The sequence below is a fragment of the Pantoea sp. USHLN256 genome, assembly GCF_037149875.1.
Taxonomy (GTDB): Bacteria; Pseudomonadota; Gammaproteobacteria; order Enterobacterales; family Enterobacteriaceae; genus Pantoea; species Pantoea nemavictus.
The window spans coordinates 287,546-345,216 of record NZ_JBBCQO010000004.1; the positions used below are offsets into that span (position 1 = coordinate 287,546).

A 57,671-nucleotide genomic window follows, 5' to 3' on the forward strand; every position below is an offset into this window, starting at 1 on the left:
GCTGCCAGCGCAGCAGATTGATCATCGCTTCCAGATAAACCTCGGTAGCTTCATCCACCGAAATCGGCGGCATCTCGGCGGTAATGCATAACAGGCCGAGATCATCGCACCAGCTACCAAACGAGCCTGGCGTAGCATAACCCACGCTGCTGACGACCGGCAGCGCCGTTTGCTGCGCCAGCCACTGCGCTAAATCACTGTGATGTGGATCGTCGATACAAGCCAGCGGCTCATGCCAGGAAACCACCCAATGCGGCTTTATTTGGTGAATCAGCTGACACAGCGCGCGGGTTTCAGGTTCTGACGAAGGGCTGCTACCGGTTGATAGCACCACATCACGCTCATCGGCTTCGCTGTTCCAGCGATAAACCGTATCGCCGCTCTGCCAGTTAGCAGCGGGGAAATTACGATTGAGATCGACACCGTTAGCGTTAGCGCGCAGCCCCAGCTGACAGCCATCTGGATTCACAGCCAGAATGACGTGATGACGACGCAGAGCATCGGGCAAAGTGCGCATCGCGCCGGATAAGGTGGCAATAGCGGCATTCTCATCACCGTGTGTGCCGGCAATGATGAGGCCGCTTTCTGCATCCGCCGCGGGTGCAGGGAACCACAGCAGCGGGGCGCCCAGCACCGATTGCCCGTATTGCTGCCAGACAGCGTCCAGCTTGCCGCGTAGCGGACGTGGATGGTATGACGACATGACGTTCCTCATTGAGATGCTTCCAAACGCAGCCAAAAGCTTTCTGGCGCTCAAGGTAAAAAATGTGACCGATAATCCAGCCTCAACATAACGGTAAACAGCGCGTGGGGAAATAGCTATATATCAATCAGCAATTTGCGATAAAGTGCCGAAAGTTACTGGCGACATCCTTTGTTTAGCAGTCGCCATTTTTTCGCGTAAAGGAGTGGTGATGAATCTAACGTTTCGCATGACGCTGGCGGCCTTAATCGTAACCAGCGCAGTCTCACCCGCATTCGCCGCCAACGTTCCGTCGGGCGCCCAATTGGCCAGCACGCAGGAAATTGTTCGGCATATTAAAGATGAACCCGCTTCGCTCGATCCAATGAAGGCGGTCGGCCTGCCGGAAATTCAGGTGATGCGCGATCTGTTCGAAGGGCTAACCAATCAGGATGCGCATGGCAAAATCGTGCCCGGCGTCGCGCAGAGCTGGAGCAGCAGCGATAACAAAACGTGGGTCTTTACCCTGCGCAAAGACGCGCGCTGGTCAAATGGCGAACCGGTGACCGCGCAGGATTTTGTCTATAGCTGGCAGCGTTTAGTTGATCCAAAAAACAGTTCTCCGTTTGCCTGGTTTGCCGCGCTGAGCGGCATTGAGAATGCTGATGCGATCACCAAAGGGCAGATGGGCGCCGATAAGCTCGGCGTATCCGCAATAGACGCCACTCAGCTTAAGGTGACGCTGTCACGTCCTGTGCCATGGTTCCCAAGTATGGTCGCTAATGCAGCAATGTATCCAGTACCGAAAAAAGTGATTGAAAAAGAGGGAGATAGCTGGACTTCTCCCGGCAAGCTGGTTGGCAACGGCGCCTATCAACTGCAAGATCGGGTGGTGAATGAAAAAATTGTGCTGGTACGTAACAGCCATTATTGGGATGACAAAGCTTCAGTGCTGACCAAGGTCACTTTTATTCCCATTAACGAAGAGTCCAGCGCGACCAAACGTTATCGCGCCAACGATATCGATATCACCGAATCCTTCCCGAAAAACATGTACGCGCTGCTGAAAAAAGAGTTGCCGGGCCAGGTTTATACGCCGGATCAGCTCGGTACCTATTACTACGCGTTTAACACCGAGAAAGGGCCGACTGCTGATGTGCGCGTGCGTAAGGCGCTGTCGTGGAGCATCGATCGCCGCATCATCGCGGAGAAAGTATTGGGCACCGGTGAAAAACCGGCCTGGCATTTCACGCCGGATGTCACCGCTGGCTTTACGCCGCTGAAAAGCTATCTGCAGCAGCATAGCCAGCAGGAACTGAATGCGCAGGCCAAAGCCCTGCTGGCCGCCGCGGGTTATGGGCCGGGCAAGCCATTGCACCTGACGTTGTTGTACAACACGTCAGAGAGCCATCAGAAAATCGCTATCGCGGTGGCGTCAATGTGGAAGAAGAATCTCGGCGTTGATGTCACCTTGCAAAATCAGGAGTGGAAAACCTATATCGACAGTCGTAACAGCGGCAGTTTTGATGTGATCCGCGCTTCATGGGTTGGCGATTACAACGAACCGTCTACCTTCCTCAGCCTGCTAACCTCCAGCCATAGCGGTAATATCGCGCGTTTCCGCAGTGCCGATTATGATGCGGTGATCACCAAAGCCAGCACCGAAACCAGCGTCGCGGCGCGTAACACCGATTACAACAAAGCCGAACAGATTATTGCCGATCAGGCACCGATCGCGCCGATCTACCAATACACTAACGGACGCCTGATCAAGCCGTGGGTGAAAGGGTATCCGATCACTAATCCGGAAGACGTGGCTTACAGCCGCGAAATGTGGATTGAGAAGCACTAAATCGCCCGGTCGGCATTAACGTCAACCCTACCCATCGGGCGATCAGGATGATCGTCTGTCATCTTTGCTCACAGCCTGATGATTGCAACTGGTCTGCGCCACGCTAGACTGTATCGTATTGATTTTGATAGCGAGGCGAGTTCGTGAACGTCATTGAAGGTAAAGCACTACAAGTATCCGATGCCATTGTGTCCTGTCAGCTTGATGGCACCGGTGGCATGATCCCCATCGACGATAAAGACGTGATCAACTGCGAACGTCCCTGCTGGTTACACCTCAATTACACTCAACGGCAAAGTGCGGAATGGCTGCAAAACACGCCGCTGATTCCCGATTCCGTGCGCGATGCGCTGGCCGGCGACAGCATGCGGCCTCGCGTTACGCGCCTTGGCGATGGCTTTATGATTGTGCTGCGCAGCGTGAACCACAACGCCGATTCGCGCCCCGATCAACTGGTGGCGATGCGCGTGTTTATCAACGACAAGCTGATTGTGTCGACGCGACGCCGCAAAGTGTATGCAATTGACGCGGTACTGACCGATTTGCAAAACGGCAATGGACCGGTTGATGGTGGCAGTTGGCTGGTTGATGTGTGTGATGCGTTGACCGATCACGCCAGCGAATTTATCGAAGAGATGCACGATAAAATTATCGAGCTGGAAGATGCGTTGATGAACCAGGAAGTGCCGGCGCGCGGAGACCTTGCGCTGCTGCGCAAGCAACTGATTGTGATGCGCCGCTATATGGCACCGCAGCGTGATGTCTACGCGCGGCTGGCTATCGAAAAAATGGCATGGATGAACGATGACGATCGCCGTCGTATGCAAGAAGTCGCGGACCGATTGGGCCGCGGACTCGACGATCTCAACGCAGGCGTAGCGCGTACCTCAATTCTGGCGGATGAAGTCGCTTCGATTCTCGCGGAGTCAATGAACCGCCGCACGTACACCATGTCGCTGATGGCGATGATTTTCCTGCCCGCTACGTTTCTCACTGGGCTATTTGGCGTCAATTTGGGTGGCATTCCCGGCGGTAACTGGGCGCTTGGCTTTACCGCGTTCTGCGTGCTGCTTTTGGTGATGGTGGCGGGCGTGGCGATATGGCTGAAACGGCGTAAATGGTTGTAGGGCAGAAAAGCGGAATAAACCTGATCGATATCAATATCCCGCCAGGTCAATCGGGGCAAACTCTTTCCCGCAGGTGAATGCAACGTCAAGCGATGGGCGTTGCGCTCCATATTGTCTTACTTCCTTTTTTGAATTACTGCATAGCACATTTGATTCGTACGACGCCGGCCTATCCGCCGGCTTTTTTTTGCCCGCTTGGCTTGCTCGCGCATCCTTTCCTATGCTTACAGGACATTCAGCAACAAGGAGAAGGGCATGCAACCGATTACTGCCAGCGAACCGATTCCTACCGATCCACCGCCAATTCCTGAACCGATTCCACAACCGCAACCGATTCCACCCGCGCAGCCGCCTTACGACCCCGAATTTCCACCGATTCAAGATCCGCCACCGCACCGCTAATAAAAAAGGCGCGTAGCCAAAGCGACGCGCCTTTCGTTACATCAATGACGATTATTTAATTTCCAGCACATCAAGGCGCACGCTGAGATTAGGCGCATCTTCCTCTTCTGGCTGCCAGCCCGCAGGCTGCACCGGCAGGCTTTCACGGTCGAAGGCCAAATCGCCGCCGTCCACGACCGCATCACCGTGTTTAATACCTTTGAAATCAAAAAGATTTATGTCCGCCATGTGTGATGGCACCACATTTTGCATCGCGGTGAACATGGTTTCGATGCGGCCAGGATAGCGTTTATCCCAGTCACGCAGCATATCAGCCACCACCTGACGCTGCAGGTTCGGCTGCGAACCACACAGGTTGCAGGGGATGATTGGGAATTGACGCGCTTCGGCAAAACGAATGATGTCTTTCTCGCGGCAATAAGCCAGCGGACGGATCACGATATGTTTGCCATCATCGCTCATCAGTTTCGGCGGCATGCCTTTCATTTTTCCGCCGTAGAACATGTTCAGGAACATCGTCTGGAGGATGTCATCACGATGGTGTCCAAGGGCGATTTTGCTACATCCCAGTTCGCTCGCGGTGCGATACAGAATGCCGCGGCGCAGGCGTGAACAGAGCGAACAGGTGGTTTTGCCTTCGGGAATTTTATCTTTAACGATGGAATAGGTGTCTTCGTTAACGATGTGGTACTCAACGCCCAGCTCATCCAGATAGGCCGGCAGAATATGCTCGGGGAAGCCAGGTTGTTTCTGGTCGAGATTCACCGCCACCAGCGAGAAGTTCACCGGCGCGCTCTGCTGCAAATTGCGCAGGATTTCCAGCATGGTGTAGCTGTCTTTACCGCCAGACAGACAAACCATGATGCGATCGCCTTCTTCAATCATATTGAAGTCGGCAATGGCTTCACCCACGTTGCGACGCAAACGCTTCTGCAGCTTGTTGAGGTTGTACTGTTCTTTCTTTGTTACTTCTTGATTTTCTGACATTATTTTCACGCTTGAGAGTGAAGGCGAGGGCCGTTAGCGGCTGAAGCAATCTTCAACGGCAATAAACCCTATAAACATGACTGCGTATGGTACGGATTGCGGGCGCGAATGCTAGCCTCACGTGATCTCTTTTATGCGCAGAGAGCAATGCACTGGTAAATCTTATATCCTGTTGAACCTGCAAAAAGCCCGGCCTCGGTTGCCGGGCTTGTTCATTTAGTCACTTCTCTCGCTTTTCCCTGCCAATTCCGCCAGGCGTTGATAACGCTGATTAGCGGCCTCTGTCGCATCCTGCCACAGCTGCGAGGCCTCTTCGGGGCGCTGGGTTTGTAACTGGCGGAAGCGCTGTTCGTTCATTAATGCTTGTTCCAGTTCTGAAGTCGGTGGACGCGAATCCAGCGCCAGCGCAGCTTTACCTTGCTCCGCCCGGCGCGGGTCGAAGCGATACAGTGGCCAGAAACCGCTGGTGGTGAGCAGGCGCATCTGCTCGTGGCTATAGGCCAAGTCGTAGCCATGCTCTTCACACGGGCTGTATGCGATGACCAGCGACGGACCTGGCCAGGCTTCCGCTTCCTGGATGGCTTTTACCGTTTGGTTGAGCTGCGCGCCGAGAGAGATCTGCGCCACGTACACATGGCCGTACAGCAGCGTAGACATGCCGAGATCTTTCCGTGCCTTGCGTTTACCTTGCTCACCAAACTTGGTCACCGCACCAAGCGGTGTCGCTTTTGATGCCTGGCCGCCGGTGTTGGAGTAGCACTGCGTATCCAGCACCAGCACATTGACGTTTTCGCTCAGGCTCATCACGTGATCGAGGCCGCCGTAGCCGATATCGTAAGCCCAGCCATCGCCACCAATCAGCCAGACGGATTTTTCCACTAACGCATCAGCAGCCTCACTTAAGGCTTCCGCTTCAGACTGTGACGAAGCGGCAAGCAGGGCGCGCAGTTGGGCTATCTGCTCACGTCGCTGCGATATGGTGACATTGTCACTTTTAAGTTCGTCTACTAATCCGGCGGGCAGAAGTGGCGTGCACTGGTCGAGCAAGCGCAGCGCGCGCTGTTTATGCTGATCGACACTCAAGCGGAACCCCAAACCAAACTCGGCGTTATCTTCAAACAGCGAGTTCGCCCACGCCGGACCGCGCCCATCCGCGTTGGTGGTATAAGGCGTCGAAGGCAAATTGCCGCCATAAATCGAAGAGCAACCGGTGGCATTAGCAATTAACAAGCGATCGCCATACAGCTGCGTCAGTAACTTGATATACGGCGTTTCGCCGCAGCCAGAACAGGCGCCAGAGTATTCAAACAGCGGCGTAATGAGCTGCGAAGTACGGATATCAATACGTTCCAGCTGTTCAGCGGTGATCTCCGGCAGCGCGAGGAAGGCCGCATAGTTGGCCTTCTCAGTTTCAACATGTTCCAGCCGCGATTGCATATTGATGGCTTTGATTTCCGGATGCTGACGGTCGCTGGCCGGGCACACTTCCACGCACAGATTACAGCCGGTGCAATCTTCCGGTGCCACCTGCAAGACATACTTCTGCCCACGCATATCGCGTGATTTCACATCCAGTGAGGCCAGCGTAGCAGGCGCATCTACCAAGGCTTCTGGGGCGACAACTTTGGCGCGAATGGCCGAATGCGGACAAGCTGCGACACAATGGTTGCATTGCGTACAGAGATCGGGCTGCCAGATGGGCACCGCTTCGGCAATATTGCGCTTTTCCCACTGCGTGGTGCCAACGGGCCAGGTGCCGTCGGGCGGCAGCGCCGAGACCGGTAATTTGTCGCCGAGACCGGCTAACATCGCCGCGGTGACGGTTTTGACGAAATCCGGTGCGCTATCCGCTACCACCGGCGGGCGGTGGGGGCTGCGATTGTCAACCGGCTGCAGCGCTACCGCCTGCAGTGCCTGTTGCGCCATCGCCAGCGCCTGCCAGTTACGCTGCACCAGCGCTTCGCCTTTGCTGCTGTAGCTGCGCGCAATCGCGTTTTGTAGTTCAGTCAGCGCGCTATCGCCCGGCAGAATCTGCGTCAGCTGGAAAAAGGCCATCTGCATAACGGTGTTAATGCGCGCGCCTAGCTGACATTCACGCGCGATGCGCGCCGCGTTAATCACAAACAAGCGTGCCTGCTTGTCGTTCAGCTGACTCTGCACTTCCTGCGGCAAACGCGCCCACACTTCATCAGCAGCGTAAGGCGTATTGAGCAGGAAAATCCCGCCTGGCTTAAGCTGATCGAGCATCGAATATTTATCGATAAACTGCAGTTGGTGACAACCGATGAAGTCTGCCTGCTGAATCAAATAGGCGGACTGGATCGGATGTTCGCTGACGCGCAGATGGGAAACCGTCAGCCCGCCGGCTTTTTTCGAATCGTAGACGAAATAGCCCTGCACGTGCCACGGCGTAGCGCTGCCGATAATCTTCAGATTGTTTTTGCTGGCGCTAACGCTACCGTCGCTGCCCAAACCGTAAAACAGCGCTTCCAGCCGCGCGCGGTTGGGCACGATGTTGGCTTCCATCGGCAGTGAAAGGTGGGTGACATCGTCGTAAATCCCCACGGTAAAGCGTGCCGGTGGCAGATCGCGCTGCAGCGCGCGAAACACTGCCAATACCGCATCGGGCGCGAACTCTTTCGACGACAAACCATAGCGACCACCAATCACTTTCGGCAGCGATGTCCGCTCGCCGCGACTGTAGGCTTCAGCTAACGCAGTTATCACATCCAGGAACAGCGGTTCCCCTAGCGCGCCCGGCTCTTTGGTGCGATCAAGCACCGCAATGCGCTGTGCGCTTACAGGAATCATCTGCAACAAATGCGTTGCCGAGAATGGGCGATACAAGCGTACTTTTACCAATCCCACTTTTTCGCCACGTTGTTGCATCTCATCAATCGCTTCTTCAGCGGTGCCACAGCCGGATCCCATCATAATGATCACGCGTTCGGCCTGCGGATGGCCGTAAAACTCAAACGGCTGATAGCAGCGTCCGGTAGTTTCGCCAAAGGCTGTCATCGCTGCTTCAACGTGTCGGGTGCAATCGTCGTACCAGCGGTTGGTGGCTTCGCGAGACTGGAAATAGGTATCAGGATTGGCGGAGGTTCCGCGAATGGTCGGACGATCCGGCGTGAGCGCACGGGCACGATGGGCGGTAATTGCTTCACCAGGCATCAGCAGCTGCAAGGTTTCATCGCTGATCGGTACAATCTTGTTTATTTCGTGCGAGGTGCGGAAGCCATCGAAGAAGTGAATAAAGGGAATGCGGCTATTCAGTGAAGCGATTTGCGCGATCAAGGCAAAATCCTGCGCTTCCTGCACGCTGGATGCACAGAGTTGGGCACAGCCGGTTTGGCGCACCGCCATCACATCGGAGTGATCGCCAAAAATCGACAGCGCGTGGGTCGCCACGGTACGCGCCGCTACGTGCAGCACAAACGGCGTCAATTGCCCGGCCAGTTTGTAGAGCGTGGGGATCATCAATAACAATCCCTGCGACGACGTAAAGGTGGTGGAGAGCGCACCGGTTTGCAGCGCGCCATGCACGGTGGCAATCGCGCCACCTTCCGACTGCATCTCAATCACACGCGGCACGTCGCCCCAGATATTACGGCGGCCTTCACCTGACCAGCTATCTGCCAGTTCAGCCATCGTTGAACTGGGCGTGATGGGGTAAATGGCAATTACTTCACTGGTGCGGAAGGCGACCGACGCCACCGCACCGTTACCGTCGACGGTAATCATAAATCGTCCTTTGCTACGCTGAGAAACCCGCAAAATTTACGGGGGTTATCAGTTCAGTTTAGCAAAGCACCATGATGTGACTTTCTCATCAGTGTGCAAGCGGGATGCCAGCGCACAAGCTTCTAAAATTGATGATTTTTACATCATCTCCAGCGATTGAACGCCTTTGATTTCCATCACTTTGTCATAAATATTGTGCATCGGCGTGCGCCGTGACAATGTCACCTCAACCCTTAACTCGCACAAGCCATTCTCCTCGTCACGATTAACGACGGCGATATGCCCGTAACGCACGTTCTCGCGCTGTAGCACCAGTAAGACAATCGGCACGCTTTTCGGTTTGAGATGCACCAGCAATGTATGATGACGGCCAATCAGCCAGTGGCTAATGCGACGGAAGGTTTCCAGCACCACCAGCGCCAGCACGGTGCCATAAATGCCGATTTCGTACATGCCGCTACCGATCACCAATCCAATTGCCGCCGTCACCCATAAGCCAGCGGCTGTAGTAAGGCCTTTCACTACCTGTTTTTGAATAATGATGGTACCCGCGCCGAGGAAGCCCATGCCGCTGACGACCTGCGCTGCAATACGGCTGGGATCGAGCGCCACATGATCGCTAACTAACATATCGGCGAAGCCGTATTTCGACACCAGCATAAACATGGCGCTGCCGATGCCGACCAAAATGTGGGTGCGAAGACCGGCTTCTTTAGCGCGTAGCTGGCGTTCCAGGCCAATCAGACCGCCGAGAATTCCGGCTAAAGCAATACGGATTAGCATATCCGTCAACATTGTTCTCTCCTTAGTTATTGATAATTGGGCAAGTAGCAGCGAGAAAAGGGTGGAAATATCCCAATCAGGATAATTCTGCTTGCAAAGCATGGAAGAAAATTTTGTAAAAAGCTGTGTCTCCCCTCGATCCCTTGCCACGCCTGACATATGCTGGTGCGACTTTTTCGCTCAATCCCCGGAGCCCCATCGATGAAAGCCGCACTTTTTCTGCTGGCCGGAGCCACATTGTTACTTTCTGCCTGCAGCAGCAATAGTGATAACGAACCGCCGCAACAAGCCACTGCCGCACACGTATCACCGCGCGTTGTGATGTCATCTATGGCTGAAGTGAATTGCAGTAATGCCGGGGGCTCGCTGGCGTTTTCACGTCAGTTAGATGGTTCACGCATAGGCATGTGTCAGTTGGCCAATGGTCGTCGTTGTGACGAACAGGCGCTGATGGGTGGAAGCTGCGCCCGCTAAGGCAGGCGCAGGATAATTACGCGGTGACCAGATTCGGGCTGATTTCACCCCGTTCCAGCTGCTGCAAATTGCCGAGTGTGGTTTCTGAAATCGCCGTTAGCGCTTCGGCAGTCAGAAATGCCTGATGGCCGGTAAACAGTACGTTGTGACAGGCGGACAGGCGTCGGAACACATCGTCCTGAATCACGTCATTTGATTTGTCTTCAAAGAACAGGTCGCGTTCGTTTTCATACACATCCATACCCAATGAACCAATCTTTTGTTGCTTGAGCGCATCAATCGCCGCCTGCGAGTCGATTAATCCGCCGCGGCTGGTGTTGATGATCATCACGCCGTCTTTCATTTGGCTGAACGCCTGGGCATTCAGCAGATGATGGTTTTCCGGCGTCAGCGGGCAGTGCAGCGTAATCACATCGGCTTCAGCAAACAGCGTTTTCAAATCGACGTATTCCGCACCCAGTTCCAGCGCGGCCTGGCTTGGATAAGGATCAAACGCCAGTAAGCGCATGCCAAATCCCTTCAGGATACGCATCGTGGCCACGCCGATTTTGCCGGTGCCAACGATGCCTGCGGTTTTGTTGTGCATGTTGAAGCCGGTTAAGCCATCCAGTGAAAAGTTGGCGTCACGCGTACGTTGATAGGCGCGGTGAATGCGACGATTCAACGTCATCATCAGACCAACCGCATGCTCGGCCACCGCTTCCGGTGAATAAGCCGGTACCCGCACCACGTTTAAGCCCAGTTCTTTCGCCGCCGCCAGATCGACATTATTAAAACCGGCGCAGCGCAGCGCGATGTGCTTAACACCCAACGCCGCTAACTCTTCCAGCACCTCTTTGCTGGCATCATCGTTTACGAAAATGCACACCGCATCGCAGCCAGCGGCATTTTTCGCCGTGGCGGGCGTGAGCAGGAAGTCAAAAAACTGCAGCTCAAATCCAAAGCTGGCATTGACGTGTTCGAGGTATTTCTGGTCGTAATGCTTGGTGCTGTAAACCGCAACTTTCATTGTTTCGCTCCTGAAAAATGCAACGTCGGTATCCTCACAGGATAACGTTTTTCGCGGCATTTTGCTGTTCTTCAGCCAGACTAAGCAGCTAACGCCTTCATTTGTGAGATATAACATGCCATCATTAAATCCGTCATAATTCGAACGTCAGGAGCCTTGGTGGCGTGTACTCACCCCAATCTCTTACTGCAGTAAGCTTCTGGTGATTCACCCACTTGCCGCCTTCCTGTCATTCGAATTATTTAGGACTTATTTAAAGGGATAGTTAGCTACCATGCCGCGTGGCCTCCGCCGAACACTTGCTGCGCTACTGGCGCTGATACTGCTGCTATTGGGATTGCTGCTGACGCTCACGCAATGGTTGCCGCGTCTGGCCGGTATCTGGCTGCCGGAAAATACCCGCGTTGAGCTCAACGGCACGCCGCGCTGGCAGCAGGGTGCCCTGCATTTCCCGGCGGTGCGCTATCTGGCCGGTGATTGCGAACTGGCGAACGTCCACGATGCCGCGCTCGGCTGGCAGCAGAAACGTTGGCAGCTTAGCGCCGCTGACGTACAGCTCAACAGTGATTGCCTGCAATCACTGCCGCAAAGCGCCGCAAGCGGTGCACCACGTAGCCTGGCCGACTGGCAGAAGATGCTGCCCGGCGCCGATGTGCATTTGCAAAAAATCACTGTTCTGCCGTGGCAGCAATATGCTGGTCGATTCGATCTTACCTTAGATCAAGAGGTTCAGCGGCTGCGTTACCAAGGCGACAATCTCAATCTTGAGGCCCGTTTGCAGGGCCAACAGTTGCACATTAGTCAGCTGCAACTCAGTCATCCTTTATTGCCTAAACCGCTCAATCTGCACGGCGATGTGACTTTGCCAACTTTTGCCAACGGCTTGCCGGTAGCGGGTGAACTCAGCGCAGACCTTAACGTGGCGCAGTGGCCACAGCCGCTGGCGCTGACCCTCAACTGGCAACAGCAGCAGGGTGCGTTAACCGTGAAGCAGCAGGGAGATGAACTGCCGCTGCTGCAGCTGCCGTGGCAGGTTGATGAGCAGGAAATACGCATCACGCAGGGGCAATGGCGCTGGCCACAGGCCGACCAGCCGCTTTCAGGCGGTCTGGCGCTCACGCTGGAAAACTGGCAGCAAGGTCTGGAAAACACCCTGGTCAGCGGACGATTCAATTTGCTGACGCAAGGGCGCGGCGGCAAAGGCAATCTGGTACTGAGCGTTGGGCCGGGCAAACTCAGCATGATCGATAGCGCTTTGCCGTTCCAGCTAACCGGCGAGAGTAAATTTGCCGATCTGCAACTGTTCGGCAGCATGCCGGGCTTGTTGCACGGGGTATTAACCGATCCACAGCTCAGCCTGAAGCAGGGGGCGCTGCTGCGGTTGCGTGGCCGCTTACTTTCAACGCTGGAAGTGGATGAAGCACGCTGGCCGCTGGCGGGTGTGACACTGGCTTCGCGCGGCATAAACGGTCGCCTGCAGGCGATACTCAAAGCGCACGATCCGAACTTTGGCCGTTTCACCCTGCATCTCGATGGGCGCGCCACGGATTTCTGGCCGGATAGCGGTATCTGGAACTGGCGCTATTGGGGCGAGGGTGCCATCGCGCCACTGGCGGCCAAATGGGATGTGAAGGGCACCGGCAGCTGGCAGGACACCTTGATCAGCCTCGATACGCTGAATACCGGTTTCGATCAGCTGGCCTATGGCATGGTGCAAGTCGCTAAACCGCGTCTGACGCTCTCCGCGCCGGTACGCTGGCAACGTGATCCGCAACAGCCCGCGTTTAACGGCGGCTTCACGCTGAAATCTGGCCAAACCCAATTTAGCTACGGCGGCTGGCTGCCACCTTCAGAACTCAATTTTGAAGCCAAAGGCAGCGATCCCAGCCATTTCCTGTGGCGTGGTCAGCTGACGGCGGAAGATATCGGACCGGTGCGCGTGCATGGCCGCTGGGATGGCGAACGATTGCGCGGCGAAGCCTGGTGGCCGGCGCAGTCGCTGACGGTGTTCCAGCCGCTGCTCAGTAGCGATCTGAAAATGCGCATTCAGTCGGGTGAACTGCGCGCGCAGGTGGCGTTCTCGGCTGCCAGCGTTCAGGGTTTTGAGGCTGGTGGTCACTGGACGGTGAAAAACGGCAGCCTGTGGATGCCGGACAGTGAAATCAACGGTATCGATTTCTCGCTGCCGTTCCGCCTGAAAGTTCATCAATGGCAACTTGGACGTCGCGGCCCAGTATCACTGCGCATCGCTGAAGTGAAAAACCAGTTCTCACTGCAAAATATCACCGCTGATTTGCAAGGCCACTATCCGTGGCAGGAGCGCCAGCCGTTAACCCTAAGTAATGTCAATCTCGATTTGCTGGGCGGACACGTCAGCATGCCCGAGCTGCGTATGCCGCAGCATCAGGCCGCGCGTGTCTCGCTGAAAGAGATCAACCTCAGCAAGCTGGTCACCGCGATTAAGCCCAAACAGTTTGCCATGTCCGGTAAAGTTAACGGTGAGCTACCGCTGTGGGTGAATAATCCCCAATGGTTGATTGAAAAGGGTTGGGTCGCTAACAGTGGGCCGCTGACGTTCCGCCTGGATAAAGATATGGCGGATGCCATTGTCAGCAACAATGTTGCCGCCGGCGCGGCGATGGATTGGCTGCGCTATATGGAGATTTCGCGTTCGTGGGCCACGCTTGATCTGGATAACTTCGGCAACTTGATCATGCAATCGGAAGTGAAAGGCGTCAGCCAGTTCAGTAACCGTCGACAAACCGTCAATCTGAACTATCGACATCAAGAGAATCTGTTCCAGCTGTGGCGCAGCCTGCGCTTTGGCGATAATTTTCAATCATGGGTGGAGCAAAATGCCACCTTACCCTCGAAAAAGGATCCCCAACCATGAGCCTCAGGGCATTACTGGTGCTGGCAGCCTGGCTGCCATTGAGCGGCTGCGTGCCGCGTATTGAGGTGGCGGCACCGAAAGAGCCCATCACCATCAATATGAACGTGAAAATTGAGCATGAGATTCACATCAAGGTGGATAAAGATGTGGAAGCGCTGCTGAAGAACCAGAGCGGCCTGTTTTGAGGAGATGCATGATGAAACGCAAGGCAATCGCGCTCGTTGTAGCGCTGCTGTTGGTGCCATCAGCGTGGGCGTTGACGCTCGATGAGGCGCGTCAGCAGGGGCGCGTAGGCGAAACGCTGAGCGGCTATGTCGCGGCGCGCCAGCAGGATGACGTAACGCTCGAACTGGTTAAGCGTATTAACGCCGGCCGGATGGAACAGTATCAGCGCGTGGCGCAGCAAAATAATCTGACCGCCAGCGAAGTGGCGCGCATCGCCGGTGAGAAACTGGTGAATCGCGCCGGCAGCGGTGAGTATGTGCGCGGTATCAATGGGCAGTGGCTGCGTAAATAGCGCGCATAAAAAAAGCCGGGCGCTCAGGCCCGGCAAGAGATGGCATCATACCCTTTATGGCTGGGCATTCATCACGTGCAAAAATGATTACGCAGCAACAATCTGTTTGATGGCGTCTTTGGCGTCGTTAGCCGCTTTGGTGGCCACTTCAGGACCATAAGCGATGCCTTCCGCGAACACGAAGTTCACGTCAGTGATACCGATAAAGCCGAGGAACAGTTTCACGTATGGCGTCAGCAGATCGCTAGCCGTATCTTTATGGATGCCGCCACGGCTGGAGAGGATTACCGCACGCTTGCCGGTCACCAGACCTTCTGGGCCTGCTTCGGTGTAACGGAAGGTCACGCCAGCGCGGGCAATCAGGTCAAAGTAGTTTTTCAGCTGGGTTGGGATGTTGAAGTTGTACATTGGCGCCGCAATAACCACGGTGTCATGGGCTTGCAGTTCAGCAATCAGTTCGTCAGATAACGAGAGCGCTTCCTGCTGACGCGGAGACAGCGGGGCGTCTGAAGGACGCAGCGCGCCAACCAGCTCACCATCCAGGACTGGAATCGGCTGAGCCGCTAAATCACGCACGGTCACTGAGTCACCTTTGGCGCGTGCTTCTTCAGCGTAGAAGTCAGCCAGTTGATTTGACTGAGAGTATCCAGCGAGGATGCTTGATTTCAGAACTAAAACTTTGCTCATGGTATTTTCCTGTGCGTTACGCGGTTGGCTTACCGCTCAATGCTTTACACTGTACGGAGTTAGCCCGCGAGGTAAAAGCGCAATATTTCGAGATCTATGTTCGAAATTATTGAACAAGCTCGCACGTGCCGCTCAGGCAGGCGTTCCAAATTGTGCTATGATGGCGACCATTAATTGCTTGAATCCGCCGGGAAAGTCTCCGGTTTGCTGCAACAATAGGTAACGCATCGCTATGTCATCATCCGCACCTTCCCCTTTAGCCTCCCTTTGGACGCGGCTCGATAATCTGACGCTGCGCGATGCTCAACGCCTGCGCCGACGTTTGCTGGGCGCGGCAAAGGTGAAAAATCCGGTTAAGCAGCAGGAGATTGTGGCTGAACTGGAACCGGAATTTGTCGCGGCCGAACAGCGCCTTGCGCAGCGTACGGCGGCGACTCCGCGCATTACCTTCCCAGAAAACCTGCCGGTAAGTCAGAAGCAGCAGGACATTGCCGATGCCATCCGTGAGCATCAGGTGGTGATTGTGGCGGGTGAAACCGGATCGGGTAAAACCACCCAGTTGCCAAAAATCTGTCTGGCGCTGGGGCGCGGCGTCAAAGGCCTGATTGGCCACACTCAGCCGCGTCGTCTGGCGGCGCGCACCGTAGCGAACCGCATCGCCGATGAGCTGGAAACCTCGCTCGGTGGCACCATCGGCTACAAAGTGCGCTTTAACGATCAGGTTAGCGAAACCACTCAGGTTAAGCTGATGACTGACGGTATTTTGCTGGCTGAGATCCAGCAGGATCGCCTGCTATTGCAGTACGACACCATCATTATCGATGAAGCGCACGAACGCAGTCTGAACATCGATTTCCTGCTTGGCTATCTGCGCGAACTGCTGCCGCGTCGTCCCGATTTAAAGGTGATCATCACCTCGGCGACCATCGATCCGCAGCGTTTCTCGCGTCACTTCCATAATGCGCCGGTGATTGAAGTTTCTGGCCGGACTTATCCGGTGGAAGTCCGTTATCGTCCGATGGTGGAAGACGCCGACGATACCGATCGCGATCAGCTACAGGCGATTTTCGATGCGGTGGATGAGCTTGGGCAGGAGAGCCGCGGCGATATTCTGATCTTTATGAGCGGCGAACGCGAAATTCGCGATACCGCCGATGCGCTGATGAAGCGTGATATTGCACACACCGAGATTCTGCCGCTGTATGCGCGCCTGTCGAATGCCGAGCAAAACCGCGTGTTCCAGTCGCACAGCGGACGCCGCATCGTGCTGGCCACCAACGTCGCGGAAACTTCGCTGACGGTGCCTGGCATCAAGTACGTTATCGATCCCGGCACCGCGCGCATTAGCCGTTACAGCTTCCGCACTAAAGTGCAGCGCTTGCCGATTGAGCCGATATCTCAAGCCTCCGCTAATCAGCGTAAAGGGCGCTGCGGCCGCGTTTCCGAAGGGATCTGTATTCGTCTCTATTCAGAAGACGATTTCCTTAGCCGCCCGGAATTTACCGATCCGGAAATTCTGCGTACCAATCTCGCATCGGTGATTTTACAGATGACGGCGCTGGGGCTGGGTGACATTGCCGCTTTCCCATTCGTCGAAGCGCCCGATAAACGCAATATTCAGGATGGCGTGCGCCTGCTGGAAGAGCTGGGCGCCATTACGCTGAGTGAAGATGAAACCTATAAGCTGACACCGTCAGGCCGCCAACTGGCCCAGCTACCGGTCGATCCGCGTATGGCGCGTATGGTGCTGGAAGCACAAAAGTTTGGCTGCGTGCGGGAAGCGATGATCATCACCGCCGCGCTGTCGATTCAGGATCCGCGCGAGCGTCCGTCGGACAAAAAGCAGGCTTCTGATGAAAAACATCGGCGCTTTGCCGATAAAGAGTCCGATTTCCTTGCGTTCGTTAACCTGTGGAATTATCTGCAGGAGCAGCAAAAAGCGCTCTCCAGCAATCACTTCCGCCGCCAGTGTAAAACTGACTTCCTCAACTATTTGCGTGTGCGCGAATGGCAGGATATCTATACCCAACTGCGTCAGGTAGTCCGAGAGCAAGGCATGCCGGTCAATAGCGAACCGGCGCCGTACCGCGAAGTACACAGCGCGCTGCTTACCGGCTTGCTGTCGCACATTGGGCAGAAGGACAATGAGAAGCAGGAGTTCACCGGCGCTCGCAACGCGCGCTTCTCGATCTTCCCCGGTTCCGGCCTGTTTAAGAAGCCGCCAAAGTGGACCATGGTGGCCGAACTGGTGGAAACCAGCCGCTTGTGGGGGCGCGTTGCCGCGCGTATCGATCCGGAATGGATTGAGCCGCTGGCGCAGCATCTGATCAAGCGCAGCTACAGTGAACCGCACTGGGAAAAAGCGCAGGGCGCGGTGATGGCGACGGAAAAAGTGACCCTTTACGGCCTGGCGATCGTGCAGGCGCGTAAGGTTAATTACAGCCGCATCGACCCACAGCTGAGCCGTGAGCTGTTTATTCGTCATGCGCTGGTGGAGGGTGATTGGCAGACGCGTCACGCGTTTTTCCGTAATAACCTGAAGCTACGCAGCGAAATCGAAGATCTGGAACACAAATCGCGCCGCCGCGATATTCTGGTCGATGACGAAACGCTATTCGCGTTCTACGATCGCCGCATTGGCAGCGACGTGGTGTCGGCGCGCCATTTTGATAGCTGGTGGAAACAGGCCAGCAAAGAGAATCCCGATCTGCTGAGCTTTGATAAGCAAATGCTGATCAAAGATGGCGCCGATAAAGTCAGCCAGCTCGATTACCCTAACTTCTGGCATCAGGGCAACCTGAAACTCAAATTGAGTTATCAATTTGAACCGGGTGCGGATGCTGATGGCGTGACGGTGCACATTCCGCTACCGCTGTTAAATCAAATCGAAGAAACCGGATTTGAGTGGCAGATTCCTGGTGTGCGCCGCGAACTGGTTATCGCGCTAATTAAATCGCTGCCGAAGCCGGTACGCCGTAATCTGGTGCCTGCACCTAATTATGCCGAAGCGTTTCTTGGTCGCGTCACTGCCATGGAACAACCGCTGCTGGATGCACTGGAGCGTGAGTTCCGCCGCATGACCGGCGTCACCATTGACCGCGAAGCCTGGCAGTGGGATCAGGTGCCCGATCATCTGAAAATGACTTTCCGCGTAGTCGATGAGCACAATCGTAAACTGCAGGAAGGCAAAAACCTGCACCAGCTCAAGCTGTTGTTGAAGGGCAAGGTGCAGGAAACGCTGTCAAAAGTGGCGGATGATGGCCTGGAGCAGAGCGGGTTGCACATCTGGAGCTTTGGCGACTTGCCGCAAAGTTACGAGCAAAAACGCGGCAGCTATCAGGTTAAAGCCTGGCCTGCGCTGGTCGATGAGAAAGATAGCGTGGCGATTCGTCTGTTTGATAGTGAAGCCGAGCAGCAGAAAATGATGTGGCGCGGGCAGCGTCGTCTGCTGCTGCTGAACATCCCATCGCCGACCAAGTATCTGCACGAGAAGCTGCCCAACAAAGCCAAGCTCGGCTTGTACTTCAATCCGTATGGCAAAGTGCTGGAGCTGATCGATGACTGCATCGCCTGCGGCGTGGATAAGCTGATGGCAGACGCGGGCGGCCCGGCGTGGCAGCAGGAGAACTTCGAAAAGCTGCGCGACAAAGTGCGTGCCGATTTGAATGAAACCGTTGTCACTATCGCCAAACAGGTCGAACAAATCCTGACGTGCGTGTTCAATATCAACAAGTTCCTGAAAGGACGCGTGGATATGTCACTGGCGCTGGCATTAGGCGATATTAAAGCGCAAATGAATGGCTTGGTGTATCGCGGGTTTGTTACCGGCAACGGCTGGTCGCATTTGGGCGATACGCTACGTTATCTGCAGGGTATTGAGCGGCGTCTGGAGAAACTGCCGGTGGATCCGCACAGCGACCGCGCGCGCATGCTGAAAGTGCAGGCGGTTGAGCAGGCATGGCAGACATGGCGTAATAAATTGCCACCGCAGCGGCAGGATGATGCCGAAGTGCTGGCGATTCGCTGGATGCTGGAGGAGCTACGGATTAGCTATTTTGCGCAGCAGTTGGGTACGCCTTATCCGATTTCGGATAAGCGCATTCTGCAGGCGATGGAGCAGCTGAGTTAAGCGATTCGCATTTTAGCGGCGGCCCTACAAACGACACGGTGTTTACAGGCGGCATAGATATTTAAAAAGGCGGAAAGGCGGGGCCGCGAAGTTAAAGCTTCCGCCGCAGGGACAAAAACGCCGGGAGCGTTTTTGAACAACGCATAGCGTTGGCCCACAAAGTGGGCGAGCCTCATGGATGAGGCGAGTAACCGGCGGCAGAGGCCCCAGGGATGGGTTCACGACGACTTTACGAAGCGGCCCCGTTTTTTCGCCTTCCTCGCCAAATGGGATTACTGTGCCAACTCTTCCAGCTTATCCTTAAACGACGGCACCGCAATGGCGCGGTTATCGGCGCGGTAACGATCTGCCGGTGCGGGTGCCGAACTCTGCACCGCAATTAACTGCCACTCATCGCCATTCTTCAACAGCAGCGGCGAACCGCTGTCGCCTGGCAAGGTATCGCACTGGTGCGATAACACCGCACGCTGTGCCCAGCCGGTAACTAAACAATCACTGTGCGAATAGAGCGTATCCAGATGATCGGCCGGATATCCCGCTTGCGTCACTTTGCGCTCGGTGGTTTTCAGTGCAGCCGTCAAATCGCCACGGGAACCTTCAAACAGCGGAATCGGCACAATGCCGGACGGCGGGTTATGCAAAATAACCAGCCCGTAATCGTAAGGTGCAGCACCCGGCGGCACGATCCAGCCTTCGCCGTCAGCCTGCAATCTGCGCGCTAAAGAGGGCTCTACGCGCGCATCAATATCATGAATCTCGTAACGCCAGCCTTTTGCGCTGGCCATAAAACGCAGCGCTACCGGCTTATCAAACTTCCCCGGCGGCGCCAGCAAACAGTGCCCGGCAGTTAACGCCAGGTGGGCAGAAATCAGGGTGGCAGTACAGAGGTTACCGCTTTCGGTCTCTAACTGACCGATGGCATCCCAAGGCGCAGCACTCACATCGCTAATCGCCTGGCGGTGATCTTTGCCAAAGAACAAGGTTTTGATGTCTTCCGGGCTAGGCCCATCTTCATCATCGGCATGTGCTGCGAGGTTAAAACTGAAAAGACCAACAAGTAACAGGATAGCCAGGCGCATAGTTCTCTCAATGGCGAGAATAAGTAGAAGTTGTTGTCATCACGCTTGAGCGATAACTATAGTCGGTGAGCGGTAAAAAAGGGAGAAATATTGGAGTAATCAGCACGCTACAACGACTAGATAAAAAAGCTGGCTGCAACTATGCCACAGAGGATCATCACAATCAGAATAATTTCGAAGCGATAGCGACGCACCATTTTTCGCTACTCCAGTAAATAAACACCCGGCTTAACCGGGTGTTTTCAATCATTAATGCGGTGTTGGTGCTAAAGGTAAACCTTATTTAGCCGCTTTTTTCACTTTGTGATGCTTTTTAGCAGCCTGAGCTTTCTGTGCAGCTGGCTTAGTTACTTTGTGGTGCTTTTTAGCAGCCTGCGCTTTCTGTGCAGCTGGCTTGGTTGCTTTGTGATGCTTTTTAGCAGCCTGGGCTTTCTGCGCAGCTGGCTTGGTTGCTTTTTTGTGGTGCTTTTTAGCAGCCTGGGCTTTCTGTGCAGCTGGTTTGGTTGCTTTTTTGTGATGCTTTTTAGCGGCCTGAGCTTTCTGTGCAGCTGGCGCTTTCTTCTCTACTTTCTTGTGCTTCTTAGCAGCCTGCGCTTTCTGAGCAGCAGGTTTCTTATGATGTACTGCTTTATGTTTCGCTGGAGCAGCAGTCGTTGCTGGCGTTGCAGGAGCAGCTGTAGTCTCAGCAGCGAAAGCAACAGAAGACATACCCATAGCAGCGGCGATCACCAGTGCAAATAATTTTTTCATTGCAAAATCCTCGAACTATTTTTTCATGTGTAGCCCACTGCGGGGCCGGTGAAAACACTATATGAAAAACAATTCAGGCTTTCCGTGAGGCATTGGTATCGGCGTGTAACGGATTGTACAAAGCGGCGTAAAGGAAGTGAAAAGGGCGGCCGCATGGGCCGCCGCGCAGTTTACTCAGAGAGATAGCGTTGTTCAAGGTGCTGACGGAAATAGTGCGGATTCAGCGCTTCGCCAGTAGCGTTAATCAACAGCTGCTGGGTGGGGAAACGGCTGCCGTGCTGCCAAATGTTCTGCTGTAACCAATCAAACACCGGCTGCAACTCGCCTTGCTGAATCAGGCTATCTACCTGCGGGATCGCACGTTTCACCGCCTGGAACAGCTGAGCAGCGTACATCGCGCCCAACGTGTAGGTTGGGAAATAGCCAAAGGCACCGTCGGTCCAGTGGATGTCCTGCATGCAGCCATCGCGATAATTACCGCGCGTATCAATGCCCAGTGATTGCTGCATCTTCTCGTCCCACAGCGCCGGGATGTCTTCCACCTCAATGTCGCCTTCGATCAAGGCACGCTCGATCTCGTAACGCAAAATCACGTGCGCCGGATAGCTCAACTCATCGGCATCAACGCGAATAAAGCCTGGCTTCACGCGCTGCGTCTGGCGGATAAAGTTTTGCAGCTCGAGCGCTGGTTGATCGCCCATCAGCGCCACTACCTGCGGATGAATGTGCTGCAGAAAGGCTTTGCTGCGTCCGAGCTGCATCTCCATAAACAGACTTTGTGACTCATGGATGGCGGTAGAGCGCGCCAGTGCCACCGGCTGACCGCGCCACTGCTGCGGCAGATTTTGCTCATAGCGCGCGTGCCCGGTTTCATGGATCACGCCCATCATGGCGCTGAGGAAGTCGTTCTCGTTATAACGCGTGGTGATGCGCACATCTTCCGGCACGCCGCCGCAGAATGGGTGCGCACTGACATCAAGTCGACCGTGATTAAAATCGAAGCCCAGCGTCTTCATCACGCTCAGGCCCAGCTGCTTTTGTGATTCAATCGCGAATGGCCCAACGGGTTGTGCAATGGGCGATTGTTGTTGCTTCACTACCGCTTTCTGCAACAGGTCTGGCAACCAGCTTTTCAGATCACCAAAGGTTTGATCCAGCTGGGCGCTGGTCATGCCCGGTTCAAACACATCCAGCAGCGCGTCATAGCGCGAAACGCCGAGCGCGTCGGCTCGCAGCTGCGCCTCTTCTCGGCTCAGCTTCACCACTTCTTTCAGATTGGCCGAGAAACCCTGCCAGTCGTTAGCCGGACGCTGCTGACGCCATGCATGCTCGCAACGCGAACCGGCCAGCGATTTGGCTTCCACCAGCGATGCAGGCAGCAACGTTGCCTGCTGCCATGCCCGCTGCATCTCGCTCAGGTTAACCTGCTCGACATCATTCAGTGATTCCTGTTGCGCCGCAGCAAACAGCCCGCCGAGACGTTTATCAGTCAGCACTTCGTGCATGAACACGCTAAGCTCGGCCATCGCTTCACCGCGGGCCTGGCTGCCGCCTGGCGGCATGGTGGTTTGCATATCGACACCGGCAATGGCGCCTAAATGGCCAAAGCGGGAAAGACGCTGAAAAGTGCGGCTAAGTTCTTGATAAGCTGAAGTCACGTAAAAAGCTCCTTATGACGGTAAGCGTGGCGCAATGTCCCGCAAGGGTAGATCAACCGGCCAGCAAAAGCGAACGCTGGCACCGCCTAGCGGGCTGCTCTCGATGGAGACATTTCCCTGCATAGCCAGCGCGATAGAGTGCACGATCGCCAGGCCTAAACCGCAACCGCCGGTGGCGCGATCGCGGCTTGGATCCAGACGTACGAAAGGTTCGAAAACCCGGGCTCGTTCCTCCTGCGGAATGCCCGGGCCATCGTCTTCCACCTGCAAACAGCCGATAGCGCCATCAAACCACAAACTGACGCGCAATCGCTGTTGCGCATAGCGCAGCGCGTTGTTCACCAGATTATCCAGCACGCGCTCCATCAGGCGCGTATCGGCGCTGCCGACGTTTTCCAGCTGCGGAATATCCAGCGCGATCTGTGTCTGCGGATTCATGGTCTGCACATCTTCAATATGCACGCGCAGCCATTGGGCGAGATCAAAGGTTTGCAGATGAAGATCGACGCGGGGGCGATCGAGGCGCGCGTAGGTCAGCAACTCCTCTATCAAACTCTCCAGTTGCCCGACATCGCGGTTCAGCGCGGCGGATTCCGCTGCAGTCAGATTATCGCTCATCTCCAGCCGATAACGCAGGCGCACCAGCGGGGTGCGCAACTCGTGCGCGATGCCATCGATTAACTGTTTCTTGCTGGCCACCAGCGTATTGATGTTCTCCGCCATCTGGTTGAAGGCCACGCCAAGGCTGTGCAGGCTGGAGGTACTTTCAAAATGGGTGCGTACGTCCAGCTCGCCACGGCCAAAACGCTGCGCGGCTTTCTCAAGGCGCTGCATCTCTTGCCAGTGCGGACGCAGCCAGATAAATACCGGCAGCGCCAGCGACATGCCAATAAATGCCAGCAGCGCAATATCCAGAATTCGCATTTGGTGCAGGTAGAAAAGATAGGGAATAGGGCCAACGGAGAGAACGTAATGGCTACGCGGGATGTGCTGCAAAAAAGTGTACTGATCGTCGATCGCCACAATTTCCCCGGCGCGCAGGCGTTTCATGTCTGCTTCATCCAGCTGATATTTGCTTATGGGTTCGATATTCAGGTCAAATGACAGATCGAGATCGAGGCTGCGAATGGTTTTACTCCAGTCGCGGGGCGGGATCTCGCGCAGTTCGCTGCGCATTAAAAACAGTGAACTGGCCATCAAATCGTTCATCGACTGGCGACCCGCGCGTTCGGCGGTAAATTTGTACACCAGACCGACCAGCAGCGTCATCACCAGAAAACAGACGAACAGCAGCAAATAGAACTGAATAAAGAGCTTTCTCATGCGGAGCGGGTATCCCAGGCCTGTGGTGCGAACAGATAGCCTTTATTACGGATGGTTTTAATGCGGAACGGTTCGGTAGCGCTGTCGTACAGTTTTTTACGCAGGCGAGAAATTGCCACATCAATACTGCGGTCCATGCCATCGTAGGTCACGCCACGCAGGGTTTTCAGCAGCGCATCGCGGTTGAGAATCTGCCCAGCGTGATTGGCCAGTTCCCACAGCAGATCGAAATCGGCGGTTGAGAGCACAATATTCTCTTCAAATAAGATGACCTGGCGATTAAGCGAATCGATGGTCAGCGAACCAAAACGCAGGACGCGCTGCGAACTTTGAATAGCAGGCGTCACTTCAGGCTGGCCAACATGCGCCTGGCGCAGGTGCAACCGCAGGCGCGCCAGTAATACGGCGGGTGGCGTGGTTTTGAGAATGTAATCGTTAGCCCCCATCTCCAGCGACAAAATATGGTTCATGTCGCTATCGAGCGAAGTCAGCAGCACAATCGGGCCTTGCCAGCTGGCGCGCAGATCGCGGCATAAGGTCATGCCATCTTTGCCAGGCAACATGATGTCCAGCATTACTAAATCGGGATCGTGGGTGGCAATGGTGGCTTCGGCGCGGTCACCGCGCGTTTCAACAATCACTTCAATATCGTGGCGGCCAAGGTAAGCGGCGATCAATTCGCCAACTTCTGGCTCATCTTCCACATAGACGATTTTATTCATAATTCACTGAGACGGGTGAGAATGTCAGCAGCATAGCTTTTCCTGGTCCTGAGCTCTACGCTACCGCACGAAATATCCCTGCCTTACTGGTATGTATACCGTGAAATGTGCCATTATTAGCGGCGCGTTGTCGCGCAAGGTTCGGAACCGTAACGAAAAACAGGAGGAGTGCGAGGGTGTCTGATAAAGAGCTGGCTTCAGCCGGATACAGTGATCGCATCTGCTTCAATTACAGTGATTTTCTCTCCGCTTCCTGCAAAAAACGCTGGAGTTTTGTCGATGCCATTTACGGCGTGATGCCCATTTTTGGCATGGTGACACGTAAATCAGCGCATAACCTTCCGGCTAGCGACGATCACCTGAAAGAATTAGCATTACAAATCATTTCAACGCAGGTTAGCGATGAGATTAACATCGCGCGTCTGATCACCCTGGCCGAGCAACAGCACATCAGTCGCTTCGATATTCAGCTGCCTTATCCGTTGTCAGCTGAGCAGCTTGACGCTATTCATCAGGAATACCACAAGCCGCTTAATCTGACACAGCAGGATGACCTGCTGTGCGTTTCCATTCCGGTCCAGCCGCACTAATTCGTCAACTGCCACAGCGCGGGCAGTGATGCAGCAATCAATAACACAATCGCGATGCGTTCCAGCTGTGACAATAGGTTTTCGCCACGGCCACCGCGTCGTGCATACAGAAACAGCAACAAACCTGGCGCATAGAGCACCACCGAAAGCAATAAATGCAGTGGACCGGATGCATACAGCAGCCAAATACCGTAAGCGCTGGCGCCAATGCCAGTGAACATCGCCCAAGGTTTGTTCTGACCGCGTACCACCTTAATCAGATACAAACCGACCAGCAGATAGGGCACTAAAATCATTTCCGAGGCGATGGTCAGCAGCGTGTTGTAATCCGCGCCAGTCACGGCGATCAAAATCAGACACACCTGCACGCTGCCATTGGTGAGCCATAACGATGCAGCAGGTGAGTTGTGACGGTTCTGCCGTGCAATGCTGCGTGGAAATGCGCCTTGCTGTGCCGCCAGGAACGGTACTTCAGCGGCCATAATCGTCCAGCTGAGATAAGCGCCACAAACGGAGATGATCAAACCGACTGCAATCACCGCATCGCCCCAATGTCCCAACAGGTGTTTCATTAAGCCGGCCATGGAAGGGTTGCGCATCTGCGCCAGCTCGGCGCGCGGAATGACGCCCAACGACAGCAACGTCACCAGCAGATAAACCAGCAGCGCCGCCAGCACCGCCATCAGCGTGGCGCGCCCAACATCCTGTTTGTTACGTGCGCGAGCAGAAACCACCACCGCACCTTCGACACCAATAAACACCCACAAGGTGATCAGCATGGTTTGCTTCACCTGCTGCCACAGAGGTTGCCCCAGCTCAACGCCGCGAAAATCAAAGCGGAAGCGATCGTAATTGAACGCCAACAGCGCCAGCACTACAAATAGCAGCAGCGGTACCAGCTTACCTAACGTTGCCAGTAGATTAATGCTGGCCGCAGTTTGGACGCCGCGCAACACCAGGCAATGCACCAGCCACAACAGCACCGATGCACCGAGCATCGCCTGCCAGGTATTACCATCACCAAACACCACGTGTTCGGGTGTATCGGTGAAGAAGCTCAGAGCGGAGAAGACAATCACCAGATAGGAAACGTTAGCAATCACCGCACACAGCCAATATCCCCACGCCGAGCAAAATCCCATCAGCTCACCAAACCCGGCGCGCGCGTAGGTAAAGATGCCGCCATCCAACTCCGGTTTCAGTCGCGTGAGTAATAGCATGGCGAGCGAGAGGAAAATAATCCCCACGCCGGTGATAAGCCAGCCGATCAGCAGCGCGGCCGGACCGGCGACCGCTGCCATATTTTGCGGCAGGCTGAAAACACCCGCGCCGAGCATGGAGCTGAGCACTAACGCAGTGAGCGCGCTAAGACCTAATTTTTTATCCAAAACGCCCATCCTAAGCAGCATAGTATGCTGGGTGGTGACGATTCCTTTGGTGTCTCAGGTGGCGATTTGCCAACTTTAAAACGGAATCACCTAAAAACAAGGCGGCAGATTTTACGGAGTGCGAACAGGGAAGGCAATGCAAGACTATGCAAATTTGCGCACAGATTATGCAATCAATTGAGAAGGGCGGCGAATACCGCCCTGAGGGGAATTTATTTGAACAGATCGGCTGTAACGGTCAGATTGCCGCCACTCTGGTTCTGCCATTGGCGCGTAATGTGGTAGTACTTGGCACCTTTCGCCACTGCGCGCTTGCCAACCGCTTCGGAGATTTCGGTTGGTGTACCAAAGTGATCGGAGAAGGTGATGGTGTCGAACGGTTGCATCTGAGCAGCGGTAATCGCATTCACTTCCTGCACGCTGCGGCCGTCCGCAGTTTTCACGGTGTAACGTTCGCCAGTGGAGCTTTGTGTTTCGAAGAAACGCCCCACATTGCGGCTTGGCGTCTCAGAAGAGGCGACTCCTGGGATGGCCACTTTCGTCGCTGCGGTGCCACCGGCGGCCAGCGCTGCTTTACCGGCTTCTGAATCAGCAGGGATGGAGTCTGAGGTGTTTTGCACCTTACGCTCTGGCGCATCGGCTTTGTACACATAAGCGGTTACATACTGATTGCCGCCATTGTTGGCATCAACCTGACGCACAATAAAGAACGAGGCCGCGCCCTTATTTTTCGCCGCTTTACCAATTGCCTCGTTGACATCCGGCTGGCTAGAGAAGAATCCATTGACCGATACGGTATCGTAAGGCTCAAGGCGATAGGCTTCTGCTTTCGGCAGCTCTTTCACGCCTGAGAAGCTGCGATATTTGGTTGAGTCATCCGCTTTCGGGGCATTGGCTTTATACAGATCAGCCGTTACGCGCCAGTTACCGCCATTGCCGTTACTGTCATTGATACCTTGCACATAGAAAGAGTCAGCGCCTTTGGCATCGGCTTGTTTAGAGATGGCATCAGTCGCATCGCCAATGGCATTGAAACGGCCGCTGATATTAATACGTTCGAATGGTTTCAACGCGGCCGCTTGCTCTGGCGTTAACTCTTTAGCAGCAAAAGCATTTGCTGCCAGCAGTGATAACAAGGTTGACGCCAGAATGGTGTTCTTCAGCTTCATAAAAATGATCCTTCGCCTTACGCAAAATGAGTACGAAAACGTGCTGGACTCTTGATGTATAACAGATTAGCCGCTGATTATTGCATGTAATAATCGGCCTGTCTCAGCCAATTTAAGCGCATTGGATTGACAATAATTGCGGATTATTCTCCGGGCTGTCATTGGCTTGTACTAAGGCTTTTTTTTGCACAGTTAACCACTTAATCTGGTAACACTTAGTGCCATAATAGTTAACGCATTGTTAATTAAAGGTTTTTAAAAATACTTAATTCGACATGACACGATTTTGCGCAGCAGAATATTTTTTAATACGCCCTAAATGCAGTGGCAATACATAGCATTCAATCTTTGCGTCTGAATATTTGTGTGAATGTCATAAGTGCGCGTTATCGCTGTAGATCACTCTTCATATTTTCAGTAGGTTATAAAGACTTTGTTACATTGTGCATTTTGCTCATAAGAAGCTGAAACACCGTTTCGGCTTTTGAGCATTTGCCACTTATAGAACCTCATCCTTTAATTGTTGAAAGGAAACAGTATGTTAATTGGGATACCCAAAGAACGGTTAGCCAATGAGTCGCGCGTGGCCGCCACGCCGAAGACCGTTGAGCAACTGATCAAGCTGGGATTCAGCGTAACCGTTGAACAGAACGCCGGGCTGCGCGCCAGTTTCGATGATGAAAGCTTTATTGCTGCTGGCGCCACCGTGACTAACGGCGCTGATGTATGGCAGTCAGATATCGTATTAAAAGTGAATGCGCCTGACGATCAAGAGATCGAACTGACGCGCGCTGGCAGCACGCTGGTGAGCTTTATCTGGCCGGCGCAAAACCCTGCGCTACTGGAGAAACTGGCTGCGCGTAACGTTACCGTGATGGCAATGGATTCGGTGCCGCGTATCTCACGTGCACAGGCGCTTGATGCGCTGAGCTCAATGGCGAATATCGCGGGTTATCGCGCCATCGTTGAAGCAGCTCATGAATTCGGCCGCTTCTTCACCGGTCAAATCACCGCTGCCGGTAAAGTTCCACCGGCGAAAGTGATGATCATCGGTGCGGGCGTGGCGGGTCTTGCCGCAATCGGCGCCGCGGGCAGCTTGGGCGCCATTGTGCGCGCTTTCGATACGCGTCCGGAAGTGAAAGAACAGGTGCAAAGTATGGGCGCCGAGTTCCTTGAGCTGGACTTCGAAGAGGAAGCCGGCAGCGGCGATGGCTATGCCAAAGTGATGTCTGAAGCCTTTATTAAAGCGGAGATGGAACTGTTTGCGGCACAGGCGAAAGAAGTCGACATTATTGTCACCACCGCGCTCATCCCTGGCCGCCCGGCACCCAAATTAATTACCGCGGAGATGGTTGCCAGTATGAAGCCGGGCAGTGTCATCGTTGATCTGGCGGCGCAAACCGGCGGCAACTGTGAATTGACGGTTGCCGATCAGGTTACGCTGACCAGCAATGGCGTGAAAATTATCGGTTACACCGATCTGCCAAGCCGCCTGCCAACACAATCTTCTCAGCTGTACGGCACCAACCTTGTCAACCTGCTGAAACTGTTGTGCAAAGAGAAAAATGGTGAAATCACCGTTGATTTCGACGATGTGGTGGTGCGCGGTGTCACGGTGATTCGTGATGGCGAAGTGACCTGGCCAGCACCGCCGATTCAGGTTTCGGCGGCGCCAAAAGCACAACCCGCAGCGCAACCTTTGCCTAAGGCTGAAGCCAAACCGGTTTCGCCGTGGCGTAAATATCTGCTGCTGGCGCTGGCATTAGTGCTGTTTGCCTGCCTGGCGAATGTTGCACCGGCTGACTTCTTATCACACTTTACCGTCTTCGCGCTCTCGTGCGTAGTGGGTTACTACGTGGTGTGGAACGTGAGTCATGCCTTGCATACGCCGTTGATGGCCGTCACTAACGCCATTTCCGGCATTATTGTGGTGGGCGCGGTATTGCAGATGGGCCATGGCGGTTGGGTAACGATTCTCTCGTTTATTGCCGTGCTGATCGCCAGCATCAATATTTTCGGTGGTTTCACCGTCACCCAGCGCATGCTGAAAATGTTTCGTAAGAATTAAGGGGTAGCAACATGTCTGGCGGATTGGTTACTGCAGCATATATTGTTGCCGCAATTCTGTTTATTTGCAGCCTTGCGGGTCTCTCGAAACATGAGACCTCTAAGCAGGGTAATATTTTCGGTATGAGCGGGATGGCGATTGCGCTGCTCGCCACCATTTTTGGTCCAAACACCGGTAACGTTGCCTGGATTTTACTGGCAATGGTGATTGGCGGTGCGATTGGCCTGCGTTTGGCGAAGAAAGTCGAAATGACTGAAATGCCTGAGCTGGTGGCGATTTTGCACAGCTTCGTGGGTTTGGCGGCGGTGTTGGTGGGCTTTAACAGCTACATCGATCATGCTCCAGGCCTGGCACCGGTGATGGAAAACATCCATCTGACCGAAGTGTTCCTGGGTATCTTCATTGGTGCAGTGACCTTTACCGGCTCGCTGGTGGCATTTGGCAAGCTGCGTGGAAAAATTTCCTCTTCTGCGCTGATGTTGCCACATCGTCATAAAATGAACCTTGCTGCGCTGGTGGTCTCTTTCCTGCTGATGCTGTGGTTCGTGCAGACCGATAGCACTGGCGCACAAGTATTTGCGCTGTTGCTGATGACGATGATTGCACTGGTGTTTGGCTGGCATCTGGTGGCATCAATTGGCGGCGCCGATATGCCGGTCGTGGTCTCGATGCTGAACTCATATTCCGGTTGGGCGGCTGCGGCAGCAGGTTTCATGCTCAGCAATGACTTGCTGATCGTGACCGGTGCCTTGGTAGGTTCCTCCGGTGCCATCCTCTCTTATATTATGTGTAAAGCAATGAACCGCTCGTTTATCAGCGTCATCGCCGGTGGCTTTGGTACCGACGTTAACGTGGGTGGTGAAAGCGAGGAGGTAGGTGAACATCGTGAGATCACCGCTGAAGAGACCGCCGAACTGCTGAAAGCCTCGTCTTCCGTGGTGATCACGCCGGGTTATGGCATGGCGGTGGCGCAGGCACAATATCCGGTTGCTGAGATTACCGAGAAACTGCGCGCGCGCGGCATCAAGGTTCGCTTTGGCATTCACCCGGTTGCCGGTCGTTTGCCGGGTCACATGAACGTGCTGCTGGCGGAAGCCAAGGTGCCTTACGATGTGGTGCTGGAGATGGACGAAATTAACGATGACTTCAGCGATACCGATACCGTGTTGGTTATCGGTGCTAATGACACCGTCAATCCGGCTGCGCTGGAAGATCCGCGGAGTCCAATCGCCGGTATGCCCGTTCTCGAAGTGTGGAAAGCGCAGAACGTGATTGTGTTTAAACGTTCGATGAGTACCGGATACGCCGGCGTACAGAATCCGCTGTTCTTCAAAGACAATACCCAGATGCTGTTTGGCGATGCGAAAGCAAGTGTGGAAGGCATTCTGCGCGCGCTATAAACAAACAGGGCGGTGAAGTGATTCACCGCCCTGGATGCAAGGAGCAAGGACGGCCAATGCGTGCCGTCCTTTTTTATTTAATCGTCTTCATCTTCTTCGTCTTCGTAATCAATCGGCGATTTAAAATCGTCCGGTTTGATTGCCAGCAAATCACAGCGCAAATGATCGATCACCTGTTCCGCCGTGTTGCCCAGGAATGCCGCAGACAATCCGGTACGACCAATGGTACCCAGCACCACAATTCCGGCATCCAGATGCGAAGCGATATCTGGAATCACTTCCTCGGGCAAACCTTTTGCCACATGCGTAAACTCTTCACTGATGGAGAATTTCTGGCGCAGCGCTTTCATCGCCACCAGATGCTGGCCGCGAATCGCATCGTTATAAACGCTGGGATCAAAGTCAGGCAGTTCAATAGCAATATTGATTGGCGTAATAGGGTAGGCGCCGACTAAATGTACCTCAGTGTGATTCACCATCTCGGCGAGCAGCGTCGTTTCACGAATCAACTTTTGATTCAGCTCATCATGATGCGGTTCTTCGCTGGCCAGGTTAACCGCCACCACCGCTTTGCCCCCTTCAGGCCAGGCCTGATCTTTCACCATCCATACCGGACATGGGCATTTACGCAACAGATGCCAATCGGTTGGGGTGAATATCACCGCTTCCAGACGATCGTGCTGGTGCGCCATTTTCAGCACTAAATCATGCTGATGCGCCAGAATCTCCTGGATGATGGCTTCGTAAGGGCGGTTATGCCATACCACTTTGATTTCGATCTCAACGCCGGCTTCCAGATAAGCCTGGGCCTGTTGGCGAATCCACTCGGTACGTTGACTAATTACCCCTTTGCGCATGTTGGATCGCTCATCGGGTGACAGCAACGTAGTCATTTCGTAGGAGAAGTCGTAAATAGGCAGGAAAGCTTTGATTTTTCCGCCGATACGCTGATTGAGATAAACCGCACGACGCAGCGCGGGCTGGTCATCCTGTTGGGCGTCAATCGCCACCAGAATATTTTGGTACCGGGACATAAGCCGATCTCCTAAACCAAAGCAAGTTGGATTAAAGATAGCCTAAGTTTACGTAGGGCAGAAGCGGAAAAGTTGTTGCCGGATCAATAAAATAACTTTTACTGACCCGGCACATAACTACGCGGCTTGTTCAGTCTGGCCAGCGAGTTCTGCCAGTAAAGCGTGGTTCTCAATGGTGATATATTTGCCTTTAACGGCAAGCATGCCACTTTTCTGGAAGCGACCGAGCAGACGGCTAATGGTTTCTACGGTTAGTCCCAGGTAGTTACCAATGTCGCCACGCGTCATGGTCAGACGGAATTCGCGCTGCGAGAAACCGCGCTGGCCGAAACGGCGCGACAGGTTCCAGACAAAAGCCGCCAGGCGCTCTTCGGCATTCTTCTTCGACAGCAGCAAAATCATATCCTGATCGCCTTTAATCTCGCCGCTCATCAAACGCATCATTTGCTGACGCAGGGCGGGCATTTTACCTGAGAGATCGTCAAGGGTTTCGAAGGGGATTTCACACACCATCGAGGTTTCCAGCGCTTGTGCGAAGCTAGGATGTTTGGCGCCAACAATCGCGTCAAAACCCACCAAATCGCCTGCCAGATGGAAACCAGTAATTTGCTCATCACCTTGTTCAGTAATGGTATAGCTTTTGATGGAACCGGAACGAATAGCGTAAAGGGATTTCAATTCATCACCGGCTTTGAACAGCGTCTGGCCTTTCTGAATCGGCTTTTTGCGCTCAATGATATTATCCAGCTGATCCAGTTCGTGCTCGTTCAGCGTGAAGGGAATACACAATTGGCTGATACTGCAATCCTGGCAATGGATGGCACAACCGCCAGACTGAATACGTCGTATGCTGCGTTTTTCCGGGATCATATAGTTACGCTCGATGATTATTGACTGCGGTCAATTTTAACATTTTTCTTCGCGAAGGGAACTCATCCGAGCAGTAAATGCCCTTAAAACCACATCAATGCTGGGTATTCCCGGGTTTGCGCCGCTTTAAACGACATGGCTTTTTTGATCTGGAACGTTTAGTTGCCATATTTACAGCTATTCAGTTCCTGTTGGAGCGCAAAAAGTGACAGATGTATTGCTAATCATCCTTTGCTACTCTTTTGCTTTAGCGTCGAAATGGACGCTTAGGTAAACACCAGGCGAGAGGAAACACCATGAACCTTGATGATGAAGACCTTTTCCGCGACGCCATGGGTGATGTCACCCCCCTCAAGAATTGCGCTAACACCCAATGGTTACGCGCGCCATCGCCGAAAGCTCCGCGTGCACCCCATGAAGGTGATAAACAGGAAAATTTTCTAACGCGTGGCTATCTGGACATTATTCCGCTGACCACGCCGTTGGAGTATAAGGTGGATGGCGTCCAGCAAGGCGTGCTGGACAAGCTTCGCTTAGGCAAATATCCCCCCGAAGCCAGCCTTAATTTGCTGCGTCAACCGGTCGAAACCTGCCGTCAGGCGCTGTTTAGCTTCATCCTGCAGGCGAATAAACACGGTTTACGCAATCTGCTGATCGTGCACGGCAAAGGGCGTGATGATGAGTCGCACGCCAATATTGTGCGCAGTTACCTGGCGCGCTGGCTGCAGGAATTCGAGCAGGTTCAGACATTTTGTACTGCGCAACCGCAGGACGGCGGGGCTGGTGCGCTGTATGTCGGGTTACGCAAAACCGAACAGGCGCGGCTCGAAAACCGCGAACGCCATGCTAAGCGCAGTCGTTAACTGTGGAACTTGCGGATGGTCGCCATCAACACTTCGGTGCTCAGGCTTAAAGGGCTGCCGCTGCGGGTAATAATGCCGACCGGCTCGCCCGGTCCCGGCGACGCAATCGGCAAAGCGCACAGCGCATCGTGATTTAAATCTTCCTTAATCGCGCCAGAGGGCACAAACCACACGTAGTCGTAACGCAGCGCCAGCTGACGTGCCAGCGACGTAGATGAAGTTTCCACGCAGTTGGCCGGCAGCGAACAGCCTTGTTCATTTAGCATATGCTGGGCAATGCGGCGTGGCGCCGTACCTTCAGGAGAAATCACTACCGGCCACTGCATCGCGCGTGAAAGCATCACGTTGTCACTCAACAGCGGATGATCCGGGCGTACCACCAACTTGAGTGATTCCAGGAACAGCAATTCATAGGTCAATCCGGCCATCATTTCACTGTCAGCCATGCGGCCAATGCCGACATCAAACTCGCCGGCGCGTAAGCCAGCCAGCAAAACGTTGTTGTGCAAGGTAGCCACCTGCACGGTGGTATTCGGCTGCTGTTCATGGAAGCGATCCAGAATCTGCGGCAGCATGCCCATGGCGGCAGTGGTAAGCGCGCCAAGGCGAATGACCACCGGGCGTCCCGGCTGCGGTGCGTTAAAACTCTGCCCCGCATGATTGAGCGCATCCAACACTTTTACCGCGTGAATCAGAAACTGTTCGCCCAAAGTCGTCAACTGGGCGCCAAGTCGACCACGTTCGAAAAGCCGCGCTCCCGCCAACTCCTCCAGCTCGTTCAGCGTTTTTGACAGGGCAGGCTGGCTAAGATTAAGCGTCTCGGCGGCACGGCCAAGCGTGCCTTGCTGCGCCACCGCCACAAAGGTATGTAAATGACGCAAGCGAATGCGCTGATTGAAAAGGATATTTTTGTCCATACGCCCAACATAATGAGTTCTGCCGAGTAGCGGCAATGGGGAAAATGAAATTATGTTAACCTGCCTGCAAAATTATATTAACAAAATTGCTGCAAAGAGACTTGAGCAACTAACCCACTGAATTCATTGCTGTTACTGTAAGCACTATTATTTCCCCTTGCCGCATGACTCGGATAATCAAGGGCTTGCAGCCAAAAATCTTGAATGATTCTCAATTGCACTCAAAAACTTTGCCCGTTATTGTTAACGATGAGCTATGATTAGCGCCGTTTTTTTTACTAAATCTGATGCCCTAAACGGTTAAAAGTGCAGGAGTCGTTACGTGACCAGCGTTGAAGCAGTAGACGTTCGCCAGCTTATCAACAAGAGTGCGCTAAGCAGCTGGCAGAAGCGCTTAATTGCGCTGTGCTTCGTGGTGGTGGCGCTGGACGGCATGGATATTGCGCTGATGGGCTTTATCGCACCCACGTTGAAAGCCAGTTGGGGCGTCACCAATCATCAGCTTGGCATGGTGATTAGCGCGGCACTGATTGGCCTGGCGCTGGGTGCCATGGTTGCTGGACCGCTGGCCGACCGTTACGGTCGCCGCGTGATGATTCTTATCAGCGTTCTGTTTTTTGGCCTCTGGACGCTGGCTACCGCGATGGCGCAAAACATCGAACAGATGATGCTGTTTCGCTTTCTCACCGGTTTAGGGCTCGGAGCCGCAATGCCGAATGTCGGCACATTGGTCGCTGAATATGCGCCAGAACGCCGTCGTTCTTTCATTATCACCGTGGTGTTCTGCGGCTTTACCTTTGGTGCCGCAACGGGGGGCTTTGCTGCTTCCTGGCTGCTGCCGCGCTACGACTGGCATTCAGTGATGCTGATGGGCGGCGTGCTGCCGCTGATCGTCCTGCCGTTTTTAGTGCGCGGTTTACCTGAGTCAGTCCGTTTCCTGATTAGCCGTCGCGCACCCGCTGCGCGTATTCACGCCATCCTCGAACGCATGATGCCGGGCAGCGTAAAGCCCGGTAGTCATTATCAAAGTCCTGAATTGCCGACTGCGCGCCGCGGCTCGGTGGCGACGGTGGTGTCGCGCCGCTATCTGTTTGGCAGCTTGATGTTGTGGGGCGGCTACTTTATGGGGCTGTTTCTTGTCTATTTAATTGGTAGCTGGATGCCATCACTGATCAGCACGCTTGGCATGTCGGTTACTGAAGCGGCGATTGTCACCGCGATGTATCAGGCCGGCGGCACCATCGGCTCGCTGTTTGCCGGCTGGCTGATGGACCGCATCAACGCCAATCTGGCACTGGCGCTCATCTATTTTTGTGGCGGAATTGCCATTGTGGCACTCGGCTTTTCCCCGGCACAGGTCGGCTTAATGAGCGCCATCGCCTTCTGCAGCGGCTTTTGCTTTAACGGCGCCAACACCGGAATGAATGCGCTCTCCGCCAGCTATTACCCCACTCACGCGCGTGCAACCGGTTCCAGCTGGATGCACGGCGTGGGGCGTGTCGGCGCCATTATCAGTGCATTCGTTGGCGCAGAGTTGTTAACGCTCGGCTGGTCGTTCAGCCAAATCTTCCTGCTGCTGGCGATCCCAGCGGTGTTAACCACCATCATGCTGGTGCTGAAGTGTCGTTATGGTGACCAGGCAAACGTCGTTGAGTGACAAGGCGATCACAGTTCCACGAAATTGTTACCCGCAGTTAAAGGGTTGATCTACAGTAGCAACAACCCTGTAGACCAAGGTGATGATGATGCCTAACTTTCTCAGCAGCGATGCCATTCGCACGTTGTTCTCCCAGTCCATGTCGACCATGTATCAGCAGGAAGTGCCGCAATACGGCACGCTGACGCAGTTGGTCACCGCTGTTAATGACCGTACGCTGGAAGCCAATCCGGCGTTAAAAAATCGCCTCTCGGCGGCGGATGAACTGAGCCGACTGAGCGTCGAGCGCCACGGTGCGATTCGCGTCGGCAAGGCTGATGAACTTAATACGCTACGCCAGATGTTCGCCGTCATGGGTATGGAAGCGGTCGGTTATTACGATTTGTCGCAGGCTGGCGTGCCGGTGCATTCGACGGCATTTCGTCCGGTTAGCGATCGCGCCCTGCGCCATAATCCGTTTCGCGTCTTCACCTCATTGTTGCGCCTCGAACTGATTGATGACGAAGCACTGCGCGAAAAAGCCGCTGCGATTCTCGCCGCGCGCGACATCTTCACACCCGGCTGTCGCGCCTTGATTAGCCAACATCAGCAGCAGGGCGGCTTAAACGCGGCTGACGCGGCTCGCTTTGTGCAGGAAGCGCTGGAAACCTTCCGCTGGCATGCGCATACCACGGTGGACAGCGCCACTTATCGCGCGTTGAGCCAACAGCACCGCCTGATTGCCGATGTGGTTTGTTTCCGCGGTTGCCATATCAACCATTTGACGCCGCGTACGCTGGATATCGATCGCGTGCAAGCGCTGATGCCCTCGCGCGGCATCGATCCTAAGACCCTGATTGAAGGCCCGCCATCGCGTCAGGTGCCTATTCTGCTGCGCCAGACCAGCTTTAAAGCATTAGAAGAGACGGTACATTTCAACGATGGCACGCCAGGCACGCACACCGCGCGCTTCGGTGAAATTGAGCAACGCGGTGCGGCACTGACGCCACAAGGACGCGCGCTTTACGATCGTCTGCTGGCTGAAGCCGGCACCGGCAGTGATAACCAGCAGCATCAGCAGCATCTCAGCGCCGTATTCCGTGATTTTCCGGATGATGAAACCGTGTTGCGCGAACAGCAGCTGGCGTGGTTCCGCTATCGACTGACCGAAAAAGGCGAGCATCAGCCACCGCGTGCGGGTGAAAGCGTCGCGCAATTGCTGGCTGAAGCGCGTTTAACCGCTGAACCGATTGTCTATGAGGATTTCTTACCGGTTAGCGCGGCGGGGATTTTCCAATCGAATCTCGGCGATGTGGCGCAGGCACGCAGCGCAGGCAATGCCAGTCGAGCCGATTTTGAGCGGGCGTTGGGTAGCGCGGTGCAGGATGAAATGGCGTTGTATCAGCAGATGCAGCAGCGCAGTCTGGATCGCTGCGGCGTGGCGTAATGCGTAAATAATAGAGCCGGTCTGTGAAGTGGCAGTCTCACTGCAGCAGACCGGCTGCTTTTCTTGTCGTTATTGCAAGCGCGAATCACGCACCAGCGTGTACTTCCCAGCACCCAAAAACATAATGGCCAGCGCGCCAAGCAGGTAAAGAGCTTCTGTTTCCAGGGCCCAGGCACCGACATCCGTGCGATGCCAGATGGCGCCCATTTTTACCAGCAGTGTCGCGACGATCATATTCACCGCAATAATGAACGCCGCCGGGCGGGTCATTAATCCGATAATTACCATTACTGGCGCCGCTATTTCCCCGATGTAAGCACCGTAAGCGATGAAACCTGGCATCCCTTTGACGGCAAGCATGTGCGCGATCCAGCCAACGCCATGTACCACTTTGAATGCACCATGAAACAGCAGTAGTCCGCCAAACGTCAAACGTAACAGCAGCTTACCGAAGTCCGGGTGATCACACATCCGGTTGAACATCTGATTAATGCCACCAAACATGCTGTTTCTCCGTCGCGCCAGGTTAACTTGTAACCTTAGAACAAATGGCCTTGATAGGGTTAACCAAAATATTTGATGGAGTTGTTCAAAGATTCACGCCGCGTTTCGGCTTAATCTGCAAATGCTTTCAGAACATGGACATTCACTCAAGGCCTGCAAATAATGGAATGATGCTTTATCAGGGAACCCGAGATGAATAATGAACGACGTCTGAGGATCATGACCGCAGAAGGTGAACTCAGAGGCCTAATGGATGAAGATCTTTTTGTCTTCAAGGGAATACCGTACGCCGCAGCACCGGTCGGTGCATTACGCTGGCGACCGCCGCAGCCGGTGCAACCCTGGCAAGAGGTGCGCGATGCCACCGAATGGGGCGCTGCGAGCTGGCAGAATCATAACTATTGCGTGGCTGCCGGCGGTGGCGATCCTGGCCGCTTAAGTGAAGATTGCCTGTACCTGAATGTCTGGACCCCCGATGTTGAGCCATCGCGACCGCTGCCTGTGATGGTTTGGTTACACGGCGGGGGTTTTACTATTGGTGCGGGCAATCTTGATCCCTATCGTGGCAAAGCGCTGGCGGCACAAGGCGTGGTGGTGGTGACGCTAAACTATCGCCTTGGCCATTTCGGTTTCTTTTCTCATCCCGCGTTGGATGCGCAATACCCGGCAGGCGGCGTGATCAACAACTTTGCCTTGCTCGATCAAATTGCCGCCTTGCAGTGGATTCAGCGCAATATTCCCGCCTTTGGTGGCGATCGTCACAACATTACCTTGTTCGGTGAATCATCTGGCGCGCGCAGCGTGCTCTCACTGTGCTGCTCTCCACTGGCTGAAGGGCTGTTTCACAAAGGCATTGTGCAGAGCGCCTACAGCTTGCCGGATATGCCTAAACCGCAGGCACAACAGCTGGGACTGCAGGTTGCCGCCCATTTTGGTTTGCCAGAAAATGCCAGCGCAGAACAGCTGCGCGAACTGGCTGCCGACCAATTTTGGCCGCTAGAACGTCCGTTAGCGCTCGGTCCCGTGCCGATCAGCGGTGATGCCGTGCTGCCCAAACCGATGTTGAATACCTTTATGAGCGGCAAACAGCATCGCATCCCTTTAATGATTGGCAGCAACAGCGATGAGGCCAGCGTGCTGGACTATTTTGGTGTTGATGCCACCGCCGTATTGAAACAGATGCGCAGCAAAAACCGCGTCAGTTATCGCCTGATGAAATGGCTTTACGACCTCCACGATGACGCGCTGCTAGGACGTGCAGTGGCGCGCGATATGGCTTTTACCGTGTTGCCGTTTATCGTTGCGCAGGCACAGCACAAAATCGGCTTGCCTGCCTGGCGCTACTGGTTTGATTACGTCTCAGAAAATGCCCGTGACCTTTATCCGCATGGCACCTGGCATGGCAATGAAATCCCCTATGTCTTCAACACGCTCGATACGCTTACGCCGGTGGCTGAACGCACTTACAGCGAGCAGGATAAAGCGTTTGCCGCTGAGGTAAGCCGCTATTGGGTCACCTTCGCACGGGAGGCCAGCGAATTTAGCTCGCATTTGCCCGGAGCCGTGGATTGGCCGGTCTGGCGCTCGGGTGAAGATCTGACGCTGGCGCTTGGCGATCGCGGCAGAGCACAAGCGGTGGTAAAGACGCGATTTATGCGTGGCAAGCTGCGCTTATTCCGCTTAATGATGCGCAGCCACGTGAAACTTTGATAAGCATGCTAATGGTGTAATTGCGCAAATGATTTTATAAGGCAAATTTGCGCCTATGCTGCTGATAAATCGTAGAAGTGCTTTTTACTCACCTCAGTCAGTAAGCAATTAATTAGCTTACAAAACCGTTACATTTTCCCTATCCGATGCCGATAAACGCAATATGCCCGATTTTATCGGGCCTCCTTCGCGTTTCACACCAAGGGATTATGTATGGGTATCTTAAAAAACTTCACCATCCGCGCCGTAATGCTCACCATTCTCGGGCTGTTTTGCCTGCTGTGGTGTGCCGTTGGGCTGTTTAGCGTCCACTCACTGAACGCCCTCGGCGAGGGCAACGAGATTGACCGCCAGCTGGTTAATCAAATGACGGTATTGAGCAAAGGGAATGACCAGTATTTTCGTGTAGTTACGCGTCTGTCGCGCGTGATGGAAGGCCGTGCGTCGGGAGCCGCTGTCAATGGCGATGCTTTCACGCCGGTGCAGCAAGCGCTCGACAATATGAAAAATCTGCTGGCGCAGTTCAAAACCATGGCGCCCGGTCCAATGGACGAAGCGACCGCCAACAGCGTGATTGCTAACTGGCAAAAGCTGCTGGATGAAGGCATCGCCCCGCAGGTTGCTCTGGCGCAACAGGGCACGGTGGATGCGTATCGCGCGCAGGCCAATAACGTTACGCCGCCGCTGAGCCGCGCTTTTGGTGCCAGCGCAGAAGCCTTCAATCAAGCCGCAGGCAACAAACTGGATCAGACGCGCGTCACCGTCGATCATCTCACCAGCATTACCAAAGTGATTATTTTAGTGGCGGTGGTGATTGGCTTGTTCATCCTGCTGTTTACCGATCGTTACCTGGTCGCGATGCTGGTAAAACCGCTGGAGCGCGTGCGCAACCACTTCGCCATCATTGCGCAGGGCGATCTCAGCCAGCCGGTGGCCGAGTTTGGCCGCAACTGCGTCGGCAAACTGGTGCCGTTACTCAGTGCAATGCAGGACAGCCTGCGTGAAGCGGTAAGTGCCATTCGCAGCGGCACCGAGAATATCTATCGCGGCGCCGCAGAAATTTCGTCCGGTAACAACGATCTCTCATCACGTACCGAAGAGCAGGCGGCAGCGCTGGAGCAGACGGCAGCCAGCATGGAGCAGCTCACCGCCACGGTGAAATTTAACGCCGATAATGCGCGTCAGGCCAGTTCGTTAGCAGAAACCGCTACCGGTACCGCGCAACAGGGCGGACGTCTGGTGGGTGAAGTCGTCACCACCATGCAAGGCATTTCCGGCAGTTCGAAGAAGATTGCTGAGATCACCAATGTGATTAACAGCATCGCTTTCCAGACCAACATTCTGGCACTGAACGCTGCGGTGGAAGCCGCACGCGCCGGTGAACAGGGACGGGGTTTTGCCGTGGTGGCCAGCGAAGTGCGCAATCTGGCACAGCGCAGCGCCGGTGCCGCAAAAGAGATTGCCACGTTGATTGAAGACTCCGTGCAGCGCGTGGAGAGAGGCTCGGAGCTGGTGAGCAGCGCGGGCAGCACCATGCACGATATTCTTAAGTCGGTGCAGGACGTCAATGAAATCATGAAGCACATCGCTGCGGCTTCGGAAGAGCAGAGCAAAGGCATTTCGCAGGTCGGCACCGCCGTCACCGAGATGGACAGCGTGACGCAACAGAACGCCTCGCTGGTTGAAGAAGTATCTGCCGCTGCCAGCGCGCTGGAGCGTCAAACCCAGGAGCTGCAGGCATCAGTAGCCAGATTTCGTCTGTCGGACAGTACGCCGGTCAGCAGCGCCGTTGTCGCACCTGCGGCCACCGCGCTGCGTCGTCCGGTACTGGCAGGCGCCGCTGGCGCTCAGCCGAAATCCACGACTGACGAATGGGTCTCTTTCTAAACGTCCGATAACCACGCCACCAGTTCCGGCAGGAACGGTGGCGCATCCTGTTCCGCTCGCTGTAACAGGCTGTAGCTCGCGCCGGTTGCCACACTGACGGCAAACGGCGCAATCAAGCGTCCATGCGCCAGATCATTCTGCACTAAGGTGACATCTGCCACCGTGACACCAAATCCCTGAATCGCTGCGCTGATGGCTAAATCCATGGTGGCGAAATGCTGATTGCGCGCCATTGGCAGCGCCGCAGATTGCTTTGTCAGCCACAGCTGCCAGTCGCGCACATCCTGTGTGGGATGCAGGAAGGTAAACTTCGCCAATTCACTAATCTGCCCAGGCGGCGTGACGCTGCTGGCCATCACCGGCGTTAAACGCTCCTCGAACAGACAAATTGCCCCCGCAGGCGTTGGTCCAAACACAATCGCCGCGTCAAAATTCTCCAGCTGCGAGCCATGATCGAGCGTGGTAGTGAGAGCGACATGAATGTCAGGACGCTGCTGCTCCAGCGCCACCAGTCGCGGCACCAGCCAGCGCATCGCGCAGGTCGGTGCCTTGAGCCGAATGGAGGCGTTGCTGCGGCTGGCTTTTTCGGTGGCATTGACCAGTAAGGTGAATCCTTGCTGCAGCTCCGGTAGCAGGGCGGCGCCCTGCTCGGTGAGATGCAATCCGCGAGCATGGCGCGTAAACAAAGCGAATCCTAACCAATTTTCCAGCGTAGCAATTTTGCGGCTCACCGCGCCCTGAGTGATGCACAGTTCGCTAGCCGCGCGCGTTAAATTAAGATGACGTGCGGTAACCAGAAACGCATGAATGGCATTAAGCGGCAGAGCGGAACGGGACATAACAACCTCAAGCTATGATTTTTAATCATGGCTATTATGACAACAATTCGCTTGTCGACTCAAGCCACACGCCGTTGAATAGAAATCTATTTTCATTACGTGGTTATGCAACTTTCCGAGGCAACGATGACCCTGAATAGCAGTGTTAACATCTCATCCAAACAGCCTGATGTCGGCACGACGATTTTTAGCGTCATTGGCCAGCTGTCGGCGCAACATCAGGCTATAAACCTTTCGCAAGGCGCACCGAATTTCCCCTGCGATCCGCAGTTGGTGGAGCTGGTAAGTAAAGCGATGCGTGAAGGGCACAACCAATACGCCTCGATGACCGGCTTGCCGGCGCTACGTGAAGCGCTGGCCGAGAAAGTCCACACGCTGTATGGCCAGCAATATGATGCTGGCAGCGAAGTGTTGATCACCGGCAGCGCCAGCCAGGGCATTTACATGGCGATCTCGGCGCTGGTGCATCCCGGCGATGAAGTGATCTTCTTCGAACCGGCCTTCGACAGCTATGCGCCGGTGGTGCGTTTGCAGGGCGCCACGCCAATTGGCCTGAAGTTGCAGGTACCTGATTTCGCCATCGACTGGGACGAACTGCGCGCTACCATTACTCCGCGCACCCGCATGATCATCATCAACACGCCGCACAACCCTAGCGCGCAGGTGCTGTCAGCGGCGGATTTGGATCAGCTCGCGGCGTTGACGCGCAACACCGATATTGTGGTGCTGTCTGATGAAGTCTACGAACACATTCTGTTTGATGGCCGCACGCATTGCGGTATGGCGACGCATCCGGAACTGGCGCAGCGCAGCGTGGTGGTTTCCTCCTTTGGCAAAACCTTCCACGTTACTGGCTGGCGCGTCGGTTATGCGCTGGCACCGGCCGCGTTAATGGAGGAGATCGTCAAAGTGCATCAGTTCATGATGTACGCCGCTGATACGCCGATGCAGGTCGGCTTTGCTCACTATCTGCAACAGCCGCAAAACTATCTGCAGCTATCGCCGTTCTATCAGGAGAAGCGCGATCGCCTGCTGACATTGCTGCAGGATTCGCCATTTAAGCTGCTGCCGAGCGCCGGCTCATTCTTTATGTTGGCCAGCTACGGACATTTCAGTGACGAAAGCGATAGCGAAATGGTAAAACGTCTCATCGTCGATCACGGTGTGGCCACCATTCCGTTGTCGGCGTTTTATATGGACGGCACTGACAATAAATTAATTCGCCTGTCATTCGCAAAAGACGACGCAACACTTCAGGCCGGTGCAGAAGCGCTCTGCCGGGTCAAAGGGTAACTTAGGGGTAAATATAATGAAAAAATTGAACGCACTGTTTGTCGCTCTCGGTATGCTGACCTCGGCGCACGCGCTGGCGCAGGAAACCTTACGCTACGGCCTGGAATCGCAGTATCCGCCGTTTGAAAGCCGCAACGCGCAGGGCGAACTGGAAGGTTTTGATATCGAACTGGGCAAAGCGATTTGTCAGGTTGGCAACTTCGACTGTAAGTGGGTGGAAAGCAGCTTTGATGCGCTGATCCCGGCGCTGCAGGCGAAAAAGTTTGATGCCATCAACTCAGCGATGAACATCACCGAAGCGCGCGCCAAAAGCATCGACTTCACCAAGCCGATCTACCGCATTCCCACCATGCTGATCGTGAAAGAGGGCGAGAAGCTGCAGCCAACGGCGGAATCGCTGAAAGGCAAAAATATCGGTGTGCTGCAGGGTTCGATTCAGGAAACCTACGCGAAGAAACATTGGGAAGCGCAGGGCGTAACCGTGACCTCTTACCAGGATCAGAACCAGGTTTATAACGATATGGTGGCAGGTCGTCTCGACGGTACGTTGGTGATGTCGGCGGCGGGTCAATCGGGCTTCCTGGAAAAGCCGCAGGGTAAAGGCTTCGCCTTTGCCGGTAAGCCGGTTGAGGATGACACCATTCTCGGCACCGGTATCGGTTTTGGCCTGCGTAAAGGTGATGCCACACTGAAGCAAGCGCTGGATGCGGCTATCACCAAGGTGCAGACCGACGGTACCGTTACCAAACTGGCGGCGAAATTCTTCCCAGGCATTGACGTGTCAGCGAGCAAATAATGTAAAAAAGGTCGCCAAACAAGACGACCTCCATTTAATCGTAAGGTCGTCTTTTATGACGACCTTTTTTGTGTTATTTCGCCGCTAAATAACACAGCGCTTCCGCTACCTGATACGACTTCACAAACGATGGAACCGGTAAAAACTCAAAGCGCGAATGAAAATTGTGCGCGCCGGTAAAGAAATTCGGCGTCAGCAGACCTTTCGCTGACAGCGCTGCACCATCGGTGCCACCGCGCATTGGAATCACTTTTGGTTCTACGCCCACTTGTTCCAGCGCGGCAAAAATCAAGTCAATTGCGCGACGATCCTCACCAATTGCATTACTGATATTGCTGTACGTGTCGTTAATGGTCAGCGCCACATGTCCGGTGGGATAACGCGCGGCAATCTCATCGGCCACTTCCACCAGTTGCTGCTTCCGCTTATCAAAACCCTGCAGATCGAAATCGCGAATCGAGGCTTTCAGGATGGCGCGGCTGGCATTGGCATGCATATCATTGAACCAGATATAGCCTTCGCGGCCTTCAGTATGCTCGGGTGTTTGCAAGCGATCAAAGCGCGAGATGAAGTCATGCGCCATCAGCAGTGGATTAACTAACACGCCTTTGCCCGACATCGGATGCGCCGGTACGCCGGTGAACACCAATTCAGCGGCGGCGGCGTTGAAGTTTTCATATACCACTTCACCCAACTCGCAGCAGTCGATGGTCCAGGCAAAATCGACGTTAAAGCGTTGCTCCAGATCGAGCGCTTTCGCACCGCGCAGGCCAATCTCCTCATCGGGCACAAAGGCCACCACGATATCACCGTGATCGCCACGCAGGTTTTCCAGCAGCGTCATCACCACCGTCACCGCCGCTTTGTTGTCGGCACCGAGCACGCTGGTGCCATCACTAAAGATAATCTCTTGCCCCAGATAAGGTTGGATTTCCGGGTGTTCCGCCACGCGCAGCCAGATGTCCTGCGTACGATTCAGGCACAGATCTTCCCCGTTAAACGTCAGGGTTTGCGGGTGAATGTCCGGCGACAGGCCCACATCCACGGTATCAATGTGGGTGATAAAGCCAATGCGCGGTGCAGCAGGACGATTGCCGGGTTTGACGGCGGTAACCGTGGCGTGCTGGTCAATCACAATCTCCTGCAATCCCAGTTCGCCCAGCTCCTTTGCCAGTAATTCCGCCATCGCGTGTTGGGACGGCGTACTCGGCAGCGTGGTTGATTTGGCATCGCTCTGGCTGGAAACCGCCAGATAACGGTAAAAACGCTGGGTCAATTGGCTGGCAAGTTGGTCTGTCATCACAATTCCTTATTAGCATTGCGGCGTCGGTAGTACGCGTGCTGGTTAAATCATGTTATTTATTAGTCAGATGAACATTAAATAACGAAGCTGACTCATGGAAGTCAATAAAAAGCGAGGATCTTAATGAAAAAAGTGATGGCAAAACTGACGCTGACGGCACTCGGATTAGCGGTAGCAGGCGGCGTTTCGGCAAAAACGCTGGTTTATTGTTCAGAGGGATCGCCCGAGAACTTCAACCCGCAGCTGTACACGTCGGGCACCAGCGTGGATGCCAGCGCCGTGCCGATTTTCAACCGCCTGGTTGATTTCACTCCGGGCACAACCGAACTGGTGCCGAGCCTGGCCGAGAGCTGGGACATCAGCCCGGATGGCACGGTTTACACCTTCCATCTGCGCAAAGGGGTGAAATTCCAGAGCAACAAACTGTTTAAGCCTTCGCGCGACTTCAATGCGGATGACGTGATCTTCTCGTTTATGCGTCAGATGGACGCCAAAAATCCCTACCACAACGTCTCGGGCGGCAACTACGCCAACTTTGAAAGCCTTGAGCTGGCGAAGCTGATCAAAGGCATTGATAGGATTGATGACAACACCGTGCGCATCACCTTAGCGCATGCCGAAGCGCCATTCCTCGCTGACCTGGCCTGGTATTTTGCCTCGATCCACTCGGCAGAATATGCCGACCAGATGTTGAAAGCGGGTACGCCAGAAAAAGTCGATATGGAGCCCATTGGCACCGGCCCGTTTGAGCTGGTGCAGTATCAAAAAGATTCGCGCATTCTCTATAAAGCCTTCCCGGAATACTGGCAGGGCAAGGCGAAACTCGATCGCATCGTCTTCTCCATCACCCCGGATGCGTCGGTGCGTTACGCCAAGCTGGAGAAAAATGAGTGCCAGATTATGCCGTTCCCCAATCCGGCCGATCTGGAGAAGATGCGCAGTAACCCTGATCTGACCCTTGAGCAGAAATCGGGTCTGAACACCGGCTTCCTGTCATTCAACACCACCAAAGCGCCGCTGGATAACGTCAAAGTGCGTCAGGCGCTGGCGATGGCGATTAACAAGCAGGCGATCATTGATGCCATTTTCAAAGGCACCGGCACGGTGGCAAAAAACATTCTGCCGCCCGACGTGTGGAGCGCGGATAAAGACCTGAAGGATTACGACTACGATCCCACCAAAGCCAAAGCGCTGCTGCAGGAAGCGGGAATTAAACCGGGTACCGAAATTGCGCTGTGGGCGATGCCGGTGCAGCGACCGTACAACCCGAATGCACGACGGATGGCGGAGATGATTCAGGCCGATTGGGCCCAGGTGGGCATCAAAGCCAATATCGTTAGCTATGAGTGGGGCGAGTACCTTAAGCGCGTGAAGGGCGGCGAACACCAGGCAGCATTAATGGGCTGGACCACCGCGACCGGCGATCCGGATAACTTCTTCGGCCCGCTATATAGCTGTACGTCCGCGAATGGCGGTTCCAACTCATCCAAATGGTGTTATCAGCCGTTTGAGAAAATCATCACCGAAGCCCGCGCCGAGCAGAATCATGATAAACGCGTCGCGCTTTATCAGCAGGCACAGCAAATGATGCACGACCAAATGCCAGCGGTGATGATTGCGCACTCAACCATTTTCGAGCCGGTACGCAAATCGGTGAGCGGTTATCAGGTCGATCCGTTCGGTAAACACATCTTCTATCCGGTGGATATCAAGAACTAAGCTACGGACGCCAGCGCTGGCGCAGCGGCTTCTCCAGCGCATCCAGCTGCTGTAATAGAAACGAGAGAAACACATTCAGGGCGGCGCTACGGGGCCGCCCTGATTGCGCCTGTAGCTGCAACGTGCGTTGGCTGAGTTGATCAATGCCCACCGAGCGCAATATCAAACCGTGCGTTTCAGCTTCCTGCAGCACGGTAAAGGCGCTGCAAATGGTCACTGCCTGCGGCGTGCGTAGCAGGAATTGAAACAGCATCGAGAAGGTATCGCAGGTCATTACCGGTTCCACCAGGCAGCCGCTCATGTGGCTGGCGAGTTCAAACAGCTGCCGTACCGTGGTGTTCTGCTGCGGTAATGCCAGCGGATAGTGGCTGAGGTCGGCCAGCGTGACCTGTGGCGCGGTAGCTAAAGGATGCGACTGATGCATCACAATTAACACCGGTGCCGGCCAGGATCCCATCACTTCCACACCGCGTTCGGCATGCAGGCTAAACTGCAACGCCACATCACACTCGCCGTTGCGCAGCGCTTCCGCCACACCTTGCGTACTCGCCACTTTTATCTCGAACAACACGCCAGGATTGTCATTACGAAAATCAGCAATCATGCGCGGCAATAGGGTAAACGCCAGTCCATCGGTACAGGCCACGCGAATCAGCGTGCGGCGCACCGCTTTCAGGCCCTTAATTTCCGCCAGCGCATACTCCATATCCAGCAGATTCTTGCGCACATGATGGGCGAAAATCTCGCCCGCCTCATTCAACACCATGCCGCGCGCGTGACGGGAAAACAGCGGCACGCCGACCTGATTCTCCAGCCGCTGAATTTGTCGACTAATCGCCGACACCGCCACAAACAGCTGTTCGCTGGCGGCGCTGAGCGAGCCGGTATTCGCGACGGCGAGAAAATAGCGGATCTCACTGCTTAACATGCGGGTGCCTCATCGTGGTGCATGCCTCGAAAGTGGGCAGGCTAGCTTTGTCATAAAAGCAAATCTTACTCGATAAATTGATAATTGTGGCAAAGCAGTGTTTCCGCAAAGATGACTTAACGACAAAACAATAAAAGACAGGGCAAACATGACAGCACACCAGGCGGTTCAACAGGCCAGCGCTTATTTCGACAGCGGAGAATTTCAACGTATTTTGGCGCGTCGTGTGGCACAACGCACGGAAAGTCAGCGTCAGGATCGTGATAACGAATTACAGCGCTATCTGCAGGACGAAATCGGTCCGCAGCTGATTGCGCTTGGCTTCACGCTGCACTTTATCGACAACCCGGAAGCCGCCAATCGACCGTTCCTCGTGGCGATCCGCATTGAAGATCCGGCGCTGCCAACCCTGCTCAGTTATGGTCACGGCGACGTGGTATTTGGCGATGATGAAAACTGGCGCGCGGGCTTATCGCCATGGCACATGGTTGAAGAGGGCGATCGCTGGTATGCGCGCGGCAGCGCGGATAACAAAGGCCAGCACTGCGTGAATCTGGCGGCGCTTGAGCAGGTGTTTAAGGTGCGCGGCGGAAGTCTGGGCTTCAACTGCAAAATGCTGTTCGAGATGGGCGAAGAGATCAGCTCGCCGGGTCTGGCGCAGCTGTGCCAGCAGCATGGCGAACTGCTGCAAGCCGACCTGTTTATTGCTTCCGACGGCCCGCGCCTGAATGCGATTCGTCCAACGCTGTTCCTCGGCTCACGCGGCGCGGTTAACTTCCGTTTGACGATTAACGCGCGCGACAACGCTTATCACTCCGGTAACTGGGGCGGACTGTTAACCAATCCGGGTACGCAACTGGCTAGCGCTATCGCTGCACTGGTTAACGCACAGGGCGTGTTGCAGGTTGCTGCGTTGAAACCTAACTCGCTCACGCCGCAGGTGCGTGACATTCTGGCGGATATCGAGGTCGGCGGCATGCCGGACGATCCCGCTATTGATGTCAACTGGGGCGAGCCGGGCCTGTCACCTACGGAACGCCTGTATGGCTGGAACACGCTGGAAGTGCTGTCATTCCTGACGGGCAATCCGGCTCAGCCGATGAATGCGATACCGGGCAGCGCGACAGCGGTATGTCAGCTGCGCTTTGTGGTCGGTACCGATTGGGAAAACCTCGCACAGCATGTGCGCGCCCATCTGCAACAGCACGGTTTTGGCTATGTTGAGGTTGAATTCATGCGCGGATCGCCAGCCACACGGCTCGATCCGACCGATCCCCTCGTCGACTGGGTGTTGACCAGCATGGCGGAAACCAGCGGCAAGAAACCGGCGCTGCTGCCCAATCTCGGCGGTTCGCTGCCAAATGAAGTGTTCTCCGATATTCTTGGTTTGCCCACGCTGTGGGTTCCGCATTCGTACCCGGCCTGTGGGCAGCATGGCGTCAACGAACACATGTTGAAATCGATCGCGCGCGAAGGTTTGCAGATCATGACGCGGCTACTGTGGGATTTAGGTGAGCAGGGTACGCAACTGGTGGCACAGCATCTTGCGCATGTCGGAGGTGGGCAATGAGTACGCTGAATAGCACCCTGCCGCTGAACACCACCAAGCCCAGCCTGCACAAAACGCTATTTGCCACTTGTATCGGCAACGCGCTCGAGTGGTTCGATATCGCCGTCTACGGCTTTTTCGCCAGCTACATTGCCCATGCCTTTTTCCCTACCAGCGATCCCTCGGTCTCAATGCTGCTGACATTTGGTAGTTTTGGCGTGTCGTTTCTGATTCGTCCTTTAGGCGCGATTGTGCTAGGCAACTATGCCGATCGTCATGGTCGGAAAAAAGCGCTGCTGCTGTCGATCAACCTGATGATGCTTGGCGGTGCCGTCATCACCTTTATGCCAGGCTACAGCAGCATTGGCCTGATGGCGCCGCTGCTGATTTTGCTGGCACGTCTGGTGCAGGGTTTCTCGGCGGGTGGCGAGTTTGGCAGCTCAACGGCATTCCTGGTGGAGCACTTTCCGGAACGTAAAGCGTTTATCGCCAGCTGGCAGTTTGCTACCCAGGGCGCCAGTACCTTGATGGCATCAGCATTTGGTCTGGGATTGACGCAGATCCTGACGGAAAGCCAGATTCAGGAGTGGGGCTGGCGGATTCCCTTCGCCTTCGGCCTGCTGATTGGTCCGCTGGGGATTTACATTCGTCGTCATGTCCACGAACCGGCAAGTTTTGCTGAGCACAAACCGGAAGCCGCGCCGTTGAAAAGCCTGTTTGGTCGCCAGAAGGAGCTAATGCTGTTGGCGATCGGCCTGATGGTGATCTCAACGGCCGTTAACTACATGCTGAATTACGTGCCGACTTATGCCACTAAAAATCTGCACCTCTCTGGCAGCGTCGCGTTCACAGCAACGCTGCTGGCGGGGGTGATTTTGACCGTGGTAACTCCGATTATGGGGCTATGGGCAGAACGCGTAGGACGTGTGCCGCTGATGTGGGGTTCACTGCTTCTGCTGATCGTCACCATTTATCCCGCCTTTAAGCTGGTGGTTGAACACACCACGCCCACCACGCTGATTCTGCTGGTGTGCTGGATGGCGCTGCTGAAATCGATCTACTTCTCGACGGTGCCGTCAGTGATGGCGGATCTGTTCCCGATTGGCACGCGTGCCAGCGGCATGGCAATCAGCTATAACGTGGCGGTTACCGTGTTTGGTGGCTTTGCACCGCTGATATGTACGCTATTGATTAGCGCCACCGGTACCAGCCTGGCGCCGGGTTATTATCTGATGGCGATGTCGGTATTAAGCGGTCTGGCCTTGCTGCGCAGCCAGAAGCGCGTCTCGTAATGAGTTCCCGGTGCGCAGCAATGCGCACCGGGTTTTCCTTATGAGAACTGTAAATAGGCCACGTGCGTCTGTAAAAACTCTTCTAACCCGTGACGTCCATCGGCGCCCCCGATCCCCGACTTACGCCAGCCCGCGTGGAACCCTTGCATCGCCTCAAAATTCTCACGATTGATGTAGGTTTCACCAAACTTCAGCTTACGTAGCGCTACCATTGCGGTGTTCAGATTCTGGGTATAAATCGAAGACGTTAGCCCATATGCGCAATCGTTGGCCAGCGTCACCGCTTCGTCGAGAGTTTTGAAGCGCATTACCGGCAGTACCGGGCCAAAAATCTCCTCCTGCATAATCTCCATATCCTGACGCACGCCGGTGATGATGGTCGGCTCAAAATAGAAGCCTTTATTACCGGCACGTTTGCCGCCCAGCAGCACCTTGCCGCCATCGGCTACCGCTTTTGCGACTTTCTGCTCAACCCGTTCTAATGCGGCCGCAGTGATGAGCGGTCCCATATCAATGTCGTTGTGCTCCGCCGGGTTACCGAACTTCACCTGCTGCATAGCCGTAGTCAGTGCGCTGATAAAGCGATCGTAAATGCCCTCCTGCACGTAAACACGCTCGGCACAGTTACACACCTGTCCGGTGTTGATGACGCGGGAACTAACAATTGCTTTCACCGCTAAATCCAGGTCGGCATCATCCATCACGATAGCCGGCGCTTTGCCACCGAGTTCCAGCGACACTTTGGTGACATTTTTTGCCGCGGCTTCCATGGTGGCGATACCGGCATTAACGCTGCCGGTCAGGCTCACCAGGCCCACTTTCGGGTTGCCTGCCAGCTCCTGACCAATTTCCGGACCATAGCCGTAAACCATGTTGATCACGCCCTTTGGCAGGCCAATGTCATCAATGATTTGCGCGAAGATCGCCGCATTATTTGGCGTCAGCTCACTGGGTTTGATCACGATAGTGTTACCGGTCACCAGTGCAGGTGCCGCTTTACGTGCAATCAGGAAGAAGGGGAAGTTCCACGGCAGAATACCGGTGGTGACACCAATGGCTTTTTTGAAGACAAAAATGTTTTCATTTGGACGGTCACTGTTAATGATCTCTCCATCATAACGACGCGCCCATTCGGCCATGTACTCCAGATAGTCGGCAGTAAACAGGACTTCGGTTTGTGCCAGACCCTGCGTTTTACCGCCCTCAGCAACGATAGTGGCGGACAGTTCTGCTTCACGCTGGCGTATCCCAGCGGCAATTTTACGTAACCAGTTGCCACGCTCTACCGCCGGTAGCGCTTCCCAACCCGGCTGTGCCGCTTCGGCGGCGTTGATCGCCTGTGCGGCGTCTTGCTTACTGCCTTCCGGCACGCGCGACAGCAGCGCTTCCGTTGCCGGATTAATCACTTCAATCCACTTGTCGTGGTGATCGGCCACAAACGCGCCATTAATATAATGTTGGTGATGTGTTGTCATTTGCAGGGGCTCCGCGATCTTCTTCGTTAAAAGTTTGTGAAGTGCAGAGTGAAACAGAATGCGGTGTCGCACCTTTTTGTCACTGCCAGGGCGCAGAAAGGGATGGCAAAGAAGGGAAGATCAACACGACAGACGCAGCATTCCTGGCGAAATGCCGCGCTTTCAGCGGGTTAGCAGCAAAATACGCGTATTAACAGCGTGTCATGAACCGGGCATCGCCGCGCCGCTGGCAATAAACCAGGCCAGAAAACTGATGCCTGCAATGATGATAGCAATGGGGAATAGCAGTCCGATTTTCATAATAATCCCGAGAGTTAGGCGAGCTGAACAATAGCGCGATGGGTTTTCATCATACTAAACAGTTGGAATTGCGTCGCGTCGTCCACCTGACGCAGATGTTCACCTTTCTGATAATGAATATGGTGAACCTGCCCCAACTGCCGCCAGACGACAATCACCGAGGCCAGCAAAGCGCAATTCTCTTCGCTCTGCACGCAATCCAGCGTGGCATAGTGTGCCTCATCCAATCCATTAATAAAGACGTTTAGCGCCTGTGCCGGCACGATAGCGCGGATGTCATCCAGCATCACGCGACTCACTGATTGCGACAGCAGTAGTCTCAATCTTTTGGTATTCATCTCAATCCTTCGTCTTGATGATTTTCCCAACGTTATACGGATTATTTGCCATAGGGGAAAGTCTGGCTGGCGGCTTTGTGTGACTGCCATGTTAATAGACACGGTGGCAGTAAACCAAAAACTGTGCTGATCAACACAACACATTGAGAAAAAATTCCGAATAATAAGCAACTTATGAAAATCTGAACGTGACCTGCCTGCAAATGCGATTTTGTGATCCTTATGTTGACGACCCCCCGAATTTTGCCAGCTACCTGCGCTTTCCGGCAGCCATCCAAAGGCTGAAGAAAAGCTGCCCACCGTAGACTGCCGGTAATCGGGAAACCGCCGGTTTCCTGTTGGCCTCAACCTTACGAAGGAATAACAATGAACAGTGCCATCATTGCAGGTATCTTCTGGCATCTGGTGGGTGCCGCCAGTGCCGCCTGTTTTTATGCTCCATTTAAGCAGGTGAAAAAGTGGTCTTGGGAAACGATGTGGTCGGTGGGCGGCATCATGTCGTGGCTGATCCTGCCGTGGGCAGTCAGCGCGGTGTTGCTGCCAAATTTCTGGGCCTATTACAGCAGTTTTAGCTTCTCCCAACTGCTGCCCGTATTTCTGTTTGGTGCCATGTGGGGCATCGGCAACATCAACTATGGACTGACCATGCGCTACCTCGGCATGTCGATGGGGATTGGGATTGCCATCGGCATCACCTTGGTGGTGGGAACCTTGATGACGCCGCTGTTGCAAGGCCGCTTTGTCGAGCTGTTCAGCTCGGCAGGTGGACGCATGACGCTGCTCGGCGTGTTCGTGGCGTTAATCGGCGTAGCGATTGTTTCACGTGCTGGTCTGCTAAAAGAGCGCGCGCTGGGCATCAATGCGGAAGAGTTCAATCTGAAGAAGGGGCTGGTACTGGCGATCTTATGCGGCATCTTCTCCGCCGGCATGTCGTTCGCCATGGACGCTGCGAAGCCGATGCATGCAGCCGCCGCGAATCTGGGTATCAATCCACTTTACGTGGCGCTGCCGAGCTATGTCGTGATCATGGGCGGTGGTGCGCTGGTGAATCTGGCTTACTGCTTTATTCGGCTAGCGGTGAAAAGCGATCTTTCGGTGCGTCGTGATTTCTCCGTGGCCAAGCCGATGCTGCTTGCCAATATCGCCTTTGCGGTATTAGGCGGCACCATGTGGTATCTGCAATTTTTCTTCTATGCCTGGGGCCACGCCAAAATCCCAGCACAATATGACTTTGTCAGCTGGATGCTGCATATGAGTCTTTATGTACTGTGCGGTGGGTTAGTGGGACTGGTGCTGAAAGAGTGGAAGTCGGTGGGGCAACGTCCGGTTCGCGTGCTGTCATTGGGTTGCGTGGTGATTATTATTGCCGCCAACATTGTTGGCCTGGGAATGGCGGCCTGATGAAAAGCCTGACGCATAGATGATGCGTCAGGCTTTGGCCTTCTCAGTTGAGGGTTCGCGCTGCGGCAGGAAACGCTGCCGCCACGCACTTGGCGTTAAACCTGTTTCTCGCGTAAACACCACGGAAAAGTAGTTACTGTCATCAAAGCCGCAGCGCGCGGCCACTTCACTGATTAAGCCATCCTGGGTTCTCAACAGATACTTTGCCTGGCAGAGCTGTAGTTGTCGCAAATAGTGCCCTACGGTCATACCGGTTTGCTGACGAAAAAGCTGTTTTAACGCCCGCTCGCTCAACTGATTCTGCTGGCAAAAAACCGCCAAATCGAATGGACGGCTGATTGCACCCTGCAATGCTGACATCAGCAGATCCAGCTGCTCGCCCTCCGGCAGTGCCCATGGGCAGTCAGCGGCATAACCATGACGACGCAAAATCAGCGCAAGCTGTAAAAATAGCGCTTCAGAGAGTTGAACGGATAGCGAATCGCTTTTACGGCTTTCTCGCTCCAGTTGGCTAATAACACCGCGAGCCAATGCCATACCGCGGGTGGTTAAACGCCAACATGCCGGCGAGTTCTCCTCCTGAGGTGGCAACAACTGGCTCCAGTCGAGTTCAAGACGAAAACGATCGCGGCAGTAAAGAATGTTATCCAGCGCCAAATCGTTGACGCTGTCATAGCTGTGGCAATCATTATCGCGGATGTAAAACACGTCGCCGCAGGTGATCAACCACGGGCGATCGTTTAACACGTGCAGGCCGTTGCCACGCCAGACAATCACAATTTCACTGAACTCATGGCGATGCGGAGGGAAGGAGGGCTGCGGCATGCGCTCGGCCACCGCAATCGGCAGATTGGTGGCCGGAAAATAGTCTTCGCGCGTAAGGATCAGCGACATGAGGAAACGCTCCCGTTATAGCATCTGCTGGCGCTCCGCTCTGGGCGCACAGCCAAATTCCCGCCGGAACAGCGTGGAGAAGTGGTTGCTGTCACCAAATCCACACTGATAGGCGATGTCTGTAATGCGCATATCACTATGCCGCAGTAAATGCCGCGCCTGTAGCAGGCGAAGCCGATTGAGGTAACGCTGCGGCGTATTGCCGGTTTGCTGCTTCATCTGGCGGTGCAGGGTACGCAGTGACAGCGAAAAGCGGTCGGCCAGCGCATCCCACACAATATCTTCACTGTAGTGCTCATTGAGCCAGTCGAGCAACCGATGCAGCCGCGCTTCCTGATCCTGCAATTGATCGTTATGAGCCGCTTCGCGCAACACGATCAGCAGCTGTAGAAACAGCTGCTCCTGATGCGCGTGCCGCTCCAGTGACCAACCATCCTGCTGCTTCATCTGCGTCACTATCTGCAATGCCTGCGCCATGACTTTGTGATTAATGCGCCAGTGCGAAGCATATTTGTCCTCTTCTTCGCGTGGCAGCAGATCCTGCAAACCCGAGAGAAAACGAAACGCTGCCGGGCTGCGGTAGAGCACATTGGTCAGACACAAATTCTCCGTCTGCTCATAGAGATGGCGATCGTGATCGCGCACAAAGCAAACGCAGCCAGCAGATAACGCCTGCGGCTGACCGTTAAACACATGGATGCCTGAACCGTGCTCAACCAACACAATTTCATGGAAATCATGATGATGCTCGGGAAATGCCTGCTGCGGCACGCGCGGCTCAATGGCGATGGCGTAATTCCCTTCAGGGAAGAAATCTGCGCTATGTAAAACGGTCATGATTTGCCTCTCAACTCACTTAACTGCAGCCGAGTCTACGCAGGCGTTCAGCACCTTACCTTGAATTTTGATCTGAGTGACGCAGGAAAATGGCTAATTTTTCAAGATCTCAGCCCGGATTGACGGAAATGCGGCAAGGCTCACAACTCTCTCCTTATGTGGTTCTGTGAGCTTTCTCACGAACTTCTTTGTCAGTCTGCCAGCGACTATTACGCACTGGCAGTAAGGGGAAGGTGGCTAAAAGCAGAGATTTCTAAGCTGTAGCCATCTCATTACAGGAAGAGCACGCCATGAGTATGCGTAACATTGTTGCCATTGATTTAGGCGCATCCAGCGGGCGCGTGATGCTCGCACAATGGAATTCAGCGAATCAGCACATCAGCCTGCGTGAAGTCCGCCGCTTTGC

At 54.6% G+C, this 57,671-nt stretch carries 49 protein-coding genes (3 of these 49 only partly in view); 24 read left to right on the plus strand and 25 right to left on the minus strand.

What is annotated here, in order from left to right; genetic code table 11:
* On the plus strand, positions 1-21 hold the 3' portion of the coding sequence (ycjG, locus tag WFL93_RS13085) for an L-Ala-D/L-Glu epimerase (RefSeq protein ID WP_336778308.1). It extends 966 nt beyond the left edge of the window; 21 of the gene's 987 nt are visible here — the last part of the coding sequence; its start codon lies beyond the left edge, outside the window; its stop codon occupies positions 19-21.
* On the opposite strand, the gene mpaA is transcribed toward ycjG, so the two are convergent.
* Positions 1-703, minus strand: partial view of a murein tripeptide amidase MpaA gene (mpaA, locus tag WFL93_RS13090; protein ID WP_007888036.1) — the 5' portion only. 11 nt of this gene lie to the left of the window's left edge; only the first 703 of its 714 coding nucleotides appear in the window; its start codon is at positions 701-703; the stop codon falls past the left edge of the window. The two genes, ycjG and mpaA, sit on opposite strands and share 32 nt — an antisense overlap.
* A gap of 211 nt (positions 704-914) precedes the next feature.
* On the opposite strand from mpaA, the gene WFL93_RS13095 reads away from it, so the two are divergent.
* From WFL93_RS13095 to WFL93_RS13105, 3 genes are all read left to right on the plus strand, one after another.
* The gene (locus WFL93_RS13095) at positions 915-2,534 is read left to right on the plus strand and encodes a peptide ABC transporter substrate-binding protein (RefSeq protein WP_336778309.1); all 1,620 of its coding nucleotides are present in this window, start codon (positions 915-917) and stop codon (positions 2,532-2,534) included.
* 143 nt (positions 2,535-2,677) lie between these two features.
* Positions 2,678-3,661, plus strand: coding sequence for a zinc transporter ZntB (zntB, locus tag WFL93_RS13100; protein ID WP_007888030.1), 984 nt, complete (start codon positions 2,678-2,680; stop codon positions 3,659-3,661).
* Between the two features lie 255 nt (positions 3,662-3,916).
* Positions 3,917-4,063 carry a hypothetical protein gene (locus WFL93_RS13105; protein ID WP_007888028.1) on the plus strand — a complete coding sequence of 49 codons (147 nt, stop codon included), beginning with the start codon at positions 3,917-3,919 and terminating at the stop codon, positions 4,061-4,063.
* Between the two features lie 51 nt (positions 4,064-4,114).
* On the opposite strand, the gene ttcA is transcribed toward WFL93_RS13105, so the two are convergent.
* From ttcA to WFL93_RS13120, 3 genes are all read right to left on the minus strand, one after another.
* Complete coding sequence (gene ttcA / locus WFL93_RS13110; RefSeq protein WP_336778310.1) at positions 4,115-5,050, minus strand: tRNA 2-thiocytidine(32) synthetase TtcA; 936 nt, start codon at positions 5,048-5,050, stop codon at positions 4,115-4,117.
* Between the two features lie 216 nt (positions 5,051-5,266).
* Positions 5,267-8,794: a pyruvate:ferredoxin (flavodoxin) oxidoreductase gene (gene nifJ, locus WFL93_RS13115; protein ID WP_336778311.1), complete on the minus strand. Its 3,528-nt coding sequence runs from the start codon at positions 8,792-8,794 to the stop codon at positions 5,267-5,269.
* A 138-nt stretch (positions 8,795-8,932) separates the two neighbouring features.
* The gene (locus tag WFL93_RS13120; RefSeq protein WP_336778312.1) at positions 8,933-9,589 is read right to left on the minus strand and encodes an MgtC/SapB family protein; all 657 of its coding nucleotides are present in this window, start codon (positions 9,587-9,589) and stop codon (positions 8,933-8,935) included.
* A 189-nt stretch (positions 9,590-9,778) separates the two neighbouring features.
* Here WFL93_RS13120 and WFL93_RS13125 point away from each other — a divergent pair, with 189 nt between their 5' ends.
* A complete protein-coding gene (locus tag WFL93_RS13125) occupies positions 9,779-10,051 on the plus strand; it encodes a putative hemolysin (protein WP_007888020.1) in 273 nt (90 codons plus the stop codon).
* Between the two features lie 16 nt (positions 10,052-10,067).
* Here the strand turns inward: WFL93_RS13125 and WFL93_RS13130 are convergent, their stop codons facing one another.
* The gene (locus WFL93_RS13130; RefSeq protein ID WP_007888018.1) at positions 10,068-11,060 is read right to left on the minus strand and encodes a 2-hydroxyacid dehydrogenase; all 993 of its coding nucleotides are present in this window, start codon (positions 11,058-11,060) and stop codon (positions 10,068-10,070) included.
* A gap of 274 nt (positions 11,061-11,334) precedes the next feature.
* Between WFL93_RS13130 and WFL93_RS13135 the strand changes: the two genes are divergently transcribed.
* Genes WFL93_RS13135 through WFL93_RS13145 form a run of 3 tightly spaced genes read left to right on the plus strand, consistent with a single transcriptional unit; the run spans position 11,335 to position 14,470 of the window.
* Complete coding sequence (locus WFL93_RS13135; protein WP_336778313.1) at positions 11,335-13,953, plus strand: YdbH family protein; 2,619 nt, start codon at positions 11,335-11,337, stop codon at positions 13,951-13,953.
* A complete protein-coding gene (locus tag WFL93_RS13140) occupies positions 13,950-14,138 on the plus strand; it encodes a YnbE family lipoprotein (protein ID WP_007888015.1) in 189 nt (62 codons plus the stop codon). The genes WFL93_RS13135 and WFL93_RS13140 overlap by 4 nt, the downstream gene beginning before the upstream one ends.
* A gap of 11 nt (positions 14,139-14,149) precedes the next feature.
* Entirely contained in the window at positions 14,150-14,470 is a 321-nt protein-coding gene (locus tag WFL93_RS13145; protein ID WP_007888014.1) for a YdbL family protein, read from the plus strand.
* A gap of 87 nt (positions 14,471-14,557) precedes the next feature.
* Here the strand turns inward: WFL93_RS13145 and azoR are convergent, their stop codons facing one another.
* Positions 14,558-15,157, minus strand: coding sequence for an FMN-dependent NADH-azoreductase (gene azoR, locus WFL93_RS13150; protein WP_049852219.1), 600 nt, complete (start codon positions 15,155-15,157; stop codon positions 14,558-14,560).
* 232 nt (positions 15,158-15,389) lie between these two features.
* On the opposite strand from azoR, the gene hrpA reads away from it, so the two are divergent.
* Positions 15,390-19,286 (plus strand): ATP-dependent RNA helicase HrpA, encoded by a 3,897-nt coding sequence (gene hrpA / locus WFL93_RS13155; RefSeq protein ID WP_336778314.1) that lies wholly within the window; start codon positions 15,390-15,392, stop codon positions 19,284-19,286.
* A 272-nt stretch (positions 19,287-19,558) separates the two neighbouring features.
* Here hrpA and WFL93_RS13160 read toward each other — a convergent pair whose 3' ends face one another.
* From WFL93_RS13160 to rstA, 5 genes are all read right to left on the minus strand, one after another.
* A complete protein-coding gene (locus tag WFL93_RS13160; protein WP_007888006.1) occupies positions 19,559-20,365 on the minus strand; it encodes a trypsin-like serine peptidase in 807 nt (268 codons plus the stop codon).
* Between the two features lie 279 nt (positions 20,366-20,644).
* Positions 20,645-21,115: an acid resistance repetitive basic protein Asr gene (gene asr, locus WFL93_RS13165; protein ID WP_007888004.1), complete on the minus strand. Its 471-nt coding sequence runs from the start codon at positions 21,113-21,115 to the stop codon at positions 20,645-20,647.
* 170 nt (positions 21,116-21,285) lie between these two features.
* Positions 21,286-22,773 carry a carboxypeptidase M32 gene (locus WFL93_RS13170; protein WP_336778315.1) on the minus strand — a complete coding sequence of 496 codons (1,488 nt, stop codon included), beginning with the start codon at positions 22,771-22,773 and terminating at the stop codon, positions 21,286-21,288.
* A gap of 12 nt (positions 22,774-22,785) precedes the next feature.
* Positions 22,786-24,096 (minus strand): two-component system sensor histidine kinase RstB, encoded by a 1,311-nt coding sequence (gene rstB, locus WFL93_RS13175; protein ID WP_336778316.1) that lies wholly within the window; start codon positions 24,094-24,096, stop codon positions 22,786-22,788.
* Complete coding sequence (gene rstA / locus WFL93_RS13180) at positions 24,093-24,818, minus strand: two-component system response regulator RstA (RefSeq protein WP_007887991.1); 726 nt, start codon at positions 24,816-24,818, stop codon at positions 24,093-24,095. The genes rstB and rstA overlap by 4 nt, the downstream gene beginning before the upstream one ends.
* Positions 24,819-24,994: 176 nt before the next feature.
* On the opposite strand from rstA, the gene WFL93_RS13185 reads away from it, so the two are divergent.
* On the plus strand, positions 24,995-25,408 hold the full coding sequence (locus WFL93_RS13185) for a hypothetical protein (protein ID WP_007887990.1): 414 nt from the start codon (positions 24,995-24,997) through the stop codon (positions 25,406-25,408).
* On the opposite strand, the gene WFL93_RS13190 is transcribed toward WFL93_RS13185, so the two are convergent.
* Both WFL93_RS13190 and ydgH read right to left on the minus strand, forming a co-directional pair.
* A complete protein-coding gene (locus tag WFL93_RS13190) occupies positions 25,405-26,796 on the minus strand; it encodes an amino acid permease (protein WP_049852281.1) in 1,392 nt (463 codons plus the stop codon). The genes WFL93_RS13185 and WFL93_RS13190 overlap by 4 nt on opposite strands.
* Before the next feature lie 212 nt (positions 26,797-27,008).
* On the minus strand, positions 27,009-27,965 hold the full coding sequence (gene ydgH, locus WFL93_RS13195) for a DUF1471 family protein YdgH (protein WP_007887988.1): 957 nt from the start codon (positions 27,963-27,965) through the stop codon (positions 27,009-27,011).
* A 538-nt stretch (positions 27,966-28,503) separates the two neighbouring features.
* Here ydgH and pntA point away from each other — a divergent pair.
* Positions 28,504-30,033: a Re/Si-specific NAD(P)(+) transhydrogenase subunit alpha gene (pntA, locus tag WFL93_RS13200; RefSeq protein WP_336778317.1), complete on the plus strand. Its 1,530-nt coding sequence runs from the start codon at positions 28,504-28,506 to the stop codon at positions 30,031-30,033.
* 11 nt (positions 30,034-30,044) lie between these two features.
* Positions 30,045-31,433: a Re/Si-specific NAD(P)(+) transhydrogenase subunit beta gene (gene pntB / locus WFL93_RS13205; protein WP_336778318.1), complete on the plus strand. Its 1,389-nt coding sequence runs from the start codon at positions 30,045-30,047 to the stop codon at positions 31,431-31,433.
* Between the two features lie 77 nt (positions 31,434-31,510).
* Here the strand turns inward: pntB and uspE are convergent, their stop codons facing one another.
* Positions 31,511-32,467 (minus strand): universal stress protein UspE, encoded by a 957-nt coding sequence (uspE, locus tag WFL93_RS13210; protein ID WP_049852225.1) that lies wholly within the window; start codon positions 32,465-32,467, stop codon positions 31,511-31,513.
* 117 nt (positions 32,468-32,584) lie between these two features.
* Positions 32,585-33,337, minus strand: a complete 753-nt coding sequence (locus WFL93_RS13215) for an FNR family transcription factor (protein ID WP_007887976.1) — start codon at positions 33,335-33,337, stop codon at positions 32,585-32,587.
* A 296-nt stretch (positions 33,338-33,633) separates the two neighbouring features.
* On the opposite strand from WFL93_RS13215, the gene smrA reads away from it, so the two are divergent.
* Positions 33,634-34,200, plus strand: coding sequence for a DNA endonuclease SmrA (gene smrA / locus WFL93_RS13220; protein ID WP_180823654.1), 567 nt, complete (start codon positions 33,634-33,636; stop codon positions 34,198-34,200).
* Here smrA and WFL93_RS13225 read toward each other — a convergent pair.
* Entirely contained in the window at positions 34,197-35,117 is a 921-nt protein-coding gene (locus WFL93_RS13225; RefSeq protein WP_007887974.1) for a LysR substrate-binding domain-containing protein, read from the minus strand. The two genes, smrA and WFL93_RS13225, sit on opposite strands and share 4 nt — an antisense overlap.
* A 322-nt stretch (positions 35,118-35,439) precedes the next feature.
* On the opposite strand from WFL93_RS13225, the gene WFL93_RS13230 reads away from it, so the two are divergent.
* Complete coding sequence (locus WFL93_RS13230; protein ID WP_007887973.1) at positions 35,440-36,774, plus strand: MFS transporter; 1,335 nt, start codon at positions 35,440-35,442, stop codon at positions 36,772-36,774.
* An 88-nt stretch (positions 36,775-36,862) separates the two neighbouring features.
* Complete coding sequence (gene hglS, locus WFL93_RS13235; RefSeq protein WP_336778319.1) at positions 36,863-38,200, plus strand: 2-oxoadipate dioxygenase/decarboxylase HglS; 1,338 nt, start codon at positions 36,863-36,865, stop codon at positions 38,198-38,200.
* A 69-nt stretch (positions 38,201-38,269) separates the two neighbouring features.
* Here the strand turns inward: hglS and WFL93_RS13240 are convergent, their stop codons facing one another.
* A complete protein-coding gene (locus tag WFL93_RS13240; RefSeq protein WP_007887968.1) occupies positions 38,270-38,704 on the minus strand; it encodes a DoxX family protein in 435 nt (144 codons plus the stop codon).
* A gap of 192 nt (positions 38,705-38,896) precedes the next feature.
* Between WFL93_RS13240 and WFL93_RS13245 the strand changes: the two genes are divergently transcribed.
* Positions 38,897-40,414, plus strand: a complete 1,518-nt coding sequence (locus tag WFL93_RS13245; protein ID WP_336778320.1) for a carboxylesterase/lipase family protein — start codon at positions 38,897-38,899, stop codon at positions 40,412-40,414.
* A 213-nt stretch (positions 40,415-40,627) separates the two neighbouring features.
* The gene (locus WFL93_RS13250; RefSeq protein ID WP_336778321.1) at positions 40,628-42,301 is read left to right on the plus strand and encodes a methyl-accepting chemotaxis protein; all 1,674 of its coding nucleotides are present in this window, start codon (positions 40,628-40,630) and stop codon (positions 42,299-42,301) included.
* Here WFL93_RS13250 and WFL93_RS13255 read toward each other — a convergent pair.
* On the minus strand, positions 42,298-43,140 hold the full coding sequence (locus tag WFL93_RS13255) for a LysR family transcriptional regulator (protein ID WP_336778322.1): 843 nt from the start codon (positions 43,138-43,140) through the stop codon (positions 42,298-42,300). The genes WFL93_RS13250 and WFL93_RS13255 overlap by 4 nt on opposite strands.
* Before the next feature lie 126 nt (positions 43,141-43,266).
* Between WFL93_RS13255 and WFL93_RS13260 the strand changes: the two genes are divergently transcribed.
* Entirely contained in the window at positions 43,267-44,433 is a 1,167-nt protein-coding gene (locus WFL93_RS13260) for a methionine aminotransferase (RefSeq protein WP_007887956.1), read from the plus strand.
* A gap of 16 nt (positions 44,434-44,449) precedes the next feature.
* A complete protein-coding gene (locus WFL93_RS13265) occupies positions 44,450-45,229 on the plus strand; it encodes a transporter substrate-binding domain-containing protein (protein ID WP_180823650.1) in 780 nt (259 codons plus the stop codon).
* A gap of 73 nt (positions 45,230-45,302) precedes the next feature.
* Here WFL93_RS13265 and pepT read toward each other — a convergent pair whose 3' ends face one another.
* Positions 45,303-46,529 carry a peptidase T gene (gene pepT / locus WFL93_RS13270; protein WP_049852234.1) on the minus strand — a complete coding sequence of 409 codons (1,227 nt, stop codon included), beginning with the start codon at positions 46,527-46,529 and terminating at the stop codon, positions 45,303-45,305.
* Between the two features lie 126 nt (positions 46,530-46,655).
* On the opposite strand from pepT, the gene WFL93_RS13275 reads away from it, so the two are divergent.
* A complete protein-coding gene (locus tag WFL93_RS13275) occupies positions 46,656-48,251 on the plus strand; it encodes an ABC transporter substrate-binding protein (protein WP_336778323.1) in 1,596 nt (531 codons plus the stop codon).
* Position 48,252: 1 nt separating this feature from the next.
* Here the strand turns inward: WFL93_RS13275 and WFL93_RS13280 are convergent, their stop codons facing one another.
* Positions 48,253-49,179, minus strand: a complete 927-nt coding sequence (locus WFL93_RS13280) for a LysR family transcriptional regulator (RefSeq protein WP_007887952.1) — start codon at positions 49,177-49,179, stop codon at positions 48,253-48,255.
* Positions 49,180-49,327: 148 nt separating this feature from the next.
* On the opposite strand from WFL93_RS13280, the gene WFL93_RS13285 reads away from it, so the two are divergent.
* Both WFL93_RS13285 and WFL93_RS13290 read left to right on the plus strand, forming a co-directional pair.
* Positions 49,328-50,749 (plus strand): M20 family metallopeptidase, encoded by a 1,422-nt coding sequence (locus WFL93_RS13285; RefSeq protein ID WP_336778324.1) that lies wholly within the window; start codon positions 49,328-49,330, stop codon positions 50,747-50,749.
* On the plus strand, positions 50,746-52,020 hold the full coding sequence (locus WFL93_RS13290) for an MFS transporter (RefSeq protein WP_180823647.1): 1,275 nt from the start codon (positions 50,746-50,748) through the stop codon (positions 52,018-52,020). The genes WFL93_RS13285 and WFL93_RS13290 overlap by 4 nt, the downstream gene beginning before the upstream one ends.
* 38 nt (positions 52,021-52,058) lie before the next feature.
* Here the strand turns inward: WFL93_RS13290 and aldA are convergent, their stop codons facing one another.
* The 3 genes from aldA to WFL93_RS13305 form a co-directional block, all read right to left on the minus strand.
* Positions 52,059-53,495, minus strand: coding sequence for an aldehyde dehydrogenase (gene aldA / locus WFL93_RS13295; RefSeq protein ID WP_007887949.1), 1,437 nt, complete (start codon positions 53,493-53,495; stop codon positions 52,059-52,061).
* A gap of 201 nt (positions 53,496-53,696) precedes the next feature.
* Positions 53,697-53,795: a YoaK family small membrane protein gene (locus WFL93_RS13300; protein ID WP_007887946.1), complete on the minus strand. Its 99-nt coding sequence runs from the start codon at positions 53,793-53,795 to the stop codon at positions 53,697-53,699.
* A 14-nt stretch (positions 53,796-53,809) separates the two neighbouring features.
* Positions 53,810-54,133, minus strand: coding sequence for a hypothetical protein (locus tag WFL93_RS13305; RefSeq protein WP_007887943.1), 324 nt, complete (start codon positions 54,131-54,133; stop codon positions 53,810-53,812).
* A 366-nt stretch (positions 54,134-54,499) separates the two neighbouring features.
* On the opposite strand from WFL93_RS13305, the gene rhaT reads away from it, so the two are divergent.
* Positions 54,500-55,534 carry an L-rhamnose/proton symporter RhaT gene (gene rhaT, locus WFL93_RS13310; protein ID WP_049852239.1) on the plus strand — a complete coding sequence of 345 codons (1,035 nt, stop codon included), beginning with the start codon at positions 54,500-54,502 and terminating at the stop codon, positions 55,532-55,534.
* Between the two features lie 27 nt (positions 55,535-55,561).
* Here the strand turns inward: rhaT and rhaR are convergent, their stop codons facing one another.
* Positions 55,562-56,428, minus strand: a complete 867-nt coding sequence (rhaR, locus tag WFL93_RS13315) for an HTH-type transcriptional activator RhaR (RefSeq protein WP_336778325.1) — start codon at positions 56,426-56,428, stop codon at positions 55,562-55,564.
* Positions 56,429-56,443: 15 nt separating this feature from the next.
* Entirely contained in the window at positions 56,444-57,265 is an 822-nt protein-coding gene (rhaS, locus tag WFL93_RS13320; protein ID WP_007887937.1) for an HTH-type transcriptional activator RhaS, read from the minus strand.
* A 290-nt stretch (positions 57,266-57,555) separates the two neighbouring features.
* On the opposite strand from rhaS, the gene rhaB reads away from it, so the two are divergent.
* A protein-coding gene (gene rhaB / locus WFL93_RS13325; protein ID WP_336778326.1) for a rhamnulokinase crosses the window boundary here: on the plus strand, positions 57,556-57,671 show its start. The gene runs 1,357 nt beyond the window's last position; only the first 116 of its 1,473 coding nucleotides appear in the window; its start codon is at positions 57,556-57,558; its stop codon lies beyond the right edge, outside the window.

What these genes read in the sequence shown, in the direction of transcription:
- smrA (WP_180823654.1), top strand. Translation starts at nt 33,634, where the DNA reads ATGAACCTTGATGATGAAGACCTTTTCCGCGACGCCATGGGTGATGTC.
- ydgH (WP_007887988.1), bottom strand. Translation starts at nt 27,965, where the DNA reads ATGAAGCTGAAGAACACCATTCTGGCGTCAACCTTGTTATCACTGCTG.
- WFL93_RS13305 (WP_007887943.1), bottom strand. Translation starts at nt 54,133, where the DNA reads ATGAATACCAAAAGATTGAGACTACTGCTGTCGCAATCAGTGAGTCGC.
- nifJ (WP_336778311.1), bottom strand. Translation starts at nt 8,794, where the DNA reads ATGATTACCGTCGACGGTAACGGTGCGGTGGCGTCGGTCGCCTTCCGC.
- rstB (WP_336778316.1), bottom strand. Translation starts at nt 24,096, where the DNA reads ATGAGAAAGCTCTTTATTCAGTTCTATTTGCTGCTGTTCGTCTGTTTT.
- WFL93_RS13140 (WP_007888015.1), top strand. Translation starts at nt 13,950, where the DNA reads ATGAGCCTCAGGGCATTACTGGTGCTGGCAGCCTGGCTGCCATTGAGC.
- WFL93_RS13215 (WP_007887976.1), bottom strand. Translation starts at nt 33,337, where the DNA reads ATGATCCCGGAAAAACGCAGCATACGACGTATTCAGTCTGGCGGTTGT.
- aldA (WP_007887949.1), bottom strand. Translation starts at nt 53,495, where the DNA reads ATGACAACACATCACCAACATTATATTAATGGCGCGTTTGTGGCCGAT.
- rhaS (WP_007887937.1), bottom strand. Translation starts at nt 57,265, where the DNA reads ATGACCGTTTTACATAGCGCAGATTTCTTCCCTGAAGGGAATTACGCC.
- WFL93_RS13245 (WP_336778320.1), top strand. Translation starts at nt 38,897, where the DNA reads ATGAATAATGAACGACGTCTGAGGATCATGACCGCAGAAGGTGAACTC.
- WFL93_RS13260 (WP_007887956.1), top strand. Translation starts at nt 43,267, where the DNA reads ATGACCCTGAATAGCAGTGTTAACATCTCATCCAAACAGCCTGATGTC.
- WFL93_RS13145 (WP_007888014.1), top strand. Translation starts at nt 14,150, where the DNA reads ATGAAACGCAAGGCAATCGCGCTCGTTGTAGCGCTGCTGTTGGTGCCA.
- pntB (WP_336778318.1), top strand. Translation starts at nt 30,045, where the DNA reads ATGTCTGGCGGATTGGTTACTGCAGCATATATTGTTGCCGCAATTCTG.
- azoR (WP_049852219.1), bottom strand. Translation starts at nt 15,157, where the DNA reads ATGAGCAAAGTTTTAGTTCTGAAATCAAGCATCCTCGCTGGATACTCT.
- WFL93_RS13265 (WP_180823650.1), top strand. Translation starts at nt 44,450, where the DNA reads ATGAAAAAATTGAACGCACTGTTTGTCGCTCTCGGTATGCTGACCTCG.
- rhaR (WP_336778325.1), bottom strand. Translation starts at nt 56,428, where the DNA reads ATGTCGCTGATCCTTACGCGCGAAGACTATTTTCCGGCCACCAATCTG.
- WFL93_RS13225 (WP_007887974.1), bottom strand. Translation starts at nt 35,117, where the DNA reads ATGGACAAAAATATCCTTTTCAATCAGCGCATTCGCTTGCGTCATTTA.
- pntA (WP_336778317.1), top strand. Translation starts at nt 28,504, where the DNA reads ATGTTAATTGGGATACCCAAAGAACGGTTAGCCAATGAGTCGCGCGTG.
- rhaT (WP_049852239.1), top strand. Translation starts at nt 54,500, where the DNA reads ATGAACAGTGCCATCATTGCAGGTATCTTCTGGCATCTGGTGGGTGCC.
- rstA (WP_007887991.1), bottom strand. Translation starts at nt 24,818, where the DNA reads ATGAATAAAATCGTCTATGTGGAAGATGAGCCAGAAGTTGGCGAATTG.
- WFL93_RS13160 (WP_007888006.1), bottom strand. Translation starts at nt 20,365, where the DNA reads ATGCGCCTGGCTATCCTGTTACTTGTTGGTCTTTTCAGTTTTAACCTC.
- WFL93_RS13240 (WP_007887968.1), bottom strand. Translation starts at nt 38,704, where the DNA reads ATGTTTGGTGGCATTAATCAGATGTTCAACCGGATGTGTGATCACCCG.
- WFL93_RS13105 (WP_007888028.1), top strand. Translation starts at nt 3,917, where the DNA reads ATGCAACCGATTACTGCCAGCGAACCGATTCCTACCGATCCACCGCCA.
- WFL93_RS13135 (WP_336778313.1), top strand. Translation starts at nt 11,335, where the DNA reads ATGCCGCGTGGCCTCCGCCGAACACTTGCTGCGCTACTGGCGCTGATA.
- hrpA (WP_336778314.1), top strand. Translation starts at nt 15,390, where the DNA reads ATGTCATCATCCGCACCTTCCCCTTTAGCCTCCCTTTGGACGCGGCTC.
- asr (WP_007888004.1), bottom strand. Translation starts at nt 21,115, where the DNA reads ATGAAAAAATTATTTGCACTGGTGATCGCCGCTGCTATGGGTATGTCT.
- WFL93_RS13300 (WP_007887946.1), bottom strand. Translation starts at nt 53,795, where the DNA reads ATGAAAATCGGACTGCTATTCCCCATTGCTATCATCATTGCAGGCATC.
- uspE (WP_049852225.1), bottom strand. Translation starts at nt 32,467, where the DNA reads ATGTCCCGGTACCAAAATATTCTGGTGGCGATTGACGCCCAACAGGAT.
- pepT (WP_049852234.1), bottom strand. Translation starts at nt 46,529, where the DNA reads ATGACAGACCAACTTGCCAGCCAATTGACCCAGCGTTTTTACCGTTAT.
- WFL93_RS13255 (WP_336778322.1), bottom strand. Translation starts at nt 43,140, where the DNA reads ATGTCCCGTTCCGCTCTGCCGCTTAATGCCATTCATGCGTTTCTGGTT.
- WFL93_RS13130 (WP_007888018.1), bottom strand. Translation starts at nt 11,060, where the DNA reads ATGAAAGTTGCGGTTTACAGCACCAAGCATTACGACCAGAAATACCTC.
- WFL93_RS13280 (WP_007887952.1), bottom strand. Translation starts at nt 49,179, where the DNA reads ATGTTAAGCAGTGAGATCCGCTATTTTCTCGCCGTCGCGAATACCGGC.
- WFL93_RS13120 (WP_336778312.1), bottom strand. Translation starts at nt 9,589, where the DNA reads ATGTTGACGGATATGCTAATCCGTATTGCTTTAGCCGGAATTCTCGGC.
- WFL93_RS13125 (WP_007888020.1), top strand. Translation starts at nt 9,779, where the DNA reads ATGAAAGCCGCACTTTTTCTGCTGGCCGGAGCCACATTGTTACTTTCT.
- WFL93_RS13250 (WP_336778321.1), top strand. Translation starts at nt 40,628, where the DNA reads ATGGGTATCTTAAAAAACTTCACCATCCGCGCCGTAATGCTCACCATT.
- WFL93_RS13285 (WP_336778324.1), top strand. Translation starts at nt 49,328, where the DNA reads ATGACAGCACACCAGGCGGTTCAACAGGCCAGCGCTTATTTCGACAGC.
- WFL93_RS13095 (WP_336778309.1), top strand. Translation starts at nt 915, where the DNA reads ATGAATCTAACGTTTCGCATGACGCTGGCGGCCTTAATCGTAACCAGC.
- WFL93_RS13290 (WP_180823647.1), top strand. Translation starts at nt 50,746, where the DNA reads ATGAGTACGCTGAATAGCACCCTGCCGCTGAACACCACCAAGCCCAGC.
- WFL93_RS13275 (WP_336778323.1), top strand. Translation starts at nt 46,656, where the DNA reads ATGAAAAAAGTGATGGCAAAACTGACGCTGACGGCACTCGGATTAGCG.
- ttcA (WP_336778310.1), bottom strand. Translation starts at nt 5,050, where the DNA reads ATGTCAGAAAATCAAGAAGTAACAAAGAAAGAACAGTACAACCTCAAC.
- hglS (WP_336778319.1), top strand. Translation starts at nt 36,863, where the DNA reads ATGCCTAACTTTCTCAGCAGCGATGCCATTCGCACGTTGTTCTCCCAG.